General features: G+C 68.6%; 52 protein-coding genes (2 of these 52 cut by a window edge). 17 read left to right on the top strand and 35 right to left on the bottom strand.

What is annotated here, in order from left to right; genetic code table 11:
* On the bottom strand, positions 1-13 hold the beginning of the coding sequence (locus AC07UH_RS13500) for an alpha-ketoglutarate-dependent dioxygenase AlkB (RefSeq protein WP_495181544.1). 578 nt of this gene lie to the left of the window's left edge; 13 of the gene's 591 nt are visible here — the first part of the coding sequence; the start codon lies at positions 11-13; the stop codon falls past the left edge of the window.
* A 264-nt stretch (positions 14-277) separates the two neighbouring features.
* Between AC07UH_RS13500 and AC07UH_RS13495 the strand changes: the two genes are divergently transcribed.
* Complete coding sequence (locus AC07UH_RS13495; protein WP_038665638.1) at positions 278-1,321, top strand: rod shape-determining protein; 1,044 nt, start codon at positions 278-280, stop codon at positions 1,319-1,321.
* A gap of 158 nt (positions 1,322-1,479) precedes the next feature.
* On the opposite strand, the gene AC07UH_RS13490 is transcribed toward AC07UH_RS13495, so the two are convergent.
* Positions 1,480-1,869: a hypothetical protein gene (locus AC07UH_RS13490; protein WP_038665635.1), complete on the bottom strand. Its 390-nt coding sequence runs from the start codon at positions 1,867-1,869 to the stop codon at positions 1,480-1,482.
* 146 nt (positions 1,870-2,015) lie between these two features.
* Positions 2,016-2,843, bottom strand: coding sequence for an alpha/beta fold hydrolase (locus tag AC07UH_RS13485; protein ID WP_495181543.1), 828 nt, complete (start codon positions 2,841-2,843; stop codon positions 2,016-2,018).
* Between the two features lie 248 nt (positions 2,844-3,091).
* Between AC07UH_RS13485 and AC07UH_RS13480 the strand changes: the two genes are divergently transcribed.
* Positions 3,092-5,323, top strand: a complete 2,232-nt coding sequence (locus AC07UH_RS13480) for a beta-glucosidase (protein WP_495181542.1) — start codon at positions 3,092-3,094, stop codon at positions 5,321-5,323.
* Positions 5,324-5,359: 36 nt separating this feature from the next.
* On the opposite strand, the gene AC07UH_RS13475 is transcribed toward AC07UH_RS13480, so the two are convergent.
* Positions 5,360-7,594, bottom strand: coding sequence for a M3 family metallopeptidase (locus AC07UH_RS13475; RefSeq protein ID WP_495181541.1), 2,235 nt, complete (start codon positions 7,592-7,594; stop codon positions 5,360-5,362).
* Positions 7,595-7,921: 327 nt separating this feature from the next.
* Here AC07UH_RS13475 and AC07UH_RS13470 point away from each other — a divergent pair, with 327 nt between their 5' ends.
* Positions 7,922-8,728, top strand: coding sequence for a TrmH family RNA methyltransferase (locus tag AC07UH_RS13470; RefSeq protein ID WP_495181540.1), 807 nt, complete (start codon positions 7,922-7,924; stop codon positions 8,726-8,728).
* 20 nt (positions 8,729-8,748) lie between these two features.
* On the opposite strand, the gene AC07UH_RS13465 is transcribed toward AC07UH_RS13470, so the two are convergent.
* The 3 genes from AC07UH_RS13465 to AC07UH_RS13455 all read right to left on the bottom strand — a co-directional run bounded on the left by AC07UH_RS13465 (position 8,749) and on the right by AC07UH_RS13455 (position 11,076).
* Positions 8,749-9,747: an LLM class flavin-dependent oxidoreductase gene (locus AC07UH_RS13465; RefSeq protein ID WP_495181539.1), complete on the bottom strand. Its 999-nt coding sequence runs from the start codon at positions 9,745-9,747 to the stop codon at positions 8,749-8,751.
* 14 nt (positions 9,748-9,761) lie between these two features.
* The gene (locus AC07UH_RS13460) at positions 9,762-10,676 is read right to left on the bottom strand and encodes an ATP-grasp domain-containing protein (protein ID WP_495181538.1); all 915 of its coding nucleotides are present in this window, start codon (positions 10,674-10,676) and stop codon (positions 9,762-9,764) included.
* 187 nt (positions 10,677-10,863) lie between these two features.
* The gene (locus AC07UH_RS13455) at positions 10,864-11,076 is read right to left on the bottom strand and encodes a hypothetical protein (RefSeq protein WP_038665618.1); all 213 of its coding nucleotides are present in this window, start codon (positions 11,074-11,076) and stop codon (positions 10,864-10,866) included.
* A gap of 111 nt (positions 11,077-11,187) precedes the next feature.
* Here AC07UH_RS13455 and AC07UH_RS13450 point away from each other — a divergent pair, with 111 nt between their 5' ends.
* The 4 genes from AC07UH_RS13450 to asd all read left to right on the top strand — a co-directional run bounded on the left by AC07UH_RS13450 (position 11,188) and on the right by asd (position 15,407).
* Complete coding sequence (locus tag AC07UH_RS13450; protein ID WP_495181537.1) at positions 11,188-13,206, top strand: TadE/TadG family type IV pilus assembly protein; 2,019 nt, start codon at positions 11,188-11,190, stop codon at positions 13,204-13,206.
* Positions 13,203-13,796 (top strand): TadE/TadG family type IV pilus assembly protein, encoded by a 594-nt coding sequence (locus tag AC07UH_RS13445; protein WP_495181536.1) that lies wholly within the window; start codon positions 13,203-13,205, stop codon positions 13,794-13,796. The genes AC07UH_RS13450 and AC07UH_RS13445 overlap by 4 nt, the downstream gene beginning before the upstream one ends.
* Entirely contained in the window at positions 13,793-14,416 is a 624-nt protein-coding gene (locus tag AC07UH_RS13440) for a TadE/TadG family type IV pilus assembly protein (protein ID WP_495181535.1), read from the top strand. The genes AC07UH_RS13445 and AC07UH_RS13440 overlap by 4 nt, the downstream gene beginning before the upstream one ends.
* Before the next feature lie 136 nt (positions 14,417-14,552).
* Positions 14,553-15,407 carry an archaetidylserine decarboxylase gene (asd, locus tag AC07UH_RS13435; protein ID WP_495189893.1) on the top strand — a complete coding sequence of 285 codons (855 nt, stop codon included), beginning with the start codon at positions 14,553-14,555 and terminating at the stop codon, positions 15,405-15,407.
* 18 nt (positions 15,408-15,425) lie between these two features.
* Here the strand turns inward: asd and AC07UH_RS13430 are convergent, their stop codons facing one another.
* From AC07UH_RS13430 to AC07UH_RS13405, 6 genes are all read right to left on the bottom strand, one after another.
* On the bottom strand, positions 15,426-16,004 hold the full coding sequence (locus AC07UH_RS13430; RefSeq protein WP_495181533.1) for a class I SAM-dependent methyltransferase: 579 nt from the start codon (positions 16,002-16,004) through the stop codon (positions 15,426-15,428).
* The gene (locus tag AC07UH_RS13425) at positions 16,001-16,648 is read right to left on the bottom strand and encodes a PIG-L deacetylase family protein (RefSeq protein WP_495181532.1); all 648 of its coding nucleotides are present in this window, start codon (positions 16,646-16,648) and stop codon (positions 16,001-16,003) included. Before AC07UH_RS13425 ends, AC07UH_RS13430 begins: the two co-directional genes overlap by 4 nt.
* Positions 16,645-17,634 carry an acyl-CoA dehydrogenase family protein gene (locus AC07UH_RS13420; protein ID WP_495181531.1) on the bottom strand — a complete coding sequence of 330 codons (990 nt, stop codon included), beginning with the start codon at positions 17,632-17,634 and terminating at the stop codon, positions 16,645-16,647. Before AC07UH_RS13420 ends, AC07UH_RS13425 begins: the two co-directional genes overlap by 4 nt.
* Positions 17,631-18,638 (bottom strand): glycosyltransferase family 2 protein, encoded by a 1,008-nt coding sequence (locus AC07UH_RS13415; RefSeq protein ID WP_495181530.1) that lies wholly within the window; start codon positions 18,636-18,638, stop codon positions 17,631-17,633. The genes AC07UH_RS13420 and AC07UH_RS13415 overlap by 4 nt, the downstream gene beginning before the upstream one ends.
* 350 nt (positions 18,639-18,988) lie before the next feature.
* Positions 18,989-20,008 (bottom strand): outer membrane protein assembly factor BamB family protein, encoded by a 1,020-nt coding sequence (locus tag AC07UH_RS13410; protein WP_495181529.1) that lies wholly within the window; start codon positions 20,006-20,008, stop codon positions 18,989-18,991.
* Between the two features lie 79 nt (positions 20,009-20,087).
* Positions 20,088-20,990: an SDR family oxidoreductase gene (locus AC07UH_RS13405; RefSeq protein WP_495181528.1), complete on the bottom strand. Its 903-nt coding sequence runs from the start codon at positions 20,988-20,990 to the stop codon at positions 20,088-20,090.
* A gap of 94 nt (positions 20,991-21,084) precedes the next feature.
* Here AC07UH_RS13405 and AC07UH_RS13400 point away from each other — a divergent pair, with 94 nt between their 5' ends.
* The gene (locus AC07UH_RS13400) at positions 21,085-21,951 is read left to right on the top strand and encodes a helix-turn-helix transcriptional regulator (RefSeq protein WP_495181527.1); all 867 of its coding nucleotides are present in this window, start codon (positions 21,085-21,087) and stop codon (positions 21,949-21,951) included.
* On the opposite strand, the gene AC07UH_RS13395 is transcribed toward AC07UH_RS13400, so the two are convergent.
* Positions 21,901-23,724, bottom strand: coding sequence for a DUF885 domain-containing protein (locus AC07UH_RS13395; protein WP_495189894.1), 1,824 nt, complete (start codon positions 23,722-23,724; stop codon positions 21,901-21,903). The two genes, AC07UH_RS13400 and AC07UH_RS13395, sit on opposite strands and share 51 nt — an antisense overlap.
* 93 nt (positions 23,725-23,817) lie before the next feature.
* Between AC07UH_RS13395 and AC07UH_RS13390 the strand changes: the two genes are divergently transcribed.
* Together AC07UH_RS13390 and AC07UH_RS13385 are read left to right on the top strand one after the other, a co-directional pair.
* Positions 23,818-25,575: a pectate lyase-like domain-containing protein gene (locus tag AC07UH_RS13390; protein WP_495181525.1), complete on the top strand. Its 1,758-nt coding sequence runs from the start codon at positions 23,818-23,820 to the stop codon at positions 25,573-25,575.
* A gap of 122 nt (positions 25,576-25,697) precedes the next feature.
* Positions 25,698-26,579 carry an alpha/beta hydrolase gene (locus AC07UH_RS13385; RefSeq protein ID WP_495181524.1) on the top strand — a complete coding sequence of 294 codons (882 nt, stop codon included), beginning with the start codon at positions 25,698-25,700 and terminating at the stop codon, positions 26,577-26,579.
* 32 nt (positions 26,580-26,611) lie between these two features.
* Here the strand turns inward: AC07UH_RS13385 and AC07UH_RS13380 are convergent, their stop codons facing one another.
* On the bottom strand, positions 26,612-26,920 hold the full coding sequence (locus AC07UH_RS13380; protein ID WP_495189895.1) for a DUF3253 domain-containing protein: 309 nt from the start codon (positions 26,918-26,920) through the stop codon (positions 26,612-26,614).
* A gap of 192 nt (positions 26,921-27,112) precedes the next feature.
* On the opposite strand from AC07UH_RS13380, the gene AC07UH_RS13375 reads away from it, so the two are divergent.
* Positions 27,113-27,709 (top strand): FKBP-type peptidyl-prolyl cis-trans isomerase, encoded by a 597-nt coding sequence (locus AC07UH_RS13375; protein ID WP_495181522.1) that lies wholly within the window; start codon positions 27,113-27,115, stop codon positions 27,707-27,709.
* A 128-nt stretch (positions 27,710-27,837) separates the two neighbouring features.
* Positions 27,838-28,995 (top strand): alpha-hydroxy acid oxidase, encoded by a 1,158-nt coding sequence (locus AC07UH_RS13370; protein ID WP_495181521.1) that lies wholly within the window; start codon positions 27,838-27,840, stop codon positions 28,993-28,995.
* Here AC07UH_RS13370 and AC07UH_RS13365 read toward each other — a convergent pair.
* The 6 genes from AC07UH_RS13365 to AC07UH_RS13340 form a co-directional block, all read right to left on the bottom strand.
* Positions 28,981-30,903, bottom strand: coding sequence for an alpha-L-fucosidase (locus AC07UH_RS13365; protein WP_495181520.1), 1,923 nt, complete (start codon positions 30,901-30,903; stop codon positions 28,981-28,983). The two genes, AC07UH_RS13370 and AC07UH_RS13365, sit on opposite strands and share 15 nt — an antisense overlap.
* Positions 30,904-30,939: 36 nt before the next feature.
* Positions 30,940-33,342 carry a glycoside hydrolase family 95 protein gene (locus tag AC07UH_RS13360; protein WP_495181519.1) on the bottom strand — a complete coding sequence of 801 codons (2,403 nt, stop codon included), beginning with the start codon at positions 33,340-33,342 and terminating at the stop codon, positions 30,940-30,942.
* A 76-nt stretch (positions 33,343-33,418) separates the two neighbouring features.
* Complete coding sequence (locus tag AC07UH_RS13355; protein WP_495181518.1) at positions 33,419-36,655, bottom strand: TonB-dependent receptor domain-containing protein; 3,237 nt, start codon at positions 36,653-36,655, stop codon at positions 33,419-33,421.
* Between the two features lie 111 nt (positions 36,656-36,766).
* Positions 36,767-37,792, bottom strand: coding sequence for a FecR domain-containing protein (locus AC07UH_RS13350; protein WP_495181517.1), 1,026 nt, complete (start codon positions 37,790-37,792; stop codon positions 36,767-36,769).
* The gene (locus AC07UH_RS13345) at positions 37,789-38,253 is read right to left on the bottom strand and encodes an RNA polymerase sigma factor (protein WP_495181572.1); all 465 of its coding nucleotides are present in this window, start codon (positions 38,251-38,253) and stop codon (positions 37,789-37,791) included. The genes AC07UH_RS13350 and AC07UH_RS13345 overlap by 4 nt, the downstream gene beginning before the upstream one ends.
* A 205-nt stretch (positions 38,254-38,458) precedes the next feature.
* On the bottom strand, positions 38,459-39,292 hold the full coding sequence (locus tag AC07UH_RS13340) for a winged helix-turn-helix domain-containing protein (RefSeq protein ID WP_495181516.1): 834 nt from the start codon (positions 39,290-39,292) through the stop codon (positions 38,459-38,461).
* 368 nt (positions 39,293-39,660) lie between these two features.
* Here AC07UH_RS13340 and AC07UH_RS13335 point away from each other — a divergent pair, with 368 nt between their 5' ends.
* The 4 genes from AC07UH_RS13335 to pcaF all read left to right on the top strand — a co-directional run bounded on the left by AC07UH_RS13335 (position 39,661) and on the right by pcaF (position 45,329).
* Positions 39,661-42,480 (top strand): TonB-dependent receptor, encoded by a 2,820-nt coding sequence (locus AC07UH_RS13335; protein WP_495181515.1) that lies wholly within the window; start codon positions 39,661-39,663, stop codon positions 42,478-42,480.
* A gap of 301 nt (positions 42,481-42,781) precedes the next feature.
* Complete coding sequence (locus AC07UH_RS13330; protein ID WP_495181514.1) at positions 42,782-43,468, top strand: 3-oxoacid CoA-transferase subunit A; 687 nt, start codon at positions 42,782-42,784, stop codon at positions 43,466-43,468.
* Complete coding sequence (locus AC07UH_RS13325) at positions 43,465-44,127, top strand: 3-oxoacid CoA-transferase subunit B (protein ID WP_495181513.1); 663 nt, start codon at positions 43,465-43,467, stop codon at positions 44,125-44,127. The genes AC07UH_RS13330 and AC07UH_RS13325 overlap by 4 nt, the downstream gene beginning before the upstream one ends.
* Positions 44,124-45,329: a 3-oxoadipyl-CoA thiolase gene (gene pcaF, locus AC07UH_RS13320; protein ID WP_495181512.1), complete on the top strand. Its 1,206-nt coding sequence runs from the start codon at positions 44,124-44,126 to the stop codon at positions 45,327-45,329. Before AC07UH_RS13325 ends, pcaF begins: the two co-directional genes overlap by 4 nt.
* A 4-nt stretch (positions 45,330-45,333) precedes the next feature.
* Here the strand turns inward: pcaF and AC07UH_RS13315 are convergent, their stop codons facing one another.
* The 13 genes from AC07UH_RS13315 to AC07UH_RS13255 all read right to left on the bottom strand — a co-directional run bounded on the left by AC07UH_RS13315 (position 45,334) and on the right by AC07UH_RS13255 (position 56,664).
* The gene (locus AC07UH_RS13315) at positions 45,334-45,627 is read right to left on the bottom strand and encodes a YciI family protein (RefSeq protein ID WP_495181571.1); all 294 of its coding nucleotides are present in this window, start codon (positions 45,625-45,627) and stop codon (positions 45,334-45,336) included.
* The gene (locus AC07UH_RS13310) at positions 45,627-46,004 is read right to left on the bottom strand and encodes a Rieske (2Fe-2S) protein (protein WP_495181511.1); all 378 of its coding nucleotides are present in this window, start codon (positions 46,002-46,004) and stop codon (positions 45,627-45,629) included. The genes AC07UH_RS13315 and AC07UH_RS13310 overlap by 1 nt, the downstream gene beginning before the upstream one ends.
* Before the next feature lie 9 nt (positions 46,005-46,013).
* Entirely contained in the window at positions 46,014-47,081 is a 1,068-nt protein-coding gene (locus tag AC07UH_RS13305; protein WP_495181510.1) for a maleylacetate reductase, read from the bottom strand.
* Positions 47,078-48,550: an aldehyde dehydrogenase family protein gene (locus AC07UH_RS13300; protein ID WP_495181509.1), complete on the bottom strand. Its 1,473-nt coding sequence runs from the start codon at positions 48,548-48,550 to the stop codon at positions 47,078-47,080. Before AC07UH_RS13300 ends, AC07UH_RS13305 begins: the two co-directional genes overlap by 4 nt.
* Positions 48,551-48,560: 10 nt before the next feature.
* Positions 48,561-49,586 (bottom strand): hydroxyquinol 1,2-dioxygenase, encoded by a 1,026-nt coding sequence (locus tag AC07UH_RS13295; RefSeq protein WP_495181508.1) that lies wholly within the window; start codon positions 49,584-49,586, stop codon positions 48,561-48,563.
* Between the two features lie 21 nt (positions 49,587-49,607).
* Complete coding sequence (locus AC07UH_RS13290) at positions 49,608-50,120, bottom strand: cupin domain-containing protein (protein WP_137897983.1); 513 nt, start codon at positions 50,118-50,120, stop codon at positions 49,608-49,610.
* Positions 50,121-50,232: 112 nt separating this feature from the next.
* The gene (locus AC07UH_RS13285) at positions 50,233-51,123 is read right to left on the bottom strand and encodes a helix-turn-helix domain-containing protein (RefSeq protein WP_495181507.1); all 891 of its coding nucleotides are present in this window, start codon (positions 51,121-51,123) and stop codon (positions 50,233-50,235) included.
* A complete protein-coding gene (gene ribB, locus AC07UH_RS13280) occupies positions 51,120-52,280 on the bottom strand; it encodes a 3,4-dihydroxy-2-butanone-4-phosphate synthase (RefSeq protein ID WP_495181506.1) in 1,161 nt (386 codons plus the stop codon). Before ribB ends, AC07UH_RS13285 begins: the two co-directional genes overlap by 4 nt.
* Positions 52,277-52,789, bottom strand: coding sequence for a flavin reductase family protein (locus AC07UH_RS13275; protein ID WP_495181505.1), 513 nt, complete (start codon positions 52,787-52,789; stop codon positions 52,277-52,279). The genes ribB and AC07UH_RS13275 overlap by 4 nt, the downstream gene beginning before the upstream one ends.
* Positions 52,790-52,940: 151 nt before the next feature.
* Entirely contained in the window at positions 52,941-53,801 is an 861-nt protein-coding gene (locus AC07UH_RS13270) for an intradiol ring-cleavage dioxygenase (protein ID WP_495181504.1), read from the bottom strand.
* 1 nt (position 53,802) lies between these two features.
* Positions 53,803-53,982 (bottom strand): hypothetical protein, encoded by a 180-nt coding sequence (locus tag AC07UH_RS13265; protein WP_495181503.1) that lies wholly within the window; start codon positions 53,980-53,982, stop codon positions 53,803-53,805.
* Between the two features lie 24 nt (positions 53,983-54,006).
* On the bottom strand, positions 54,007-55,266 hold the full coding sequence (locus AC07UH_RS13260) for an MFS transporter (protein ID WP_495193950.1): 1,260 nt from the start codon (positions 55,264-55,266) through the stop codon (positions 54,007-54,009).
* A gap of 48 nt (positions 55,267-55,314) precedes the next feature.
* Entirely contained in the window at positions 55,315-56,664 is a 1,350-nt protein-coding gene (locus tag AC07UH_RS13255; protein WP_495189897.1) for an acyl-CoA dehydrogenase family protein, read from the bottom strand.
* 160 nt (positions 56,665-56,824) lie between these two features.
* Between AC07UH_RS13255 and AC07UH_RS13250 the strand changes: the two genes are divergently transcribed.
* Positions 56,825-57,388 carry a carboxymuconolactone decarboxylase family protein gene (locus tag AC07UH_RS13250; RefSeq protein WP_495181501.1) on the top strand — a complete coding sequence of 188 codons (564 nt, stop codon included), beginning with the start codon at positions 56,825-56,827 and terminating at the stop codon, positions 57,386-57,388.
* Here AC07UH_RS13250 and AC07UH_RS13245 read toward each other — a convergent pair whose 3' ends face one another.
* A protein-coding gene (locus AC07UH_RS13245; protein ID WP_495181500.1) for an NADPH-dependent F420 reductase crosses the window boundary here: on the bottom strand, positions 57,389-57,455 show its 3' end. 566 nt of this gene lie beyond the right edge of the window; only the last 67 of its 633 coding nucleotides appear in the window; its start codon lies beyond the right edge, outside the window; the stop codon is at positions 57,389-57,391.

Raw genomic sequence — 57,455 nt, 5'->3', positions numbered from 1 at the left:
ACAGGTCGCGCATCACGACCGGCCTGCGCCGGCCCCGAGGCCGTACGCCGGCAGCATCGCAAGAGAGATCAAGGGGATAGCCACGCCGTCGCCGATGTAGGCCCGGCCCCCGCCGGCCGCAAGCAAGCCCGCCGCCCCGCCATCCGCCCCGCAAACCGTCCGTCCGCCGGGACAGGCCGGTGGACGCACGCCGGTTGACGCTGCCCGGCAAAGCGCCAATGCGCGGGGCCTTCGCATCGGCCGACGGCCGGTGCCACTCCCAACAAGGTAGGCTGCGCTGCGACTGTCCCTCAATTTCGGTCTTGCCTCGCATGACATGGCGATCGACCTCGGCACCGTGAACACGTTGGTGTTCGTCGCCGGTCGCGGCATCGTGCTGGACGAACCCTCCGTCGTCGCGATCGAGACGCGCGACGGCATCCCCAAGGTGCTCGCGGTCGGTGCCGACGCCAAGCTGATGATGGGCAAGACGCCGCAGGGCGTCGAGACGATCCGGCCGTTGCGCGACGGCGTCATCGCCGACATCGATGTCGCCGAGCAGATGATCAAGCATTTCATCAAGAAGGTGCATGGCGACGCCGGCCGGTTGCAGCGCAATCCCAAGATGGTGATCTGCGTGCCGGCGGGATCGACGCAGGTCGAGCGGCGCGCGATCCGCCAGGCGGCGACCAGCGCGGGCGCGTCGAAGGTGCTGCTGATCGAGGAGTCGCTCGCCGCCGCGATCGGCGCCGGGCTGCCGATCACCGCACCGATCGGGTTCATGGTCGTCGACATCGGCGGCGGCACCACCGAGGTGGCGGTGCTCTCGCTCGGCGGCCTCGCCTACAGCAATTCGGTGCGCGTCGGCGGCGACAAGCTCGACGAGGCGATCGCCTCGCACATCCGCCGCAAGCACAATCTGATGATCGGCGAGGCGACCGCGGAGCGGATCAAGCAACAGATCGGTGCCGCCAGCCGGCCGACGGGCGAGCCGGAGCCGGACATGCGCGTGCGCGGGCGCGACCTGATGAACGGCATCCCCAAGGAGATCAGCATCAGCCAGACCGAGATCGCCGATGCGCTCGCCGATCTCGTCGCGCAGATCGTCGAGGTGGTGATGAAGACGCTCGAACAGGTCGAGCCGGAACTCGCCGCCGATATCGTCGAACAGGGTATCGTGATGACCGGCGGCGGGGCGTTGCTGCGCCGGCTGGACGAGGTGCTCAGCCGCTCGACCGGGCTGCCGGTGATCGTCGCCGAAGCGCCGCTGATGTGCGTCGCGCTCGGCGCCGGCCGCGCGCTGGAGGATGCGGCGTTCAGCGGCGTGCTGCACACCCAGTGACGCGCCGCCGGACCTAAAAGGGGGCCGGACATAAAAGGGGGCCGCCGGAGCGGCCCCAGTAATCCTGTTGGGGAGGATGCCTAACGGCTTGATTTTCATGACGATCCGAAAGCGCAACGTCAAATATAAAAGTGCGTTTTACGACTAAAGGCGTGGCGTCACCCGATGGCCAGCGTCGTCAGCGCGGCGCTCAGGGCGATGCCCGCCGCCGGCCCGCTGACGCGATCGTGCGACGCGGTGGCGGGTGCCGAGGCGATCGCGCCCAGCGTCGTCGCGGTCAGCACCAGCCCCAGCGCGTAGGCGGAGCGACCGCCGAAGGCGGCGTTGAGGATGCAGCCGGCGAGCGCCGCCGCCAGCCCGACCGCCACCGCGATCGATGCCCAGGCCAGCATCGGCGCCGGAAGATGCGACAGGTGGCCGGCGAGCAATCCGCCCACCGCCATGGCGAGCGCCGCGGAGCCATCGCGCCGCAGCAGCGCGATCGGAACCGACGCCGCGAAGCCGCCGGTCAATATCATCCACAGGGTCGCCGCCGTAATCTGCGCCATGATCCGCCTCCTGGCCGGATCGATAGACGATCTGTGCGGAGAAGGTCGGACCAGTCTAGGGTTAACGAAGTCCTAATCTGGTGCATCGGCTTGGCGTGCGGCAGATCCGGCGTCGCGACACCGGACCTGCCGCCGCCCGTGCCGGCTCAGCCCTCGACGAAGGCGAGCAGATCGGCGTTGATCCGGTCGGCATGCGTCGTCGGCATGCCGTGCGGATAGCCGGGATAGGAGATGAGCCTGGCGCCCGGCACGATCTCCGCCGATTTCCTGCCGGTGATGGCGAACGGCACGATCTGGTCGTCCTCGCCGTGCAGCACCAGCGTCGGCACCGTGATCGCCTCGAGATCCTCGGTGAAGTCGGTTTCCGAGAAGGCCTTGATGCCGAGCGTATGGGCAAGCACGCTGCCGGTCATGCCCTGCCGCCACCAGTTGCGCCGCACGCCCTCCTTCACCTCCGCGCCGTCGCGATTGTAGCCGAAGAACGGCAGCGTGAAGTCGTAGAAATATTGCGCGCGATTGGTCGCGGTCTGTTCGCGGATCTCGTCGAAGACCGACAACGGCACACCGTCGGGATTGGCATCGCTCTGGATCATGATCGGCGCGACCGCGCTGATCAGCACCGCCTTGGCGACCCGCCCCGGCTTGGCGCGGGCGACGTAGCGCGCCACTTCGCCGCCACCGGTCGAATGGCCGATGTGGACGGCGCCGCGCAGGTCGAGCGCGTCGGTGAGCGCGACGACGTCGGCGACATAGCCATCCATGTCGTGGCCGGTCGCCGCCTGGCTCGATCGGCCATGGCCGCGGCGGTCGTGGGCGACGACACGATAGCCCTTGGCGACGAAGGCCATCATCTGCCCGTCCCAATCGTCCGAACTCAGCGGCCAGCCATGATGGAACATGACGACCTGCGCGTCGCGCGGCCCCCAGTCCTTGTAGAAGATCTCGGTCCCGTCCGTGGTGATGATCGTCGGCATTGTCTTGCTCCCTTATGCAGTCCGCACCGATCCGCTGCCGTCGTCACGGCGGCGGCAACGGCAGCTTATCGGGGTCGCGATCGGCATACAAACATTTGGCCACCCTCGATTTTTTCCGCCGACGCCGGTCTTCCGCCCGGCGCTGCCCTACGACTGCAAGGGGTTTGACGCGGCGGCCGATAGTCCGGAATACCTCCGGCGGTCGGACCGTTCGCGTCGGACGCGGTATCGACTCGGAGGCTTCGACCATGCGCGCTTTGCTACTCGCCACGACAATGCTGGTCGGCGCCCTCGCCGGCCCCTCGGGCCCCGTCACCGCTGCGGCGCCGGTCGCGGCCAGCGCTTGGCAGGACAAGACCCTGTCCGCGGACCGGCGCGCCGAGCTGCTGGTCCAGGCGATGACCGAGGACGAGAAACTCGCGGTCGTGACGGGCTTCTTCGGCACCCAGCAGGATTGGAACAGCTTCCGCGATCCGCAGGCGCGACCGCAATCGGCGGGCTTCGTGCCGGGCGTCCCCCGGCTGGGGTTCACGCCGCAATGGCAGGCGGATGCGGGCAGCGGCGTCGCGACGCAGGGCGAAGCGCCACCGGCCCTGGAGCGCACCGCTTTGCCGTCGGGCATCCTCAGCGCGGCGACGTGGGACCCGGCGGTGGCGATGGCGGGCGGCACGATGGTCGGCGCCGAGGCGCGGGCGTCGGGCTTCAACGTGCAGCTCGCCGGCGGCGTCAACCTCGCCCGCGAGCCCGGCAACGGCCGCAATTTCGAATATGGTGGCGAGGACCCGTGGCTGGCGGGGACGATGGTCGGCGCGTTCATGAAGGGCATCCAGTCGAACCGGATCGTCACGACGGTCAAGCATTTCGCGCTCAACGACCAAGAGACCGGACGCAGCACCGTCGACGTCGCGATCGACGAAGGCGCCGCCCGCACCTCGGACCTGCTCGCCTTCCAGATCGCGATCGAGCGGGGCGATCCCGGCTCGGTGATGTGTTCGTACAATCTCGTCAACGGCAAGCACGCCTGCCAGAACGACTGGCTGCTCAACCGCGTGCTGAAGGGCGATTGGGGGTATAAAGGCTATGTGATGTCCGACTGGGGCGCGCAGCACGACACGGTCGAGAATGCGCTGGGCGGGCTCGACCAGGAAACCGGCGTGTCCAACAAGGACAATTACGTCTGGCGCGACAAGCTGAAGGCGGCGATCGCGAGCGGCAAGGTGCCGATCGCGGCGCTCGACGACAAGGTCCGCCGGATCGCGCGTGCGCTGATCGTCAGCGGCGCGGTCGACGATCCCGTCACGCCCGGCCCGATCGATTTCGCCGCGCATGCGGTCGTCGCGCAGACCGCGGCGGAGAATGGCATCGTCCTGCTCAAGAACGAGGGCGGCGTGTTGCCGTTGACGCGCGCGGCGAAGCGCATCCTCGTCGTCGGCGGCCATGCCGACGTCGGGGTGCTGTCGGGCGGCGGCTCGGCGCAGGTCTATGCCCCCGGCGGCAATGCGGTGCGCGGGCTCGGCCCCAAATCGTGGCCGGGGCCGATCGTCTACGACAAATCGTCGCCGCTCGCGGCGATCAAGGCCGAACGCCCCGACGCGACGGTAGACTACGACCCGGGCACCGACCCGGCCGCCAGCGCCGCAAAGGCCAGGAACGCCGACGTGGTGATCGTGTTCGCGACGCAATGGACCGCCGAATCGCTCGATTTCCCGCTGTCGCTGCCCGACGATCAGGATGGGCTGATCGGCGCGGTCGCCAAGGCCAATCGCAACACGATCGTCGTGCTGGAAACCGGCGGCGCGGTCGCCATGCCGTGGATCGCCGACGTGCGCGGCGTCGTCGAAAGCTGGTATCCCGGCAGCCGCGGCGGCCCCGCGATCGCCCGCATCCTGTCGGGCGCGGTCAATCCGTCGGGCCATCTGCCGATCACCTTCCCGGCGACGCCGGACCAGTATCCGCGGCCGACGATCGCCGGCAAGGGCCTGCCCGACAAACAGATCTTCGGCGTCCGCTACGCCGAGGGAGCGGCGGTCGGCTATAAATGGATCGACCGGACCGGCGCGCGACCGCTGTTCCCGTTCGGCTTCGGCCTCAGCTACGGGCGCTTCGACCAGGGCGGGCTCACCGCGCGCACCGTCGCGGGTGACCTTCAGGTCGGCTTCACGCTGCGCAACACCGGCATGATCCCCGGTCAGGCGCTGGGTCAGGTCTATGTCGCGTCGCCCGACGGCACATGGGAAGCGCCGAAGCGACTGGCGGGCTATGCCAAGGCGGCGCTGCGTCCCGGACAGTCGGAGCAGCGCACCGTGACCGTCGACCCGCGGCTGCTCGCCACCTGGGACGAGACGCGACACCAATGGCATGTCGCGCCCGGCCGCTACACGGTGATGCTCGCGACCTCGGCAGCCGATATCAAGCAGCAGGTCACGGTGACCCTGCCCGAACGCTGGCTGCCGGTGGGACCGGCGACCAGCGCGCGATAGGCAGCGCCCCTCCCCGCGATGGTCGTGACGCCGGGCTCAGCCCCCCGTCTTGCCCGTCGCGGGCTTGGCGGACGGGGCGGCCGGCACCGTGCCATCGCTGACCGGCGGCGTCGCCGCGTCTACGGCGATGCGCGAACCGTCGGCGTTGAGGCCGAGATCGTTCAGCAGCGGCCCGACCTGCGGGTCGGCACCGTTGAAGGTGCGGAACATCGGCGCGTAATCCTCGGTATGACCCTTCGACAGGATCAGGTCGCGGAAGCGCTGGCCGTTGGCGCGCGTCATCCCGCCATGCTGCTCGAACCAGTTGAACGCGTTCGCGCTCAGCATCTTGGTCCAGCTATAGGCGTAATAGCCCGCCGAATAGCCGTTGCCCCAGATGTGGAGGAAATAGCTCGACCGATAGCGCGGCGGCACGTCGGCGACGTCGAGCCCGGTGGCGGCGAGCGCCTGCGTCTCGAACGCATCGGGGTTCTGCTTGCCCTGCGCCGCGGTCAGCGAATGCCAGCTCATGTCCATCTCGGCCGCGGCGAGCGCCTCGCCGAAGGAATAGCCCGAGTTGAACGTGCCGGCGCGCTTGATCTTGTCGACCAGCGCCTGCGGGATGACCTGTCCGCTGCGGTAATCGACCGCATAATGCGGCAGCACCTTGGGATCGAGCGCCCAATGTTCGTTGAACTGCGACGGGAATTCGACGAAGTCGCGCGCGGTGTTGGTGCCCGAGACGCTGGGATAGGTCTGGTTGGCGAACAGGCCGTGCAGCGCGTGGCCGAATTCGTGGAACATCGTCGTCACGTCGTCGAAGCTGATCAGCGCCGGCTGCCCCGCCGAGGGCTTGGTGAAATTGCCGACGTTGTAGATGACCGGCTTCGTCCCCAGCAGCTTCGACTGGTTGACGAAGTTCGACATCCACGCGCCGCCGTTCTTGTTGTCGCGCTTCCAATAATCGAAATACATCAGGCCGACCGGCGTGCCGTCGGCCTCGTCGACTTCGTAGACCATGACGTCGGGCTGATAGACCGGAATGTCGGTGCGGCGCTTGAAGGTCAGGCCGTACAGCTGGTTGGCGGCGTAGAAGACGCCGTCGGTCAGCACCTTGTTGATCTCGAAATAGGGCTTCAGCTGGTCCTGGTTGAGATCGTATTTCGCCTTGCGGACCTGTTCGGAATAAAAGTCCCAGTCCCACGGCTTGAGCGCGAAGTTGCCGCCGGTCGCCTTGATCTGCGCCTGCAATTCGGCCGCCTCGCGGCGCTGCTCGGCGGCCACCGGCGTACCGAGCTGCTGCATGAAGCCGAGCGCGGTATTCGGCGTCTTCGCCATCTGGTCCTGCAGCACGTAATCGGCCCAGGTCGGGAAGCCGAGCAGCTTTGCCTTCTGCGCGCGCAGCAGCGCGATCTGCGCGATCGTGTTGCGCGTGTCGTTGGCGTCGCCCTTCGCCGCCCGGGTCCAGCTCGCGTTGAACAACGCCTCGCGCGTCGCGCGGTCCGTCAGCGTGGCGAGTTCGGGCTGCTGCGTCGTGTTCTGGAGCGTCAGCACGTATTTGCCCGCCATCCCGCGCGCCTTGGCGGCGTCGGCCGCGGCGGCGATCTCGCCGTCGGACAGGCCGGCGAGCTTCGCCTTGTCGTCGACCACCAAGGCGCCCGCCTTGGCGGCGGCGAGCAGCTTCTGCTGGAACGCGGTCTCCAGCGTCGAGAGCTGGCTGTTGTAGCGGCTGAGCGTCAGCTTGTCGGCCGGCGACAGCTGCGCACCGGCGCGGACCATGTTCTGATAGGTGAGCGTGAGGACCTGCAGCTGCTCCGCGTCGAGGCGAAGCGACTGGCGCTGGTCGTAGATCGTCTTGACGCGCGCGAACAGCGCCGGGTCGAGGTTGATCGCGTCCTGATGCGCGGCGAAGGCGGGCGCGAGGTCGGCCTGGGTCTTCTGGAGCGTGTCGTCGGTATTGGCGCCGACCACGCCCGAGAAAGCGAGGCTCGCGCGCTCAAGCAGGCGGCCCGACCGCTCCATCGCGGCGATCGTGTTGTCGAACGTGGGGGCGCTGCGGGCGCGGGTGATCGCGTTGATCTCCGCCCGCTGCGCGGCCATGCCGGCGAGCAGGGCCGGCGCATAGTCGGTGCTCTTGATCCGGTCGAACGGCGGCGCCTCGAACGGCCGCGTGCTCGCCTGCGCGAACGGGTTGGTCGCGGGCAGAGCGGCGGATGCGGCGGCGGGTGCCGTGGTTTGGGCGAAGGCCGTCGTCGACAGCAACATCATCGTGGCAGTGGCAAACAGGCGCATGGATGGTCCGATCAACAGGGTATGGCGCGCGTGATGCATCCGCCGTCATCGCCGATCAATGGGGCGGTGGCGAAACGCGTTGGTGGGGGCACGTATTTTGCGTTTTCTCGGCCGCGAGGTTCGACCGATGACCTCACCATACCCGTCACCCCGGACTTGTTCCGGGGTCCACCGGGCCGCAGGAGGACGGTGCCGTCTCAAGCCTTTCTCCTCGCCGCGGAGTGGACCCCGGAACTAGTCCGGGGTGACGGGGTGAGTTGCGGAGCAAGAGGCTGACACCGATGCCCACATGCTCTAGCCGCCCCGCCCGCGCCCGGGTAACCGTCCATGCCGATGCTCATCGAAATCCACGACCCCGACGATCCCAGGATCGAACCCTATCGCGACATCCGCGAGCGCGACCTCGTCGGGCGGGCCGGGCTGTTCGTGGCGGAAGGCAAGGTGGTCGTCGAGAAACTGGTCGGGAGTGCGCTGCACCGCCCGCTCTCCCTGCTGATCGCGGCGAAGCGGCTCGACGCGCTGCGGCCGCTCGTCGCGCAGCTTGGCGACGACGTGCCGGTGTTCGTCGCCGCGCAGCCGATGCTCGACGCCATCGCCGGCTTCGCGATGCACCGCGGCATCCTGGCGATCGGCCGGCGCACCGACGTGCCCGACGCCGACGCGCTGCTCGCCCGCCTGCCCGGCGACGGCGACGTCCTGCTGCTGTCGGGCATCGCCAACCACGACAATATCGGCGGCATCTTCCGCAACGCCGCCGCTTTCGGGGCGGCGGCGGTACTGCTCGACGCGGACTGCTGCGACCCGCTGTACCGCAAGGCGATCCGGGTGTCGGTCGGCGCGACGCTGCTGGTCCCCACCGCCCGGCTGGCGCGCGACGAGGACGCGCTCGCGCTGCTCGACCGCCACGGCTTCGCCCCGGTCGCGCTCAGTCCCGCCGGAGCGACGGAACTCGCCGACTGGCGGCCGGGTCCGCGCAACGCCATGCTGCTCGGCGCCGAGGGGCCGGGCCTGTCGCCGGACATCCTCGCGCGCGCGCGCAGCCTGCGTATCGCGATGACGGCGGGGTTCGATTCGCTGAACGTCGCGACGACGTCGGGGATCGTGCTGCACCATCTGGCGACGGCGCGGCGCTGAACCCGCCGGCGGCGATCACCTCACGCCGTCCCCATCACCTGCACCGCGAACCGCTCCATCTCCTCGGCCTGCGGGCTCATCTGGAGCAGCAGCAGGTCGAGCCCCGCCGCCTCATATTCGGCGATCCGCTCCTTGAGCTGTTCGGGCGTGCCGACCAGATTGGGCCGCAGCCCGCGGTTGGACACCGAATATTCCTGCACCTGCAAGTCGCGCTCCAGCTGCGTGCCCGACAGCCATTGGTCGAAATTGTCATATCCCGCGGGCAAATCGGTGACGGTGGTGATCCGCTCCAGCTCGCGCTTCGCCTCCGCCTCGCTGTCGCGGACGATCGCATAGGCGGCCATCCCGAATTGCATCGGCGGTCCGCCCGCACGCTGGCGGCGCGCGCGCATGTCGGCGATCTTCGGTGCGACCGCCGCGACGGGATCGCCGTGCATGACATAGGCGTCGCAGCGCGCCGCGATCATCGTCTTGGCCGCCTCGCTCTCGCCGCCGGCATAGACGACCGGCCGCCGGGCCGGCTTGGGCGCGCAGATCGCGTCCTCCGTCCGGTAGAACCGCCCCTCGAAGCTGAACCGCGACTCGGTCCACAGTCCGTCGACGACGCGCAGCCATTCGTCGGTGCGCGCATAGCGGTCGTCGTGCTGGTCGAACTGCAACCCGTATTGCCGCGCCTCGTCCGCCCACCAGCTCGACACGACGTTGAGCGCCAGCCGCCCGCCGGCGATCTGGTCGATGTTCGCCGCGGCCTTGGCGAACAGCGCCGGATGATGGAAATTGGGGCGCACCGCGACCATCAGCTCGATCCGTTCGGTGACCGCCGCCAGCGCCGCCGCGGTCGACCAGGCGTCGAGCGCCGGCTGCTCGATCCCCTTGATGTCATTGAGGTTGAGCTCCGCGATCAGGGTGAGGTCATAGCCCCAGCGCTCCGACGCCTGGGTCAGCCGCTTGGCATAGTCCCAGCTCGCCGCCATGCCCTCGTCGGGGACGTTGCGCAGCCAGCCGCCGAAGACGGGCATCCAATATCCGTATCTCACTTGCTCGTCTCCGCGATGATCCCGGCCAACCAATCCACGAGCCGCGCATGCGGGTCCCAGCCAAGTATCCCGAGCGGGTTGGCGACGAAATTGGACAGCGCGTTGATGTCGTAGAAGCGCGCGACGCCGTCGCGATCGTCGACCAGCACCTCCACCCCGCCGACGTCGATCCCGGCGCGCCGCACGATCGCCTCCGCCGCCTCGATCAGCGCGGGATCGGGATCGACCCGCGTCATCGTGATCGTCGGGCGGCCGGGCACCGCGCAGGCGTCGGCGGGGCACAGGTCGAAGCTGCCGCCGCCGTCGACCTCGATCGCATAGAGGAAGCGGCCGCCGAGCGTCTCGATCCGTGTGATCGTGCCACCGCGCGCCGGCACATATTCCTGGACCAGCAGGACGCGATCGATGCTGTCGGGCACCGCGCCGTCGGCGACCGCCGCGGCGAGCGCTTCGGCATCGTCATAGCGCACGATCCCCGCGCCCGACCCGCCGATGTTCGCCTTGACGACGATCGGGAAGCGCAGTTCCGCCGCGGCGGCGGTCAGATCGGCGGCACGATGGACGATGCGGGTCGCCGGAATGGCGAGGCCCAGCCCCGCGATCAGCGACAATTGCCGCGCCTTGGAGGCGTCGATCGCCAGCGCGCCGGCGCCGTTCAGCACGCGCGCGCCGCGCTCCTGCCAATGCGCCAGCGCCGCCGCCGCGTGGAAGATCGGATGCTCCGGCTCGCGCAGGAAGCTCGACATGGCGATACGGTTGAACACGACGCGGGCCGGCGGCGCGGTCGCCGCGGGATCGAAGGCGAAGCCGTCGGCATGGATCGCGCGATACGCCACGCCGCGGGCGTCCAGCGCGGCGAATAACGGCGCAAACCATTGCGGATGCTCGAAAAGGATGGCGAGATCGGTCATGCCGGCGCGAATAGCGCAGAAACCATCACGCCGGGCGGCCAAAATTGTTCGTGCCGCACTAGCTATGCTTGCGACGCATCGGGACGATGATGGTAGCCGAACCGTCGTCTTCTCGTCACCCCGGGCTTGACCCGGGGTGACGGACCGACGCTATCGAAGTCGCGACGCCGATGACTGTCGATCGGCCCTAAGCGTCGCGTGGCGCGCGGGCGATCACGGCCTGCGCGGTCCGCAGGCGCGCCTTCCACGTCTTCACCGAGGGATGGCCGGCGGCGAGGCCGACCAGACGCCCCTCGATCTGCGCGACCTCGCGCTTCGCCGCGTCGAGCTCGGCGGCGGTCGGCGGCGGCTGGATGTTGGCGCGCGCATGTGCGCCGGTGCGTCCCTTGCTCTTGGTCATCGCCGGCCAGATGGTCCGGGAGGACGGGCCCGGTCAATATACATCGCGCGAACGGAACAGACTTTACATCAATATCAGACCATTAACCGTAAAGTAGATTATTGAACCGATATGGGTGCAACAGGCTTTCGAAAGGCCGAATCCACTTCAAGTCGGATCTTTATGGCGAACCAGGGCAGCGTCACGCGAGCAATCAGATCCTTTCTCGAGCATCGACAGGGAAACGTCGCCATCCTTGGCGCCGCCAGCATTCTGCCGCTGATCGGTATGCTGGGCGGGGCCATGGAGGTGAGCAGGCTTTATCTGGTCAAGGCCCGGCTTCAGCAGGCGTGCGATACGGGTGTACTTGGCGGTCGCCGGGCGATGGGGGGCGGTACTTGGACCCCGGCCGCCGACCAGCTCGGCCGTCAATATTTCGCCGTGAACTTCCCCGAGGGGCGATACGGCGCCAGGAATGTCGGCGTCAACTTCAGGGTCGGCACGGATCAGGTCGTCCATGGCGCCGCGCAACTGACGCTGCCGATGGTCATCATGCAGGTCTTCGGCTTCGGCAGCAAACTCATGGCCGCCGAATGCGCGGCGAAGCTGGAACTGCCCAATGCCGATGTGATGTTCGTCCTCGATACCACCTTGTCGATGACCGAGGCGAACGACGGCGACACGCTCCCGCGCATCCAGGTCCTGCGCAACAGCGTATCCAGCTTCTTCTCCACGCTCGAAAGCGCGCGGGGACCCGGCACGCGCGTGCGGTACGGCTTCGTGCCTTATGCCTCGACGGTGAACGTCGGCGCGTTGCTGAAGCCGGCGTGGGTGGCGGATCGCTGGACGTACCAGTCGCGCGAGGCCGCCGGCACCGGTACGACGACGAACACCGACACCGCGAAATACCGCTACGAATCGGGCCCCAACACGACCACCGGCAGCCTGCAGACGCGCAAATACACGATCCCGCCGGAGAATTGCACCGCGCCCGCGAACATCAAATATACGTCGAAGACCACGACCGATCCGTCGCCGGTCCCGGCCGACGGCGAGGTCACCTATACCGAGACCGTCACCCGGAACGGCACGACCTATTCGGCATCGCTGTCGGGCTCGACCTGCACCGTGACCGAGAACGTCTATCAGGATTATGCCCAGACGAAGACGGTGCATCGGCTCTACAATCCGAATTACGGCAACACGTCGCAGTCGACGGTCTATTACTGGAATTATCTGGCACGAAGCTACGATCTGACGCCGCTGAAGATGATGGCGAGCGAGTCGGCGATGACCCTCGGGTCGCTCCCCGACCAGCTGATCGGCGCGAACCACGCCGCCAAGAAAATCCCCTGGCGCGGCTGTATCGAGGAGCGCCAGACGAGCGCCGCCAACGACGCGCTGAAGCCGACCGCCTTGTCCGACCTCGACGTCGACGGCGAGCCGGTGACGGGCGACCCCGGATCGCAATGGCGCCCCGCCCTGCCCGACCTGATCTACGCGCGGAAGTGGAACGACCTCAACAGCGCGACCAACGGCACCTGGACCGTGCCGACGGTATCGAACGTCACCAACAATTACGATTCGCCCACCGCGAGCGCCGCCAAGGCGGCGTTACGGGCGGCGTGCCCCACCGCGGCGCGCAAGCTCGCCGCGATCAGCAAATCCGAACTGGATTCCTATCTGGCCTCGCTCGCGCCCGCCGGGCTGACCTATCACGATATCGGCTTCCTCTGGGGTCTGCGGCTGTTGTCGGCGCAGGGCATCTTCAGGAACGAGAACCTCGCACCCTCCGGCGGCAAGGTCTCGCGTCACCTCATCTTCATGACCGACGGCAAGACAGAGACGAACGTCAACGACTATGATGCCTATGGCCTGGCCGCGCTGGACCGGCGTCGCTCGACCGCCGGCGGCCTGCCGACGAACGGCGACCAGAATGCGCTGGTCGAACGTCGGCTCGGCGGCCTGTGCACCGTCGCCAAGAACAAGGGCATCACGGTGTGGGTGATCGCCTTCGGCACCGATCTGATCCCGCTCCTGACCAATTGTGCCAGCGACGGGCGCGCCTATCAGGCCAAGAGCGCGAGCGAGCTCGACCAGGCCTTCGCCCAGATCGCCGCCCAGATCTCGCAGCTCCGGCTGACGCGATGACCGCGCGGCGATCGTTCGGCGCCGACGCGCGCGGCGTCACGCTGGTGGAATTCGCACTCGTCGCGCCCCTGCTCCTGCTGCTCCTGATGGGCGGCCTGGAGGTGGGACATCGCGCCTATATCGCGGCGCTGCTCAGGGGAGAGATCAACAAGGCGGGACGCGACCTGACGCTGGAGGACGCGCAAGCCCCGGCACGACGGACGGAGATCGAGAACCGGGTACGCGCGGCGATGCGCCCGTTGGCGCACTCCGGCACCGTCGCCTTCTCGCGGACGTCCTATCGCGACTATGCGAACGTCGCATCGACCGCGGAAGATTACATCGATGCCAATCACGACGGGCGATGCAACGCCAACGAGGTCTTTTCCGACACCAACGACAACGGCATCTGGGACGTCGACGGGGGCCGCGCGGGCGACGGCGGCGGCGCCAAGGACGTCGTCGTGTTCAAGGCGGACTTCACCTACGATCGACTGCCGCTGGGCAAGCTGCTCGGCCTCCCGCGCCAGACCAAGGTCTCGGCGACGACCTATCTGCGCAACCAACCCTTCGACAACCAGGCCCCGGTGGCGGAAAGGACCTGCCCATGAGGCGGCTCGCCCAAGACGAACGCGGCGTCGCCGTCATCGAGATGGCCTTCACCGCCCCCCTGCTGCTGCTGCTCATTCTCGGGCTCGTCGAATACGCCCGCTACGCGATCGTTCGCGAGGGACTTAGCCAGGCGGCCTTTCAGATCGCGGACAATGCCGCGCGGCTCGGCGAGGCGCGCCTGACCGGGCCGATGCCGATCAGCGAAAGGCAGATCAACGACGTCCTGCTGGGGGGACAGATCCAGGGCAGTCCGTCGGATCTCCGCCAGCGCGGCCGGATCATCCTGACCAGCCTCGAACGCAACACGGCGAAGGGGCAGTGGCTCCACTGGCAGCGCTGCACCGGCGCGCTCAACCATCCATCCTCCTGGGGCGTCGAAGGCGACGGACAGAGCGGCCAGGGCACCAACGGCATGGGGCCCCCGACGGCCCGCATCCAGGCGCAGGACGGCATTCCCGTGCAGTTCGTCGAACTCGCCTACGACTACAAGCCGATGGTGTTCACCGTCCCGCTCGTCACCGGCAAGATCGTCGAAAACGCGGCGGTGCCGGTCCGGTCGGACCGCAATCTGCAATTCGTGTCGAACGACGAGAAGGTCGCCGTCGCACGCTGTTCGTAGCGACGACGCGGCATACGCGACGCCTGCCGTCCGGATACGCGATCAGCCCGGAGCGTCAGCAGAGGTGCCGCGATCCATTTCCTTCGACCTTCCCCTGTATCGCGCTAGGGTGGGCGGCCGACGTTTCGAGGTGCCGATGTCCGATCGCGTGAAGATCCTTCTCCAGCATATGCTGCCCAAGCGGCGCCTGACCGCCCTGGCCGGGCGCATCGCCGGCGCGGAGGGCGGACCGGTGACGACCCGGCTGATCCGCTGGTTCGTGCGCACCTATGCCGTCGACATGAGCGAGGCCGCGGATGCGGACGTCCGCAGCTACGCGAGCTTCAACGCCTTCTTCACCCGTCCGCTCAAGGCGGGGGCGCGGCCGATCACCGGCGCCGATTTCGCCTGCCCGGTCGATGGCGCGATCAGCCAGTTCGGCGCGATCGACGATCATCACATCGTCCAGGCCAAGGGGCATCGCTTCACCACGACCGAGCTGGTCGGCGGCGACGCGGCACTCGCCGCGCGGTTCCGCCATGGTAGCTTCGCCAATCTGTACCTCTCCCCGAAAGACTATCACCGCATCCACATGCCCTGCGACGGCACGCTGCTGCGGATGATCTACGTGCCGGGGACGCTGTTCTCGGTGAACCCGACCACCGCGCGCGGCGTGCCCAATCTGTTCGCGCGCAACGAGCGGGTGGTGTGCGTCTTCGACTCGCCGGACCACGGGCCGTTCGTCATGGTGCTGGTCGGCGCGACCATCGTCGGCAGCATGGCGACCGTCTGGCACGGCGTCGTCAATCCGCGGCGCGCGCATGGCGCATCGGAATGGGACTATGCCGGCCGGGACATCGTATTGCGCAAGGGCGAAGAGATGGGCCGCTTCCTGCTCGGCTCGACCGTCGTGATGCTGTTCGGACGCGGCGTGATCGCATTCGACGACGGCTGGCAGCCCGAACGATCCGTGCGCCTCGGCGAGCCGATGGGCGTCGCGCCGACCGGCTGAGCCCCCCGCCGGTCGGCTTCAGCCCATGCAGGTCGCGACGCAGACCTGCCACCGGCGGCGCGCGCGCACGCGCCGGACGTGCCAGTGCCGCCCGGTCTGGCGAAGGAAACGCGCGTGGATCCCGTCCGCATGCTGGGCGAAATCGTAGAAGTCGATCCGGTGGTGCGCCAGCACCAGCCGCCCGCCGCGCCGCAGCGCGGCCGCGACGTCGACCGCGACCCGCGCCATGTCGCGCTCCGACAGATAATAGAGCAGCTCGGCCACCACGACGGCATCGTACACGCCGCGCGGGAAGGCTGCCGGCAGCGCGAGCGCGGACGCCTGCGCCCGCGGATAGCGAGCGATCGCCGCCGCGGTCAGCCGCGTGCCCTCCGCCGTCCCCTCGGTCGCGTCGAGACGCAGGGCGCGCGGCGCGATCGCCGCGCTGTTCGATCCGTTGCCGCTGGCGAGTTCCAGCACCCGGCCGATCGGCCCCGGCCCCAGCGCGTGCAGGATCGCACCGCGCTTGACCGCCTCGTCGCGGTTGCTGAACGTCCCCCAGGGATCGTCGTCGCCGGCGAATTTGCCGGCGAACCCGCCGAGATCGATCGCGGTCATCGCCGCACCTCCAGATAGGCTTCGAGGGGATGCGAGAAGGCGTCGAGTTCGTGCCGCGCGATCGTGAAGCCGGCCGGATCGTCGCCGATCGCGCCGAGCTGCGTGCGATGGACGCGGATCAGCGATCGCTTGGCCGCCGCGCCGCCGGGCATCGCGACGAGGCGCGATCCGCGCCGCAGCGGCGATTGCGGCGGCCACACCTGATAGGACAGCCGTCGCGCCCGCCCGCCGAGCTGGTGCAGCGCCGCGGCGACCGCCCGATGGTCGGGATGCGCGTCGGCGGCGGCCGGCGCGACGATGAGGTCGACGCCCGACCGCACGAGACGGCGGAGCGCCTGCGCGAGGGGGACGCGATGCGCCCCGACCGCGCTGTCCGGCAGGCCGAGACAGCGCACCGCCCCCGCCGTCACGCCGAGGCGACGAAGCGCACGCCGCGATTCGCGATAGCGTTCCGCGATCAGGCGCGCGCGCGGCCAGCGCCGGCTGCCGGGATGCGAGGCGGCGCCGTCGCTAACGATCACCACCGACACCCGCGTGCCGCGCCGCGCCAGCGTCGCGATCAGCGCCGCGGCCCCGATGATCTCGTCATCGGGATGCGGCGCGACCACGACGGCATGGCGCGGCCGGCCCGGACTCAGCCTCACAGCGATGGGACGAGCGCGCCGCTTGCGACCGCCGCACCGACCCGCAGCCGCTGCGCATCCGGCGCCGGCTGGCGCAGATAGACCGCCAGATCGGTCAGCATCGCGGCCAGCGGGTGATCGCGGAAATGGCCGGCGAGCCCGACCGACTGCTGCGCGAGCACGATCGCGCGTTCGGCCGCGTCGGCGACCGCCAGCCGCGCCGCCGCCACCCGCATCAGCCGCGCGTCGTTGCCGGGAGCGAACCAGTCGTCCGCGACCCGGCGGACGGCGCCCGCCGCCGCCTCCGCCAGGCCATAGAGATCCGCGAGCCGCGCCGCCTGGAACGGATCGCCGGCACGGTCGGTCGCGACCAGATGGTCGCGCGTCCGGTCGCACAGGCCGGCGACGCCGCCGGCATGGACCGCGACGAAGCGCAGCGCGCCGCCGCTGAAGAACGGCTCGCGCACGTAATCCTCCGGGTGACCGATGGCCGCCTCCGCGTCGATCGCCGCGCCCACCCAGCGCACCTGATGCGTCTCGGACCGCTGCATGCCGGTCATCCGCCACCAGTCGCGATCGATCGCCGGCGGCACCGCCGCCAGATCGACCAGCAGCAGGCGGTTGCCGTCGTCCGTCTGCGCGGTCACCAGCGCATGGGTCAGCACCCCCGCCCCCGACGCATAGCTCTTGCCGCCGCTCAGCCGGCCGTCGGCGAGGATCAGCGGTTCGCCCGCCAGCCCCGCATTCCACACGCCGAGCATCGCGCCCGCCGCCAGCGCCGCATGCAGCCGCTCGATCTGCGCGGCGGTGCCGTAGCGCCCGACGATCTGCACCGCGTCGACATGCCCCTCCAGCAGGCGCCCGAGCGGCAGGTCGCGTCGGCCCGTGGCGTAGAGCGTGGCGAGCAGCGCCAGATACGCCTCCGCCGTCGCCGGATCGCGGGGCGGGTCGCGATCCCATCCCGCACCCGCGATCGCCGCCCGCAGCACGTCGCGCATGTCGCTCATGCCGCCGCCTCGCACCAGCTCGCCTCGAGCCGGGCCAGCGCATCCTCGGCTTCGTCCAGCGTCACCAGATCGGCCGCCCCCGGCGCCGCCGGCACGATCCGCATCGCGAACGCCTCCGCATTGGGGCAATCGCGCGCGACGCCGCGCACATGGTCGTCGCTCAGCCCCAGCCGCGCACCGAGAGCGGCGCAGGTCCTGCCATGATCGATCGTCGGGAAGCCGAAGCGCATTGCGGCATGCTCGCGCCACTGCCACGCCATCTGCGCGGGATGCGCGACGCGTGGCACCTCGCCGACATCCGCGGCGCGCAACGCGCTGGCGAGGCCCTGCGGCGCCCGCCCGTGCCGGCGCGACGAGGTCTCGACCAGCATCGCGCCATCGCGCCGCACCCGGAAACCGGCCCGCGCCGCATCGTCGAGCAGGGTCGCATCCTCGGCGAACGGCAGCGGGCGGAAGCCGCCGATCGCGCGATACGCCGACGTCCGGACCGCGAGATTGGCGCCGCCGCTGAAATGATGCGTGTCGTGCGCCTCCCAGCTCACCGGGTCGATCAACCGCCGATAGGCGTGCAGCCGGTTGTAATATCCCTCCAGCCGCGTCTGCGCGCCGTCGCGTGCGCCGTGGCGGCGGACGATCCGGCCCGCGACGACATCGGCGTGATCCAGCGCCGCACGGCCCGCGGCGATCCAGTCCCGCTGCGGCCGGCTGTCGGCATCGGTGGTGAACAGCAGGCCGTCGGCGCCGGCCAGATGCGCCAGTCCCATCGCCATCGCCGCGCGCCGCGCGACGCCGGCGTTGGATGCCGCGCTGCCCGGCCCCACCTGCAGCAGCAACGCGAACGGCACGCTGGCGGCGGCGTGCCGCACCACCGTCTCGCTGCCGTCGGCGCACCCGTCGAGATACAGGCACACGGTCGCCCCGCCCACCGCATCGAGACGGCCGAGCGCGGCGAGCAGGCCGGGCAGGGCTTGCTCCTCGTTGCGCGCGGGTACGCAAATCACCACGGACGCGGCATCGGTCAGGGATCGTCTCCAGCCAGCCGCGCGTGTCTCGGCGGGGATGCAGCGGCGGGGCGCCGCGTTGCGAAGGACATTAACCGAAAGAAATCAGACGTCTACAACCGCGATGGTCGATCCGGGAAGCGCCCCTGAGGCTCGATCGCCTTCCTCACCAGATCCGTCACCCCGGCCCTGCGCCGGGGTCCCGCTTCTTCCCACGGGACGAAGCGGGACCCCGGATCAAGTCCGGGGTGACGGGATATGAGTGTTGCCGCAACACCTCGATCGTTCATCTGCAATAGTCCCGCCTTTTGCGGAGAAGGCGCTTCCTCCCAAACCCTGACCATCGATCCATCCTAGACGAGCACCGAGGCATCGGGCGCCGCCCCCGTCGCGAACCCGCCGGCGAGCGCCCAGCGGCGCGTATCGACGATCGCCACCCGGTCGTTTTCGAGCGCGGCGTACAGCGTCTCGCCGGCGAGGTTCAACCCCGGCGCCGCAGCGTCGAGCGACAGGCGATCCTGCTCGACCAGCGTCGCCGGGTCGAGCCGCGACAGGCTCTTGTCCGCCATGTTCGAGACGATCAGCCGGCCGTCGGCCTGCGTGACGATACGCACCGCCTCGCCGCGCAGCGGCCGGCGCGCGCGTTCCTCCAGCGTTGTCGCGTCGAGCGCATGGATCGTCCCGCTCGGCCGGTCGATCACGTAGAGCGTCCGTTCGTCGGCGCTCAGCGTCATCCCTTCCGGCGCTGTACCGATCCGTCGGCGGATCGGGGCGACGCCCATATCCTCGGGATCGACCATGATGACCGCGCCGCTCAGCGTGTCGGCGATATAGGCGCGGGCACCGTCGCGCCGGACGACCAGATAATGGCTGCGCGCGCCGGTGACCGGGATCAGCCGTGACGGCGCGGTATCGTTGGCGGGATCGTCGAAGCGGGCCAGCATGCTGTCCTTCTCCGACAGGACGTACAGCCGCCCCCGCGCATCGACACGGACGGCGTGGAGACGGCCGAACGGCGCCATGTCGATCGTCCGCGCCAGCGCGCGCTTGTGCAGGTCGATGACCCAGATCTGGCTGCCGCCCGCGCCGGGCGCCTTCCAGCTCGCGACGCCGTAATGGCCGACATAGGCAAATCGCCCCGCCGCATCGGCGGCGATCTCATGCGGTTGCGTCCCCAGCGCGACCGTGCCGAGCCGCCTGCCGTCGGGCAGCGCGTAGAAGGCGACGCGGCCGGCGCTCTTCTCGACCAGCGCGAGCGTCCGCCCCGGCGCGGCCAGGGCCTCCTGCGCCATCGCCCGCGCGCCGAGCGCGGTCACGGCGACCGCGCTCCCCGCGAGCATCCACAATCCCTGGCGACGATCGATCGGCTTCATATCCTGTCTCCCCCGGCTGAAGGATCGGACCGCTCGGCCGGTTCCCGACCGCCGGGAGAAATCGCCACACGGCAGTCGATCAGCCCGGCGCGGTTGCCGAATAGTCCATCGCCGCGAGGTCGGTCAGCAGATCGGGGCCGCTCGGCGTCCACCCCAGCCGGGCGCGCGTCCAGGCGTTCGACGCGATCATGTCGAGGCCGGCGAACGGCGCCATCCAGCCGAAATACAGCTCGACCTCCTCCCGCCCGATCGAGCGGACGGGCAGGCCCGTCCCCGCACCGATCGCTTCGGCGATGGCGCGGGCGGAGACGCCGTCCTCCACCGACGCATGATAGCGCGCGCCCGGCTGGCCCTTTTCTAGCGCCAGCACGTACAGCTTCACCACGTCGCTGATATGCGCCGCGGCCCAGCGCGTCCGCCCCTCTTCCAGATACGCGACCGCCCCGGCGCGGCGCGCCTCGGCGACCAGCGGCGTGATCAGCCCCGCCTTGGTCGTGTCGTGGACCTGCGGCAGGCGAATGGTGCGGACGTCGATGCGCTGCGCGATCAGCGCCGCGCCGGCCAGTTCGGTGGCGATGCGCGGATTGGCATGGTGCGGGTTCAGCACGTCTTCGGTCGCCGGGCCGCCGTTCACCGGCGTGCCGATGCCGACGCCCGAGGTGATCAGGATCGGCTTGCCCGTTCCTTCCAGCGCCTCGCCCATCGCGATGATGTTGCGCTCGTCCTTCCTGGTATTCTCGAAGAAGGTCGCGAAATTGTGATCGAACGCGCAATGGATCACCGCATCCGCCGCCGCCGCGCCGCTGGCGAGCGTCTCGGGGCGATCCAGATCGCCGCGATGCACCTCGACGCCGGCCGCCTCGAGCTGCCACGCGCCGGCATCGGAGCGGGTCAGGCCGAGCACGCGATGACCGCCGGCGAGCAGTTCGGGGATGACGTGTGAGCCGATGAAACCGGTCGCGCCGGTCAAGAATACGCGCATGGGTGATCTCCTTCTTACCCACCCGGTATCGCGAGCCTTTCCAACGTGTTAAAGTAGTGACCTTATCGTGGTATACCGTTCAACAGGATCGACCATGGCCAGTGACGCGTCCAACCCGCTCGGTACCTATCTGCGCGACCGGCGCACCCGGCTCGATCCGGCGGCGTTCGGCTTCGCCGGCAGCCGGCGGCGCACGCCCGGCCTGCGCCGTGAGGAAGTGGCGAGCCGCGCCAACATCAGCCCGACCTGGTATACATGGCTGGAACAGGGGCGCGGCGGCGCGCCGTCGGCCGACGTGCTCGACCGCATCGCCAAGGGGCTGATGCTGACCGAGCCGGAGCGCGAGCACCTCTACATGCTCGGCCTCGGCCGCCTGCCGGAGGCGCGCTACCGGCCGGTCGACGGCATCTCGCCGCGGCTGCAGCGCGTGCTCGACGGGATGGTGCTCAGCCCGGCGATCATCAAGACCGCGATGTGGGACGTGGTCGGCTGGAATCGCGCCGCGGCGGTGCTGCTGACCGATTACGCCAAGCTGCCGCGCGAGGGCCGCAACATCCTGCGGCTGATGTTCGCCAGCGACCATGTCCGCGCGCGCAACGCGGATTTCGCCGACATCGCCCGCTTCGTGGTCGGCGCCTTCCGCGCCGACGTGGCGCGCGCGGGTGCCAGCAGCAGCGCCGAGGTCATGGCGCTGGTCACCGAACTGTCGCGCCTCAGCCCCGACTTCGCGGCGCTGTGGCAGGATAACGACGTCGTCGCGCACGGCGAGGGCACGAAGCGCATCCATCACCCCGACGCGGGGCTTCTCGCGATGGAATTCTCGTCCTTTTCGGTCGAAGGGCGGCCGGAACTCGGCATGATCATCTACAACCCCGCCACCCCCGCCGACGCCAAGCGCCTCGAACGGCTGCTATTTACGCGCAGCGATCCAGCCATCGACCTGCCGTTCCAGGACCGGTAGCGGCAGCGATCCCGAACCGATCAGCAGGTCGTGAAAGCCGCGAATATCGAATTTTGGACCCAAGGCAGCCTCCGCCTTGCGCCGCAGTTCGACGATCTTGAGCATCCCGATCTTATACCCCGTCGCCTGTCCCGGCAGCGTGATGTACCGGCGCACCTCGGACCTGCCCTGATCGGGCGACGCCCGGCCGGTGTTGACGATATAGTCGATCGCCTGCTGCTCGGTCCAACCCTTGGCATGGATGCCGGTATCGACGACCAGCCGCGCCGCGCGGAACAGCTCGGCATCCAGCCGCATGAAATCGTCGGACGCTTCGGGGAAGGCGCCCATCTCCTTGCACAGCGCCTCGGCATACAGGCCCCAGCCTTCGCCGAACGCGACGTAGCGCGTGCTCTGCCGAAACTTCGGCCCGCCACTCTGCCCGACCTGGATGTCGCCCTGCATCACATGGCCCGGCACCCCTTCGTGGCACATCAGGTCGCGCAGTGCCGCGGGCGGGGTCGCGTCGGTGGTGCCGAGCAGGTGGACGTAGACGCGGCCCGGCCGCGCGCCGTCGCGGCTCGGCCCCGCGGCATGCGCCGCACCGCCTGCGACTTCGCTGAACGACGGCTCGCGGACCACCTCCATGGCGTGAACCGGCAGCTTGCCGAAATAGCGCGGCAGCAAGGTACGGTTGAAGGCGAGCGCGGCGTTGGCGTCCCGCAGATATTTCGCGCGCAAGGCGTCGGTCCACGGCACCACCGGGAAGCGGCGGGCGATCTCCGCGTAGAATGCGTTGCGGTCCTTCAGCCCGGCGGCACGGGCGAGTGCGTCCTGCTCGCCTTCGATCCGCGTCACCTCGGCAAGACCGATCCGGTGGATCTGGTCGGCGGTGAGGTCGGTCGTCGTATTGAGCCTCAGCGCGGCCGCATACCAGGCCGCGCCGTCGGGCAGCGTCAGCGCGCCGACCCGGCCGCTCGGCGCGGTCGGCAGGTCCGCCTGCGCCCATGCGATCACGCGGTCATAGGCGGGCTTGATCGTCAGCAACGCCGCCCGCGTGTCGGCGAGCAGGGCCGCCGCCTGCGCCGCATCGAGCGTCCCGCCCGCCCGCAGCTTCGCGACCTTCGCCTGCGCATCGGCCCATAATGGCGACGCCGGGCCGACATCGAACGGCGCGCCGGTCACGATCGCGCGGCTGCCGGATATGACGCGCTCGATCTGGAATTTAGGCGCGCGCACGCCGGCGGCATCGGACACCCGGCTGAGCGCGATCGCGGTGTCGAGCACCGCCGGGATCGCGCGCAACCGTGCCGCATAGGCGCGCATGTCGCCGGCATCCTGCACGGTGTGGGTATTGATCAGGAAATTCGGCAGCTGCGCATGCACCGAATAGAGAAAGGAATAGAAGGGCGGCGCCTGCAGCCGGTAACGGTAGCTCAGCTCGGCGCGGTCGAGCTCCAGCGCCCAGATGTCGTAATTGACCTGCGCCTCCGGCGACAGCTTGGCGCGATCGAACCGAGCCTTCAGCCGCGCCACGCTGGCGCGGCGCCATTGCAGCCGGCGCAGCGCCGCGGCATCGCTGATATCGTCGAGCCGATCGTTGCCGTCCTTCTGTCCCAGCTGCGTCGCCAGCTGCGGCCGGTCCCGCAATTCCTCGGCGAACTCCTGATCGAGGAATGCATAGAGCCGCGCATCCTCGGCGGGCGCCGGTGCCGCGACCGGCGCTTGCGCGGCCAGCGCGCCCGGCATGGCGAATGCGAGAGCGGCGGCTCCGAGCCAAGGCAGTCCGTGCATGGTGATCCCCCGTTTTCCTGTCGGATGGACCCTATCGTCGTGACGCACGACGGTGAAGCGCTAAGGTAGCGCAACATCGCGGGGAGATTTGACTTGGCGGACAACGGGTTGACCTCGAAGACGACACGGCGCGGCGTATTGGCCGGCATCGCCGCCATCGGCCTCGCCCCTGCCGGCGCGAGACCGCGTGCGTCGATGGGCGACCCCGATTTCGGTCCCAACGTGCTCGTCGTCGATCCGGGCATGCCGGACGCGCAGCGCCGGATCGACGGCTGGTTCGCGCAGCAGGAGCGCGCGCATTTCACCGACCGCCGTTATGCCGTGCTGCTCAAACCGGGCGCGCACCGGCTCGACATCAACGTCGGCTTCTTCACCCAGGTGGCGGGTCTCGGCCTGCGCCCCGGCGACGTGACGGTCACCGGACACGTCCATGCCGAGGCCGATTGGGCCAAGGGCATGGCGTTGGTCAATTTCTGGCGTGCGGTCGAGAACCTCGCCGTCCGTCCGCCCGATGGCGCGGATCGCTGGGCGGTCTCGCAGGCGGCGCCCTATCGCCGTGTCCACCTCGCGGGGGATCTCGCGCTGGACGATGGCGGCTGGTCGAGCGGCGGCTTCATGGCCGATTGCCGCATCGACGGCACGATCCGTTCGGGCACGCAGCAGCAATGGTTCACCCGCAGTTCGCAGATCGGCGGCTGGCAGGGCGCCAATTGGAACATGATGTTCATGGGCGTCGTCGGCGCGCCGGCCAGCAGCTTTCCGGAACCGCCGATCACCACGCTGCCGTCGGTGCCGCGCATGCGCGAGAAGCCGTTCCTCCACGTCGCCGCCGACGGCCGCTGGGCGGTGTTCGTGCCGGCGCTGCGTCGCGATGCGACCGGTATCTCCTGGCAGGGCCGGCCCGACGGCCGGGTCGTGGGGTTGGACGACTTCCTCATCGCCACCCCCGCGACGCCGATCGCGGCGATCAACCGCGCGCTGGCGGCGGGGCGCCACCTGCTGCTCACCCCGGGCGTCTACCGGCTGCGCCAGCCGATCCGCGTCGTCCGGGCGGACACGATCGTCCTCGGACTGGGGCTCGCGACGCTGCTCAGCGAGGCGGGCAATGCCGCGATGACGGTCGCCGACGTGCCGGGCGTGTCGATCGCCGGCCTGCTGATCGACGCCGGGCCGCGATCCTCGCCGGTGTTGATGGAGGTCGGGCCGCGGGTCGCCGCGCGCGACCACCGCGCCAATCCGACGCTGCTCGCCGACCTCTTCTTCCGGGTCGGCGGCGCCGCGATCGGCAACGCCGGCACGTGCCTGGAGATCAACAGCCATCACGTGATCGCCGACCATCTGTGGATCTGGCGCGCCGACCACGGCGATCGGGACGGTGGTCGCGTCCACGTCGGCTGGACCGAAAGCCGGGGTGAGCACGGGCTCGTCGTCAACGGCGACGACATATGCTGTTACGGGTTGTTCGTGGAGCATTTCCAGGGCTGGCAGACGGTGTGGAACGGCGAGAACGGCCGCACCTTCTTCTACCAGAACGAACTGCCCTACGATCCGCCGAGCCAGCACGCCTGGCGGCCGGGGTCGCCGCGCGGCTGGGCCGCGTACAAGGTCGCCGACCGGGTCCGCCGTCACGAGGCGATCGGCATGGGCGTCTATGCGAACTTCACCGCGGACCCGACGATCGTCCTGGCGAGCGCGGTCGAGGTGCCCGACACCCCCGGCGTGCGCATCGCGAATGTGACCACCATCTCGCTCGGGGACGACAAGGGCACGATCGCCCATCTGGTGAACGATGCCGGCGCCGCCGCGCGGCCCGGCAGCATACGCCAGACGCTGCGGCGCTATCCGGACTGACGCCCGTCCGGACGCAGGCGCGGACGGGGGGCAAACGGAACGATGCCCGCCAGCGTTCGTCCTGCCCTCGCCCTCCCGCGAAAGGCCGCCATCGTGACAGTCCATCCCGTGACCCCGGCGGCATGATCCGACCGCGAGCCGTCCGCCGCCACGTCGGCGTCCTCGCCCTGCTGGGCTCGCTCGCCGCGGCGTGTTCGCCATTGACCACCTTCGACAGGCTGGTGCCGAAGGATCGGGGCGGCATCCGCGTCGCGAAGGACCTCGCTTATGGCGACGCGCCGCGCCAACGGCTGGATGTCTACGCGCCGCGCGCCGCCTGCGGCCGGCCGCGACCCGTCGTGGTATTCTTCTACGGCGGCAGCTGGAACAGCGGCACGCGCGCGGGCTATGCCTTCGTCGGCCGCGCCTTGGCCGCGCGCGGCTTCGTGACGGTCGTGCCGGATTATCGGCTGGTCCCCGACGTGCACTATCCCGCCTTCGTCGAGGACGGCGCGGCGGCGGTGCGCTTTGCCATCTCCCATGCCGACGCCTATTGCGGCGACGGTGGATCGGTGGTGCTGATGGGCCATTCGGCCGGCGCCTATATCGCCGCGATGCTGGCGGTGGACCCTCGCTGGCTCGGTGCTTCGCGACCTGCGGTCAAGGGCCTGGTCGGGCTCGCCGGCCCTTACGACTTCGCCCCCTTCGACGTGGCGGCCAGCCGCGCCGCCTTCGGCCAGTCACCCGATCCCGCCGCGACGCAGCCGGTCACCTGGGCCGGCGCCGGCGATCCGCCCGCATTGCTCCTCTACGGCAGCGACGACACCGTCGTGCGCCCGCGCAACAGCCAGGCATTGGCCGCGAAGTTGCGCGCCGGCGGCGTGGCGGTGGACGAACGTGCCTACGCCAAGCTGGGGCATATCGGCATCCTGCTGGCGCTCGCTCGCCCGTTTCGCGGTCGTGCCCCGGTGCTCGACGACGTCGCGGGCTTCGTCCAGCGGACCGTCGATACGGATCGGCGGTGATGGCGCCCGCACGGCGGAACTCGATCGCCGGCCTACGACGGCCGCGTCGCGTGACCGATGCGATAAGGCCCGTCGCGGACGGCTAGAGGCCGCCCTTTCCAGCTGAGCCGCACCTGGCCCTCCTCGACGAGACCATCGATCGCGGCATGGACCAGCGGCATCGCGTCTCGCCAGGCCTCCTTGGGCGCGATCGCGCGCGCCACCTCGCTCGGACACACCGTCGCATCCGGGGATCGCGATGCCAGCAGCGCAAGCGCCGTCTCGCGGGCGGCGACCGTCACGAGCGGCGATCGCGATCCGAGCGGCCGGCCGTCGTTGTCCGCGTCGCGCGCATTTCCCAAGGCATCGTCACAAGATCGATCGGCACCGGCACAATCATCTAACGCACAACGACGCTTGCCGGCCTCACGCCGCGTCCCGACGCCGCGCCAATGCGCGCGGTTCGTTCGTGCCACGAACAATAGCGACTTCAATACGCCGTGCGCGCGACATCGGGTTGGCGTCGATCGCCGGCCTTGCATATAGCCGGGTCCATGCCATTCCTTTCGCACGCTTCATCCCGCCTGATCCTCGCGGCACTCCTGCCGTTGCTCGCCGCGCCGCTGCCGGCGGACGCGGCGGCGACCCGCCGCGCCAAGCCACGGGCCGCGGCACCCGCACCGGCCAAGCCGGACAATGCGATCATCGCGCTGCCGCTCAATCCCATCGTCCCGGCGGGGCAGCGGCTGTGTTCGGTGACGGCACCGTCCGGCCTGGGATCGACGGTACTGCGCGCCGGCGCCGGCGCCAAACCCGCGGCAGGGGATGTCGTGCTGGTCAATTACATCGGCTATCTTGCGGCAACGGGGGCGGTGTTCGATCAGGGCATGCGCTCGCCGCTGCCGGTCAACGGCGTGATCCCCGGCTTCTCGCAGGGCCTGCAGACGATGGCCCGGTCGGGCGTCGCCCGGTTCTGCATCCCCGCCGCGCTGGGCTATGGCGCGCAGGCGTCGGGGCCGATCCCGGCCAATGCCGATCTCGTCTTCCAGGTCGAATTGCTGGACTTCAAGACCGCGGCCGAGGTCGAGAGCATGAACCGCGCGCAAGCCGCCGAACCGCCGGCGCAAAAGGACGCACCGCCGCAGCCCTGATCACGTCCGATCCGCGCGATCGATCGGCACGCACAGGCGCCAAGCGCTTCGGCACAGCGAAACCGGTTGTCGATCCGCGCGCTTCCGACGCAGCGTGCGGCATGACGCGACTCGAACGGGCGAACAACGTGGCCGACCTGAGGCTGATGGCGCGTCGCCGGCTGCCGCGGCCGATCTTCGACTATATCGATGGCGGTGCCGACGACGAAGTGTCGCTGCGGCGGAACGCCACCGCCTTTGCGGACTATGAACTGGTTCCAGACGTCCTCAACGACGTGTCGACGATCCGGACGGAGACCCGTATCTTCGGCCAACCCGCGCGGTGGCCGCTGATGCTGTCGCCCACCGGCCTCACCCGCATGTTCCACGGCCACGCCGAACACGCCGTCGCCCGCGCCGCCGCGCGACACGGGCTCCTCTACAGCCTCTCGACGATGGGCACGACGCGGCTGGAGGATCTCGCGCAGGCCTTCGCCGGGCCGAAGGTCTTCCAGATCTACATCTTCAAGGATCGCGGCCTCACCGCCGAATTCGTCGCACGCTGTCGGGCGGCGGGATTCCACGGCCTCGCGCTGACGGTCGATACGCCGGTCGCCGGCAATCGCGAGCGCGACCGGGTCAGCGGCCTGTCGCTGCCGCCGAAACTGACGCTCCGCTCGTTGCTCAGCTTCGCGCTCCATCCCTCCTGGTCGCTGCCCGCACTGACCGGCTCGAGGTTCGACCTCGCCAACGTCAGCCACAAGGTCGATGTGCTGGCGGCGGGACCGATGAGCCTGTTCGATTATATCGGCGGTCAGTTCGACCGCTCGGTCGGCTGGCGCGACGTCGAATGGCTCGCCCGCGAATGGAACGGACCGCTGGCGATCAAGGGCGTGATGACGCCCGCGGATGCGCGCCGCGCGATCGGCTCGGGCGCGACCGGCGTCATGATCTCCAACCACGGCGGGCGTCAGCTGGACGGTGCCCCTGCCCCGGTCGACCAGATCGAGGCAGTGCGCGACGCCGTCGGCGACGCACCGGACGTGATCTGCGACGGTGGCATCCGGCGCGGCTCGGACGTGGTGAAGGCGCTCGCCCTGGGCGCGACCGCCTGCTCGATCGGCCGCCCCTATCTGTACGGCCTCGCCGCGGGCGGCGAGCCGGGCGTCGATCGTCTCCTGACGCTGCTGCACGAGGAGTTCCGCCGCACGCTGACGCTGGCAGGGGTCAACGATATCGACGCGCTATCCCGCCGTCACGTCCGCCATCGGTCGGTTGCGGTGTCGTCCGGGTCACCCCGCCCGTAGAAGCTTCAGGTCGGCGATCGCCATGTGATGCGCCGAGGACGCCAGGCCAATGAAGCTGAAGCGAACATAGGCGCAGGGCATGACGGTCTCGAAAGCGATGCGCTGGGGCGAGAGGGCATTGGCGATGTTCGAAAATTCGCCGGCGCCGAGATCGCTCCAAGTCTTGCCGTCCACGCTGGCCTCGACACGATACCGCCGTGGAGGAGCGGCATCGGTCATCACCGCGCGCGATGGGGTCAGAACGAAGCCGCCGAGCCGTTGCCGAGGGTCGAATTTGAGCACCACCATCACCGCCATCGACCGTTCCGCCACCGGGACCCGCCAGGACGTGCCGACATCGTCGTCGAACAGAGCCTCCACGCCCGGCCCCGACGACGAAGCAATCGACCAGGCCGACGGCGGGACGGTATCGGCCGCGCGCGGCCTCGGCAGCGCGACCGCGACCGGGGCGGTCTGGCGGAACAAAGCGATCTCGCTGATCGCCGGACAGACGGGTGCATCGGTGATCCGCAACCGCAATCGTCGTGCCTGGACGGGCGCGGCGAGGCGGACGATCCGTTGCGCGGCGATACAGGCGCCTGACGCCACCTCACGCCAGCCCGATCCCGTATCGAGATCGACGGCGAAGCGCGTGACGCGAACACCGAGCGGCAGGTATTCGCGGATGCGGATGATGTCGAAGCTGCGGCCGGGCGGAATGTCGAGCACGAGTTGCGGCGTGTGTACGCCATCCGGTGTCGACCAATAGCTGTCGGGATCGCCGTCCAGCACCTTGGCCGCAGCGAAGCGCGCGCCGCGTTCATGATCGGCACGCGCGATCACCCCCTTGGCCAGATCGACCTTATAGGTCGCGCGCTGGGCGTCGCCGAAGGCGCGGAGCACCGCGGTATCGACGCCCGCCAGCCGGCCGCGGCGGTCGGGCGGCAGGTTGAGGATCAGATTGGTGCCGCGGGCGACTGATTCGTCATAGAGTTTGACCAGCCGCTGCGGGTCCTTGACCTTGGCGTCTTCGTCGGCGTGATAGAACCAGCCGGGGCGGATCGAGGTATTGGTTTCCGCCGGCCACCATAACGGGCCATCGCGCAGTCCGGCATTGCCCTCCGCCTGGCTGGGCTTGTGGTCGGGCATCGTCGGCCAGCAGGGATCGCCGGCGACGCCGTCCTCATTGCCGACCCAGCGCGCATCGGAGCCGAGCGGTTCGAAGGTACAGGCGAGCGGCTGGTAGCGGTGCACCAGCGCGAACATCGACGGCCAGTCGTAATAAGCGGCCGCGTCGATCGTGCGCGTCTCGCGTGCGCCGCCATAATAGCCATCGCCGCCATTGGCGCCATCGAACCAGAATTCGAACAATCGACCGTAGCGGGTACACAATTCGACGATCTGCTTGCGGTAGTAATCGATATAGGCGGGGCGGCCATAATCGGCGTGGTTGCGATCCCAAGGCGACAGATACAGGCCGAAGGCGAGGCCGGCGCGACGACAGGCCTGTTCGAATTCGCGCACGACGTCGCCCTTGCCACCGCGGAACGGGCTGTTGCGCACGCAATGCTCGGTCAGCATCGTCGGCCACAGGCAGAAGCCGTCGTGATGCTTGGCGGTCAGCACGATGCCGCGCAACCCGCCCGCCTTGGCCGCGTCGACGATCTGCTCGGCGGAAAAGTCGGTCGGATCGAACAGCGCCGGGCTCTCGTCGCCATAGCCCCATTCGCGATCGGTGAAGGTGTTGATCGAAAAATGGACGAAGGCATATTGCTCGCGCCGATGCCAGGCGAGCTGTCGCGGCGACGGCGTCGCGCCATAGGCCGCGGGGGGAGCGTCCGCCGCGGCGCGCGGTGCCGCGCGGGCGGCGCCGACGCCGGCGGTGGCGAGACCGGAAGCGAGAAGGGTTCGGCGGGAGAGCGACGACATGGCTGGTCCTGATGCAGGAGGGAAGGCTCGGGACGATCAGGCCGCCCCGACGGGAATCCGGCTCAGCGTGATGCGATAGCGTCGGCCCGGCCGGGTGTGGATTTGCGTCACGCCCTGAATCGGCGCGAAGCGGAGTGCGCGGCGGTCCTGCCGTATCGCCGTCACGACGAACCCGGCCGGCGGTCGCACCGCGAGCCGGTCGCCGCCCGCGGTCACCGTCGCACGGACCACCGCCGGTCGCCACGCGATGTCCACCGCATGGCCGCCCCGCGCGCGCAGCCCGCTTATCGTGCCGCTCGCCCAGTGCGCCGGCACCGCCGGCAGCAGCGCGATGGCGTCGCCGTGGCTCTGCAGCAGCATCTCCGCGATCGCGGCGGTGATGCCGAAATTGCCGTCGATCTGGAAGACGGGGCACGGTTGCGCCGGGTGCGTGTCGAGCAGGTTGGCGGCGACGCTATGCGCCAGAAAGGCCGCCAGCGACCGTGCGGTATCGGCCGGGCGTCCGAGTCGCGCCCAGATCGCCGTCGCCCAGGCCCGGCTCCAGCCCGTGCTCGACCCGCCATGCGCCTCGCGCCGCGCCAGCGAGACCGCGCCGGCCTGCGCCAGCTGCGGCGTGCGCTGCGGATCGATCGCGGTGCCGGGATAAAGCGGATAGAGGTGCGAGACGTGGCGGTGGCCGGGGTCCTGCTCGTCATAGTCCGCCGACCATTCCTGCAACTGGCCGAAGCGCCCGACCCGATAGGGGGCAAGCCGGTCCAGCAGGCGCGACAGGCGCGCGGCGAGATCGCTGGTATCGCCGACTAGCGTCGCCGCCTCGATACAATGCGCGAACAGCTCGCGGATCAGCGCGAGGTCCATCGTGCAGCCTGCGCCGACCGCCGCGGCCTTGCCCGGCGCGGCCATGAACAGGTTCTCGGGCGAGATCGACGGTGCGGTGGTCAGTCCGTCGCCCGCCGGATCGGCGACCAGCCAGGCGGCGCAGAATTCGGCACAGCCGCGCAGCAGCGGGAAGCCGCGGTCGATGAGGAAGCGCCGATCGCCGGTGAAGCGGTAATGGTCCCAGACGTGCTGCGCCAGCCACGGCCCGCCCATCGGCCAGTTCGCCCAGTTCGGGTCGCCCTCGCGCGCGCCGACCGGATGCGTCATCGCCCACAGGTCGCTGTTGTGGTGCACGCACCAGCCCGGCATGCCGTACAGCGTCCGCGCGGTCCGGGCACCGTTCGCCGCCAGCCGCTCGATATGGTCGATCAGCGGCAGATGGCATTCCGACAGGTTGCAGCTTTCCACCGGCCAATAGTTCATCTGCAGGTTGATGTTGGTCGTGTAATTGCAGCTCCACGGCGGGCGCACCGTGGCATTCCACAGCCCCTGCAGATTGGCGGGCATGGTTCCCGCGCGCGAGCAGGCGATCATCAGATACCGGCCGAGATGGAACAGCCGCTCGGCCTGCGCTGCGTCGGTATCCGCGGCGGAGAGCGACAGCGCGGTGCGGCGATAGAGCGCGCGATGATCGCGGATATGGCGATCGAGCAGCAGCGCGAACGGCCGGTCCGCGCTCGCGGCGAGGTCGCGCCCCGCCGCCGCCGCCACCGCGGCCGGTGGTGTATCGGGCAGCCGATCGAAGCCCCGGAACCCGGTCGCCGCGGCGATCCGTACGACGATCTCGTCGGCGCCGCGGACGGAGACGGTATCGCCGTGCGCGACGACGGTGCCGCCCCGCGCTTCGACGGAGAGGATGGTCGCGAATGCCATGCCGTGACCGGGCTCGTCCGAATAGGCGATGGGATCGGGCAGGTTGCGATAATCGGGTTCGCAGCGCGTCGGCGCCTTGCCGGTCAGCGTGAGGGTCGTGCCGTCGGCGACGGTATCGCCGCGCAACGACGTCGTCAGGCCGATCCGGCCATGCAGCGCACCCGGACGATCGGCGCTCAGCCGAAGCACGATGATCCCGTCGGGATGCGAGGCGAACAGCTCGCGACGAAAGCCGATGCCGTCGCAGCGATAGGCGACCGACGCCACCGCGCGGTCGAGGTCGAGCTCGCGCCGGTATGCGCGCGGCGGCGTGGCATGGGTCATCGCCAGCACGAGGTTCGCCATCGGCGCGTAGCTCTGGCTATAGGCGCCTTGCAGCGCTTTGCTCAGCCGGTCCGCGGCGGGCGGGTCGCCGGCGAACACCGCGGCACGCACCGCCGCCAGCTCGGCGCGCCCGTCGTGATCGGGCGACGTCGCGGGCTGCCCCGTCCACAACGTGTCGTGGTTCAGCGAGATCGTATCGCTGGCGACGCCACCACCCATCATCGCGCCGATCCGGCCGTTGCCGACGGGATGGCCGAGCAGCCACTCGCCGGCAGGCGCGGTCGCGACGAGACGATGGCTGCGGGTCGGCGCGCTTTCCTGCGCCAGCGCCGCGTCACCGCTGGCGAGCAGGCCCAGGATCACCGCGCCGCTTCCCCCGGCGAGCAGGTCGCGGCGCGAGACCGCCGGCGATCCGTCGTCGCCGATCGGAGAGGTCGGCCTAGAAATTGAGCGTTGCTCCCATGTTGATCGAGCGGCCGAGCGCATCATACACCGATGGCGACGTATTGACCCGCTCCGCCGCCTCGAGCGGCGGGCTGGGGCGGACCGGCGCATTGGCGTTGAGCAGATTGTTGACGACGACCCGCAGCGTCAGGCTGCGCGACACGGTGACGCTGGTGCTGAGGTCGAACACGTCATAGGCCGGTAGATATTTGTACTGGTCGGGAACGTTGGGATCGTCCGCACCGAAGATCGGATTGCCGTCGAGCCGCGAATTCTTCAGCCCCGAATTGTGCCGCCAGTTGAGCGACACCAGACCCTGCGTCCGCGCGCTGTCCGGCGAGGCGAGGGTGAAGCGGAAATTATGCTGGTAGCGGCGATAGCCCTGCCCCGCATAGGGTCCGAACAGGCCGACGACGTTGAAGTCGGTGTCGGGCAGGCCAAGGTCGCCGCCCTTCGCGGTCTGCAGCGTCGCGACGTAGCTCGTCGAGAAATGCGCCCAATTGCCGACACGCGTATCGTAATTCGCCGAGAAGTTGAACCCGCGCGCATTCGTCTTGCCGAGGTTGCTATAGCCCTGGTTGATATAGCCGCTCGACGATCCGGCATTGCTGAACAGGCGGCCGTCCGGGTTGCGGACCAGCTGGCCGCAGAAGAAGTCATAGCCGGTGTTGGCGCAGGTCTGCAGGAAGTCGATGGCGCGGTAATAGCCGATGCCGTTCTCGATCTCGATGCTGTAATAATCGGCGGTGATCGACAGGCCGCGCAGCATCCGCGGCGTCAGTACCAGGCCATAGGTATAGGTGTGCGCGATCTCCGGCGTCACCAGGCCCTGCGATCCGTTGCGCACGGTGCACAGATTGTCCGGGCATTGCGGGATCGCGCCATATTGCGCCTGCGTGACGCCGGTCTTCTGGCACACCGCGAGGCTCGCCGACGGGCTGGCGCCGGCGCAGGGATCGCCCAGCGTGTTGCTGTCGAGCGTGCCGTAACTGACCGCAGCGTTGGACGACAATTCGTAGATGCTCGGCGCGCGCGTCGCCTTGTTGTAGCTGGCGCGCAGCAGCAGATCCTCGATCGGACGCCAGCTGCCGTCGATCTTGTAGGTCGAGCGCATCTTGTCGACCCCCGAATAGTTCGAGCCGCGGATCGCCGCGCCGAAACTCAGATCGCGGACGAAGGGGCGATCGCTGACCAGCGGCACGTTGACCTCGCCGTAGACGTCGAAGGCGTGGTTCGACAGCCGGTTCGGCGTCGATCCGAATGCCGCCTGATAGGCCGCGTCGGGATTGGAGCGATAGGTGTTGGCGCGATATTCGGTGCCGAGCGCGATGTTGATCCCCTTTGTCGAGAGCGGGCTGCGGATGCCGTACTCGCCGAGATCGCCGGTGACGTTGGCATTGCCGACCCATTGTTCGTAGCGTTCGCGGAACAGGCCGCCGCCCTCGCCGTAGGACAGATAGTCGATCGCCGCCTGGCTGGGGCCGGCGGTGGAGAAGATGTCGAGCGGCACGCAGCCGGGGTTGATCGCCACCGACGCACAGGTCGCGACGCCGTTGACGTCGACGACCTGCAACGCATTGGCGACCTTGGCCGGATCGACGCGGTTGAGCTGGCGCTGCCGGTAGAGCGTGGTCGAATAGACGCCGCCGACGTCATAATGCCACGCACTGCCGAGATCGCCGCGGACGCCGGCGACGCCGCGATAGATTTCGTTCGACGAACGCGTCACCTGCGGCTGGGTGAAGCGATAGCGCACATCGGTGGTGACGTTGGTCGCGGTCCCCGCCGCGGTGCCGCACAGCGACTGCGCCTGTTGCGCGGACAGCAGGGGATTGTCGCAATTGATGTTGTAGGCCACCGACCCGGGCTGGATCGTCGCCGGGTCCGACTGGCTGGTCGCGTTCGACTTGAGGTAGAGGCCGTTGGCGTAGAGCTGGATCGCCGGCGACACTTCGTAATTGAGGAACGCCGCGCCGTTGTAGCGGGTGTTCTGGCGCTGGAAGTAGAAGGTCTCGTTGTAATTATAGCCGTTGGCGCCGGTGTAGGGCACGAAGGCGCGCGAGCCGTCGGCCGCGTTGCTGAAGATCGTCCCGTTCTGCGCCGGCCCCGACAGCGCCTGGAAATAGCCCGCCGGCGTCGCCGAGGAGGGCGAGGCGCAGACCACCGTCTGCGCGGACAAGGTGATCGGACAGACCGAGAAGGACCGCGACGAGGCGAGCACCGGCTCGACCTGGCTATAGGCGCCGAAGACCGAGATGTTGCCTCGCCCGCCGGCGAAATTGTGGCCGATGCTGATGTTGGCGTCGAACCGGCCGCCGTCGTTGCGCGACCCGCTGGGGACGGCGAAGCCGGCGTTGCGGGCGGCCTGCGCGGCGATATTGTCGCTGTTGTCGGCGTTGTAGAAACCGTAATTGACGTTGGCGTTGACGCCTTCGAAATTCTTGCGGAGCACGAAATTGACGACGCCACCGATCGCGTCGGAGCCATAGACGGCGGAGGCGCCACCGGTCAGCAGGTCGACGCGCTCGATCAACCCGACCTGGATCACCGAAGCGTCGATCCCCTCGGTGACGCCGATCCGCTGACCGTCGATCAGCGTCAGCGTCCGGTTGGTGCCGAGCCCGTGGAAGTCGAATTGCTGGCGGCCGTTGCCGTTCGACAGGTTGGTGTCGCTGTTCTTGATCGCCGGAACGCGGTTGAGCACCTCCTGCACGCTGAATGCGGATTGCAGCTTGATCTCCGCCTGCCCGACGCTCGTCACCGGCGCGGTCTCGACGAGGTTCTTGGAGCGGATGCGCGAGCCGGTGACGATCACGTCGGCGCCATCGGGCGTCACCGGGTCCGGCGGCACAGCGGCCTGCGGCGCAGCGGTCGCGGCGCCCGCCTGCGTCGTCATCGCGACCGGCGTGTACGCCGCACCGCGGTTGATGACGTACACGCCCTGCGATGTCCGCGCGACGGTCAGCCCGCTGCCCTGCAACAGGCGGTCGAGTCCGGCGTCGACCGTCATGCTGCCCGCCACGGCCGGCGCGATGCGGTTGCCGAGCAGGGCCTCGTCGAACACCAACTGGATACGCGCCTGACGACCGAAGGTGCGCAACGCCTGACCCAGCGATTGCGCCTTGATATCGACCTGCACGGATCGTTGCTGGGCCAGCGCCGGCGAGGCGATCATCACGATGGCGATTGCCGCGCTGCTGACGGCGGCACCGATGCGTCGAGTCCCGATCATGTCACACCCCTCTTTTATGTTGTGGTTTTATGACGGACGACCGGGCGGAATGCTCAGCAGCTTTCCAACATTTTTATAACCATTGCCGCAATTTGGTATCAGATTGGACGGTCAGGGCGCGACCATCCGCAGCGTGTCGCCATCGCGCGTGACGCGCACCGGAAAGGTGGCGGCGATGGCCTGGGCGAAGGCGTCGCTGTCGCCGGCATTGAAGACGCCGCTGATGCGCAGCGCCGCGACATCGGGCGCAACCGCGATCCGGTGGGCGCCGGCATAGCGGTTCATCCGCTCGGCCGCGACGCCCAGCGCCTCGGCGGTGAAGCTCATCTGCCCCTCCTCCATGCCGTCGTTGAGACCGATCGGCGCGATCCCGCCGATCGTCTGGCCGAACGGCATCCGCAGCTCCGAGCCCGGCGCGAGCGCCCGCTCGGCAGCGACGATCGCGCCCTCGCGTCGGGTCAGCGCGGCGACCGGACCGTGCCGGCCGTCGTGCAGGACCGCGACGCGCCCCTCGAACAGCGCGACGCGCATCTCGCCGGCGAGACGCTCGACCGAGAATTCGGTCCCGGTGGCGACAACGACATCGTCGCCGATATGGACGGCGAAGGGGCGGAGCGGGTTCTTCGCCACCTTGAAGCGTGCACGCCCGCGTTCCAGCGTAAGATCGCGGCGCTGGTCGCTGAAAGCGACCGAGACCGCGCTGTCCGCGTCGAGCGACAGCCGCGACCCGTCCGCCAAAGCGATCACCCGACGCTCGCCGATGCCGGTGCGATAGGAGGTGCCGCCGTGTCGCTGCCAGACCATCGTAGCGAGCGCCACCGCGACGAGCGCGACGACCGCCGCCAGCGCGCGCCAGCCTGCCGGCAGCACGGCACCGCGCATCCAGCGTCGCCGTTCCGCCCGGTGCATCGCACCGAGCGCCTCGCGGCGCAGGCCGAGCAGCTCCGGCGCCTCGGCATCCGCCTCCAGCCCCGTCCAGACCGCGAGGGCCAGATCGAGCTGCTCCTGACGCGCGGCGTCGCCCGCGAGCCAGTCGCGCAGGTCCTGCTGCTCCGCGGCGGTCAGAGCCCCCTCGCTCAGCCGCATGCACCAGATGATCGCATTGTCCTGGTCGGTCGACCCGAGGCTGCCGGTCATCGTATATCCTCAAGATTGGCCAGCAGCGCCTGCATCGCCTTCGCGATATGCTTTTCGACGGCGCTGACCGAAATGCCGAAGGCCGCGGCGATCACCTTACGCGGCATGGCCTCCAGCCGATACAGGATGAAGATCTGCCGGGTCCGGTCGGGCAGCGTGCCTAGCGTGCTGGCGACGCAGCTGACGCTCTGCCGTGCCGCGAGCAGCCGCTCGGCGTCGAACGTGTCGATGCCGAGCGTGCCGTCCTCCATCCACGCCTGGGCGTAGCGGGACCGCGTCGCCTCGCGGCGGACATGGTCGCGCAGCAGGTTGGCGGCGGCCTGGAAGATATAGCCTTCGGGATTGCCGGCGGTTCGACCGCCCATGTCGGCGATTCGGACGAACATGTCCTGGACCAGATCCTCGGCCAGGGTCCGATCGTGCAGCCGCCGGAGAAAGAACGCCATCAATGCCGGACGCATCCGGCGCATCACCGTCAGAAGCTCTCTCGGGTCCTGCGCTGGGTCGGATCTTACCACGTGCATCTTCTTGAGACGTTTGTCCCGGCCAGATGCTCATCATCCGCCAGGCGGAGCGGTCGCGGCAAGAGCGTCAGGCGCCGCCACGGCGACGGCACGATCAAGGGTCGCCGGGCCGCGCACAGGATTCCGACCTCCCTTCAAATCGCTAACAGCCGCCGTTCGTCGCGGGATCGCAGGCGACGACCGGCATAAACAGATAGCCGCCGCTGCGCACCGTGCGGATCAGTTCGTCCGCCGTGTGATCGGCGAGTTTGCGGCGCAACCGACTGACGTTGACGTCGATTGTCCGGTCGCGCTGCCCGCCGGCCGGCTTGCCGCTGGCCACCGCAAGCCGCTCGCGAGACTGTACCGTGCGGGGCTGGGCGACGAACCTCAGCAGCATGCCATATTCGCCGTTGGTCAACGGCACCACCGCGCCGGCGGGCGAGGTAAGCGTGCGCGTCTCGACTTCGAAGGTCCAGCCGGCGAACCGCGCGACCGCGATCCTTTTGTCCCGATCCAGCCCGGCCTCGCCGATATCGACCGCCGCAACCGCCGGCGTCCGGCTGCGGCGGCGCACCACCGACCGGACTCGCGCCAGCATCTCGCGCGGGCTGGTCGGCTTCGCGACGCAATCGTCGGCCCCCATTTCGAGCGCGACGATCCGGTCGACTTCGCTGGCATGGCGGCTGAGCATGATGACGCCTGGGCAATGCCGCCGCTGCGTCAACATCCGCAGCATCGCCAGGCCGCCATCCTCACAGACCATCATGTCGAGGATGACGAGATCGCAATCCTGACCGCCGGCGCCATTGCGCAAGGCCGTCACGCCGACCGCCTCGGCGAGGAAGCCATGATCGCACAGCATCGCCACCAGCACCGACGCCGCCTGTGAATCGCGGTTGACGACGAGCACGCGTACGGGTGCGTCGTCGCCTGCGACCGGGAGGTGCGCCGCCACCGGGCCGTGCGCGACGTTTCGCAGGACGTCCTGGGTCATCCTTCCGTTTCCTTTGCTGGACCCCGGGCGGGGCGGAAACGGCTTTCCTGCCAGCAATGATTTTCCCTGATGTTTCCACACGTTGCAAATGACAAACTTGGCGGCCCAGCAACGATGCGCCTTCCTCATTCCGGCAGCACCCCGTTAACATTTTGATATATATCCATCGGGAAACAATGTTTCTCCATGTATCATTCGACTTGATACTGAAGCAAACCGTGGCTGTCCGACAACTCATCCAAGAAATGCTGCGCCTCTTCCAGATTACGACATTGTCATGATGGCGTTTGGCCGCCACCCAAGGCCTGCGGACTAACTCCGCAACATTCGATCGCCGAAAAATCAGTTGAATTTCTGGGAGTGAAGACATGCGTCTGGTCGTTCGCAAACGCCTGCTGGCGTCTACCTTGTTGCTGGGCGTCGCCCAGCCCGCCTGGGCGCAAACCGATCCCGCCGCGACCGCCGCCGCGCAGGACAGCGCCGAGCAGAATGGCGAGGGACAGGAGATCGTCGTCACCGGATCGCGCCTCGGTGGGCAGCAGCTCGAACAGGCCTCGCCGATCGCGGTGGTGAGCGCGCGCGAGATCGCGCTGTCCGGGCAGGTCAACGTCGAGAATATCATCAAGGACCTGCCGCAGCTCGTCCCCAGCGTGACCAGTGCGTCGAACAATCCCGGCGGCGGCGTCGCGACCACCGATCTGCGCGGCCTCGGCGCGACGCGCACGCTCGTGCTGGTCAATGGCCGGCGCTACGTTTCGTACGATTCCAGCCAGATCGTCGATCTTAACACGATCCCCGCGGGCCTGATCGAACGCGTCGATATCGTCACCGGCGGCCGTTCCGCCGTCTACGGCTCGGATGCGATCGCGGGCGTCGTCAATTTCGTGACGAAGAAGGATTTCAGCGGCGCGCAGGCGAACGCCAGCTATCGCATCAACGGCGCGGGCGACGGCGGTACCTTCAATTCCAATCTGCTGCTCGGCGGCAATTTCGCCGACGGCCGCGGCAATGCGACCTTCTACGTCGATTACACCAAGCGCGACGGCATCCTGCAGGCGGATCGCAGCTATGCGCGGCAGGCGCTGGTCGACGATGGATCGGGCGGCCTGATCGCCGGCGGCTCCGGCTCGATCCCCGGCACGCGCTTTGCAATCGGCGGGGTCAACCGCAAGTTCGCCACCGACGGCAGCTACAGCGCCTATAACTCTGCGACCGACGCCTATAATTACGCCCCCTACAATTACCTGCAGGTGCCGCAGAAGCGCCTGCTGATCAGCGCGCAGACGCATTACGAGGTGAGCCCGGCGCTCAACATCTATGCCGAGGGCCAGTTCATCAACAATCGCGTCAAGAACCAGCTGGCGCCGACGCCGTTCACCGGCTCGGTCGCGCTCGACGTCGATTCCTCGTTCCTGTCCGCCGGTTCGCAGGCGTTGCTGCGCGGGCTCGATACCGACGGCGACGGCTATGTCACCTCGACCATCTACCGCCGCCTCAGCGAGGTCGGCAATCGCGTGTCCAGCAACGACAACACCGCCTATCGCACGGTGATCGGCGCCAATGGCGACATCGGCCGCGGCTGGGCCTACGACGCCTATTACAGTTACGCCCGCACCCGCTCTACCGAGACGCAGACCGGCAACGTCTCGCGCAGCCGCGTGCTTCAGGCGCTGCGCACCACCTATGACGCCGGCGGTAATCTGGTCTGCGCCAACACCAGCAACGGCTGCGTCCCGCTCAACATCTTCGGCGAGGGCAATATCGGCGCGGATGCGGCATCGTTCATCAGCATTCCGGTGCAGAACGGCAGCACGATCACCGAACAGGTCGCCAGCGCGTCGATCACCAACAACCATCTGTTCGACCTCGGCGCGGGGCCGGCGGGGATCGTCTTCGGCACCGAATATCGCAAGGAGAAGGGCAGCTACAGCCCCGATTTCTCGCTGTCGTCGGGCGACGTCGTCGGCTTCAACGCCGGCGAGGGGCTGAGCGGCGGCTATGACGTCAAGGAAGCCTATACCGAGATCGCGGTGCCGCTGCTCGCCGACAAGCCGTTCGTCAAACGGCTCGAGGTCAACGGCGCCTATCGCTATTCCTATTATTCGACCGCGGCCAAGTCGGTGAACACCTATTCGGGCGGCGTCGTCTGGGGAATCGTCCAGGACCTTTCGCTGCGCGGCCAATATGCGCGTGCGGTGCGGGCGCCGACGGTCAGCAACCTGTTCAGCGGTTCCGCACAGGATTTCCCGACCGCGACCGACCTCTGCACGACGGCGACGGCGGTGAGCAACGCCAATTTGCGCGCAAGCTGCCTCTCGTCCGGGGTCCCGGCGGCACTGCTCGGCACCGCCTATGACGGCGGCAGCACGCAGATCCAGAGCATCACCGGCGGCAATCCCAATCTGCGCGAGGAAACGTCGGACACCTATACCGCCGGCATCGTTCTGCAGCCGCGCGTCCTGCGCAATTTCTCGCTCACCGTCGATTATTACAAGATCAAGATCGCCAATTACATCGCCTCGGCCGGCACCTCGAACCTCATCCGCGCCTGTTACGGCGATGCCGGCAACGGCTATACGCCGTACGACACCGGCTATTGCGCCGCCCTGCCGCGCGACGCCAACAGCTATGCGATCACCGATGCGGTCAACACGCTGTCAAACACCGGCGGGGTGAGCACGCGCGGCGTCGATTTCGAGGCGCGCTATCGCACGCAGCTGGGTTTCGGGCTGTTCGGCGAGCAGACCAGCCGGCTCGACCTGCGGTTCAGCGGCACGCGCCTGATCGCGTTCGATTACAATCCGCTCGCGGCGATCGCCGACCTGACGATCGACTGCGCGGGCAAGTTCGGCGTCACCTGTGGCAACCCCTATGCCAAATGGCGCCTGTCGGGCCGCACGACTTGGGCGAGCGGGCCGGTGACGGTGTCGCTGCTCTATCGCTACCTTTCGCCGGTCGACGACGATTCGGGCGAATATTCGGTCAACCACATCAAGGCGTACAATTACTTCGATCTGACCACCGCCTTCGAGGTCAAGCCCGGCTTCACCTGGTCGGTCGGCGTCAACAATCTGTTCGACAAGCAGCCGCCGATCCTCGGCGACAATCAGGAACAGGCCAACACCTATCCGTCGACCTACGACCCTTATGGACGTGCCTTCTTCGTGAGCACGACGCTGAAATTCTAGGGTGGATCGAACGCCCCACCAGGCAGGGCTCGGTCGGGATGTTGCAGTCGCACTTCCCGTCATGCCGGCATCCCGCTTCTTCGCACCGTCCGAAGAAGCGGGACCCGCATGGGTCGATCGATCAGGCAGGAGATACGTCAGGCGGACCGATCGGCATAGCGCCTTGCCGGCCAGTTCTTTTACGGAAAGGAACCTGTCATCTTAGACAAGCGCGACCCTAGTTCCGGATTACAATCCACGTAATGCCATCGCCGTACCAAGTCGTTTGGAACACAGTTCGACATTTCGACAAGGCCAGATCATGCTTGATAAATCGTCCGCATCAATCGAGCATGCGCTTTCCGCGATCGGGGATAACGCAACGATCATGATCGGCGGCTTCGGCACTGCCGGCATGCCGAACGAACTCATCGATGGTCTGATCGATACGGGGGCTCGCGATCTCACGATCATCAACAACAACGCGGGCAATGGCGACACGGGTGTGGCCGCGCTCATTGCCGCGGGGCGGGTCCGCAAGATCATCTGCTCCTTCCCGCGACAATCCGACTCGCATCATTTCGACGCCGCCTATCGCGCCGGGCGCATCGCGCTGGAGCTGATACCCCAGGGCAATCTCGCCGCCCGGATCCATGCGGCGGGCACGGGCATCGGCGCATTCTATACGCCGACCGGCTACGGAACGCTGCTCGCCGAAGGCAAGGAGACGCGGACGATCGACGGACGCGACTATATCCTCGAATATCCGTTGCGCGCCGATTTCGCGCTCATCAAGGCGCATCGCGGCGATCCGTGGGGCAATCTGGTCTATCGCAAGACCGCGCGCAATTTCGGGCCGATCATGGCGATGGCGGCGACCTGCACGATCGCGCAGGTGGCCGAACTCGTCCCGCTCGGAACGCTCGATCCGGAAGCGATCGTCACGCCCGGGATCTTCGTGCAATATGTCGTCGAAGTGCCGTCCGCGCATGAAGGAGCCATCGTATGAACCGCTGGAGCCGCGACGACATGGCGCGACTGGTCGCCGAAGACATTCCCGATGGCGCCTATGTCAATCTCGGCATCGGGGTGCCGACCAGGGTCGCCAATCACCTCGGCGCGGATCGCGACGTGTTGCTGCACAGCGAGAATGGCGTGCTCGGCATGGGGCCGGCGCCGGCGGCGGGCGACGAGGATCCCGAACTTATCAATGCGGGCAAGCAGCCGGTCACGCTGCTGACCGGCGGCAGTTTCTTCCATCACGCCGACAGCTTCGCGATGATGCGCGGCGGCCACCTCGATTTCTGCGTGCTCGGCGCCTTCCAGGTGTCGGTGACGGGCGATCTTGCCAACTGGCATACGGGCGAGCCCGATGCGATCCCGGCGGTCGGTGGCGCGATGGATCTGGCGATCGGTGCCAAGCGTACGTCCGTGATGATGGATCTGCTCACCAAACAGGGAAGCAGCAAGCTCGTCGATCGCTGCAGCTATCCGCTGACCGGGATCGGCTGCGTCTCGCGCCTGTATACCGATCTGGCGATCTTCGACCTCGGTCCCGACGGCGCGCGCGTTCGCCGGGTCGTCGACGGTCTCGACGCGGACGAACTGCGCCGCCTGTGCGGCGTCCCCCTCACCTTTGCGGACGATACCGCCGGGAGATCAGCATGACCCACGCCTATATCTGCGATGCGGTGCGGACGCCGATCGGGCGTTACGGCGGCGCGCTGGCGAAGGTCCGTGCCGACGATCTGGGCGCCGTGCCGATCCGTGCGTTGCTCGCCCGCCAGCCGTCGCTCGATCCGGCGCGGATCGACGAAGTCTATCTCGGCTGTGCCAACCAGGCCGGCGAGGACAATCGCAACGTCGCGCGGATGAGCCTGTTGCTCGCCGGTCTGCCGCATACGGTGCCGGGGGTCACGCTCAACCGGCTGTGCGCCTCGGGTCTCGACGCCGTCGGCAGCGCGGCGCGCGCGATCCGCGCCGGCGAGATCGGCCTCGCCATCGCCGGCGGGGTCGAAAGCATGACGCGTGCGCCGTTCGTGGTCGGCAAGGCGGACGGGGCGTTCGGGCGCGGCCAGACGCTGGAGGACACGACGATGGGCTGGCGCTTCGTCAACCCGCTGCTCGAGGCGCTGTACGGCACCGAGACGATGCCGCGCACCGGTGAGAACGTCGCGGAGGACCACCGGATCAGCCGCGCCGATCAGGATGCGTTCGCGCTGCGCAGCCAGCAGCGCGCGGCGGCGGCGCATCAGGCGGGCTTCTTCGCCGAGGAGATCGTCGCGGTACCGCTGCCGCAACGGCGCGGCGCGCCGTCGGCGGAGGCGCGCGTCGACGAACATCCGCGCGCCGACACGACGATCGAAGCGCTGGCGGCGCTGCGGCCGCTGTTCGCGGGCGGCACGGTGACCGCGGGCAATGCCTCGGGAATCAACGACGGTGCGGCGGCGCTGCTGATCGCGGACGACGCGGCGATCGCGCGCGAGGGTCTGACGCCGCGTGCGCGCATTCTCGGTTTCGCCGCGGCCGGGGTCGAACCGCGGGTGATGGGCATGGGGCCGGTGCCGGCGATCGAGAAGCTGCTCGCGCGGCTGAACCTCGGCATCGACGCATTCGACGCGATCGAGCTCAACGAGGCGTTCGCCAGCCAGGCGCTCGCCGTGCTCCGCCATTTCGGCATCGCCGACGATGCCGCCCACGTCAATCCGAACGGCGGCGCGATCGCGCTCGGCCACCCGCTCGGCATGAGCGGCGCGCGGCTCGCGCTCACGCTGGTACACCAATTGGAGACACGCGGCGGCCGGCTGGGACTGGCCTCGATGTGCGTCGGCGTCGGCATGGGTGTCGCGCTCGCGGTCGAGCGGGTCTGACCGGTCAGGCGATCGCGCCGAGCCCGATCGCCCACGGCCGGACATCGATCCGTTCGAACAGGCGATGCAGCAGATAAGGGTCGCTCGCCATGAAGGCGTGGACCGCGGCGGCGTCGACCGCCGCGAACACCAGCGCGGAGCCGGTCATCGTGCCGGCCGCGTCGAGCAACGGCCCGCCGAGGATGCAGCGGCATTCGGGGTCGGATCGCCGGATCGACGCGCGATGCGCCTCGCGCAGCCGCTGCCGCAAGGCGGCGGTGCCGGGGCGATCGACCGCGTGGAACAGGAACCGGTCCATCACGCGATCGCCAGCTGGCCGTCCGGCGTCACGATCACCGGAATGCGCCACAGCCCCTCCCCCTCGCACGCCCCGGACAGGCAGCGGCCGTCCTCGATCGCGAACCGGGCGAAATGCTGGACGCATTCGATCTGTCCGTCATTCAGGAACCGGTCGGCCTGGTGGTTCAGCGGCAGCGAATAATGCGGGCAGAGGTTGAGATAGCCAAAATAGCGGCCGTCGCGGCGCACGACGAACATGCCGAAGGCGCTGCGCCCGCGACCGAACACGAACTGTCGCGCCTGCCCCTCTGCGATTAGTGCCGCATCGCCCAGCACGCGGCCCGATGCCGGCGCATTGGGTCGCAGCCGCCAGCCGTCGTCGGTCGTTGTGGCCATCGCTGCGTCTCAGGCTGCCGGAGGGTCGCCGGCGTAGGCACGCGCGATCAGCGCGCGCACTCCGTCGCGTTCGACGGCCCGCGGGTTCCAATAGGGATTGCGCAACGCCTCGTCGGCGACGTGGTCGATCCCGTCCGCCGGCATGCCGATATCGCGCAATGCGGTCGGTGCCCCGATCCGCCGCGCCAGCGCGACCAGCGCCGTCACGGGATCCTCGCCACCGAACGCACGGCGCAGCGCGGCGATCGCGCCGGGCGCGGCGGGTGCGTTATAGGCGAGCGCATGGGGCAGGACCACGCTGTGCGTCTCGGCATGCGGCAGGTTGAACGCGCCGCCCAGCGTGTGGCACAATTTGTGGTGCAACGACATCGACGTCGTCGCAAGGACCATGCCGCACAACCACGCCGCCCGCAACGCCTCCGCTCGTGCCTCCGGATCGCGCGGCGTGTCGATCAACCGGGGGAGCGCCGCGGCGAAGGCGCCGACCGCCTCCTCCGCGAACAGACCGATCACCGGATTGGTGTCGCGCGCGTACAGTCCCTCGACCGCATGCGCGATGGCGTTCAGCCCGCTGGTCGCCGTCATCGCGACCGGGAGGTCGAGCGTCAGGTCGACGTCGTAGATCACCGCCTCCGGCAAGACGTTGAGCGTGCGCTGCGTCGTCTTGCGCTCGCCCGCCGTCTCGCCGAGGATCGGGGTCATTTCCGACCCCGCGTAGGTGGTGGCGACCGCGACCTGCGGCACGTCGGTACGCAGCGCCAGTGCCTTGCCGAGCCCGATCGTCGAACCGCCGCCGATCGCGACGACGCAATCGGCATCCAGGTCGTTCAGCATCGCCAGCGCGCGCGCGGTCACCTCCACCGGCGTATGCATCGTCGCCTCGGCGAAATGCCCGACGATCAGCGCGCCGGCGTGCATGGCCAGCGTCCGCGCCTGATCCGCCTGCTGTGCGGTGGAGAGCAGCAGCGCGCGCGTGCCGCCGACCTGACCGATGACGTCGGCCAGTTGCGCGGTCACCCCCCGCCCGAACAGCACGCGCCCGGGCAGGCCCTCATAGCGGAAGGTCTGGACGCTCATCGCCGGTAGAAGGGCGGGATCTGGGCGTCGACATTGACCCATACCGATTTCGGCACGGTATATTCGCGCATCGCCTCGAAACCCATTTCGCGGCCATAGCCCGACTGGCCCATGCCGCCGAACGGCGAAGCGGGGTGGACGCGCTTGTAGCAGTTGATCCAGACCATGCCGGCATGCAGCCGCCGGGCGATACGGTGCGCCCGCGTCAGGTCGCTGGTCCACAGGCCGGCGCCGAGGCCATATTCGGTGCCGTTGGCGATCGAAAGCGCCTCCTCGTCGGTGCGGAAGGTCAGCACGGTGACGAACGGGCCGAACACCTCCTCCTGCGCGACGCGGTCGCCGGGGCGGGCGCGGACGATCGTCGGTTCGACGAAACACCCCTTGGCATAGTCCTCGCCGTCGGGTTGGCGACCGCCGGTGACGATCTCGCCGCCCTGTTCGCGCGCGACCTCGACATAGGACAGGACGCGCTGCTGATGCAGGCGGGAGGTCAGCGGCCCCATCTCCGTCTCCGGATCGAGCGGATCGCCCAGTCGGATCGATCGGGCAAGCGTCGCGAACCGGTCGAGAAAGTCGTCGACCACGTCTTCGTGGATGATGAGCCGCGAGCCGGCGATACAGGCCTGCCCCTGATTGTGGAAGATCGCGAAGGCCGCGCCGCCGACCGCCGCGGGGATATTGGCGTCGGCGAAGACGATGTTCGCCCCCTTGCCGCCCAGCTCCAGTTGCACCTTCTTCAGGTTGCCGGCGGAGGCATGGACGATCGTCCGCCCGGTATTGGTCGATCCGGTGAACGCCACCTTGCCGATGCCGGGATGCTCGGCGATCCGCTGCCCCGCGGTGTGGCCGTAGCCGGTGACGATGTTCACCACGCCGTCGGGGATGCCGACCTGCTGCATCAGCTCGCCGATGCGCAGCGTCGACAGCGGCGTGATCTCGGACGGCTTGATGACGATCGTGTTCCCGGCGGCGAGCGCCGGTCCCATTTTCCAGCTGGTGAACATCAGCGGGAAATTCCACGGTACGATCGCGCCGACCACGCCGATCGCCTCGCGCTCGACATAGTTCAGGAAGCCGGCGTCGACCGGGATCACCGATCCTTCCAGCTTGTCCGCCATGCCGCCGAAGTAGCGATAGCACAGCACCGTGCGCGGCACGTCGAGCGACAGGCAGTCGCGGATCGGATGGCCGGTGTCCATCGCCTCGAGCCGCGCGAGGTTGGCGGCATCCGCCTCGATCGCGTCGGCCAGTTTCAGCAGCAGCCGGCCGCGCTCATGCGCGGCCAGTGCGCTCCACGCCGGGAAGGCGGCACGGGCAGCCTCGACGGCGAGATCGACGTCGGCCGCCGTCGCTTCGGCGACCTCGGCCAGCAGCGCGCCGTTGTACGGATTGTCGACGCGGATCGTTCCGCCCTCGACGCCGTCGACCCATTTGCCGCCGATCAGCAGCTTCGTCTGTAGACCCGTCACGCAGTCACCTTCAGAAATCGACGGCGACGACGGGCGCCGTACCGTTGGCGATCATCTCGGGAATCCTGCTCGACCCGTTCTCCCACACCAGCAGCATCGACCGCTTGGTCGAATAGCCCTGATGGCGGATGTCGGCGGGCATGCAGCAGATGTCGCCGGCACGGGCGAGGACGCGCGCCCGCGGCTTGCCGGTATCCTTGTCCTTCACGTCCCAGGTGATCTCGTCGGACAGTTGCAGGAACCATTCGCAGCGGTCGTTGCCATGTTCGACCGGCAGGATGAACTCCTCCGACGTCGGGCAGAACAGGCTGTCGCCCACCACCGAACAGACGCTGGGATTCCACGTCACGTCGCTGCGCGAGAGATAGCCGAACAGATTGTAGGCGCTCACCTCATGCTCGAAGCCGGGTTCGGCCTCGACGAGCGGCTGATCCTGCGCGACGTCGGCGAACTGGCGGTTGACCGGAAAGCCGTTGGCGTCGGAACGCACCGGCGTATCGCCGGGCAGCCCGACCATGCGGCGCGCGGTGACGCGCTGGCGCGTGATCGCCTCGTCATTGTCGCCGTTCTTGATGCCCCATGGCGTTCCGGTTTCCATCGGTGCGGCGAAGGGATCGAAACCGCTGTTGGTCCAGTCCGACAGGATATCCTTGAACACCCCCATCAGCACGCTGGCGGCGAAGCGTTCCTCGTAATCGCGGCCCGCGGCGGTATAGGCGTCGTTGAAACGACCTGCGAACACGGTGACTTCGCCATAATGGTTGATCGTCCCGAACACGCCGTCGAAATTGACCACGCCGTAAAAGAAGCCCCAGGCGACGTCGCGCATCATGGCGCGCAGGAACACGTCGATCGGCAGGATGTGCGTCCCGCCCGGCCATGCCAGCCGCGCGAAATATTCGTCGCGGCTGAATTCGAAGCTGCCCGCCTTGAAGGCGCGATAGCCGGTCTGGTTGTTGGTCGACAGGACGGCGACATCGGTGCGCAGTCCTTCGGTCGACGGCTGGGTAGCGAACAGCGCTTCGGACATAGCCATTTCGATATTCTCCTCTGAAGCTCAGGCGGCTTCGGTCTGGCAGATCGTCGCCCATTTCTGGACGGTGACGGCACCTTCGATGGTCTGGAACAGGATGACGGACGGCGTGTCCGCCTGGAACCGATAGGCGGCACCGACGGGCAGCATCGCCATATGGCCGCGGCCGAGCACGACGCGCCCCATCTTTCGCCCTGCGGGGATCGCGTCGCCGAGCGCCACCGCGCCCTCGCCCTCCGGATCGACCACGGCGTCCGGGTCGTCGAGCTTGACGAAATGAACCTCGACCGCGCCATCCATGCACAGCACGAATTCGTCATGGGCGCAGCCGAACCAGCCGGAGACGCCCTCGGCGCGGGCGGTTTCGATCACATATTCGAAATTTTTGCCGACCGCGACGCGCTCGTACGGCGCCGAGGTGTCGGCGACCTCGAACACGTTCGAAAAGACGTAGTTCTTCGGGTTGTCGTCGATGATCTCGACCCCGCCCTTGCGATAGTCGCGCAAGCTTCCGAACTGGGTTACGACACCGTCCATATCCAACTCCTGCATCTTCGCGTCGCGCGCGATTGATCCGAACAGACGATACCGGGGGATGCCGAGGCCCGTCCTGCACGATACGGGTTTTCCTCTGCATGATCCGGCAGCGTCAGTGCATGGCGGCCGAGCGGAACCGGCCCGGCGTCATCCCGAAGCGGCGGCCGAACATCCGCGTCAGATGCTCCTGATGCGTAAAGCCGGTCTGCACCGCGACCTCGGCGATGGCCGCGCCGCGCAACAGCAGGTCGCGCGCCAGATCCAGTCGCGCGTCCATGACGAACTGATAGGGCGAGCGTCCCGTCGTGTGCTTGAACCGGCGCGCGAACTGCCCCGGCGAGAGACCCGCCGCCAGCGCCAGGGAATCGACCGTGATCGCCTCTTCGATATGCCGGTGGACGAGATCGCGGACGGCATCGATCTGGTCGCTGCTCAACCCGGCGGCCGACGCCGATGCCGCGTGCATCGCGCTCGAATGCGCGGCGACGATCCGCGCCGCGAGGATCCGCGCCACCGCATCGGCGAAGAAGCCCGACTGGCGCTCGGCCAGCATCGTGCAGCAGACGATCCCCATCTGCTCGATCACCGGATCGTGGACGCCGAGCCCCGGCATGATCGCAAGCGTGGCGGGATCGACGCCCAGTTCGCGCGCCGCCGCATCGAGCATCGTGCCGCGCACGTAGATGTGGATCGTCTCGAGCGTGCCGTCCAGCGAAACGCCGAAATCGCGCCCGGCCGGCAGGATGAACAGGCCGCCGCGCTGCACCTTCGCACAAGCCCGCTCGCCGCTGAAGTCGCGCTCGATCCGGACCGGGCCGCTGAGATGCATGACGATCAGATGATCCGCGCAGGCCCGGAAATAGCCGGTGTAGGGCTGCTCGATCTGCCGCGAGGCGAACAGCGTCCGCCAGCCGAGCCCCTCGCTCGACGCGATGAGCGTCTGGCCGGGCAGCGCCAGGATGCCGTGCGTGTCCTCCACGCCCAACGCGTCGGCGCCGGTCATTTCGGGAAATCGAACGGTTGCTGCCGGACGATCCGCAATCCGAACGCCTCCAGCCCGACGAGTTGCGGCGACGGCGAGCTGGTGAGCAGCACGAGATCGTGCACGCCGAGATCGGCGAGGATCTCCGCGCCGACGCCATAGGATCGCGGGTCGATATCGGGGTCCGACTCGCGCGTCGCGGGCAGCGGCACGCCCCGCTCGGTCCGCGGCACGATCAGGACGATGACGCCCGCCCCGGCCCGCGCGATCTGCTCCATCGCCTGCGGGATGGCACGGGTCCGCGAGCCCTGTTCCCCCAGCAGGTCGGACAGCAGCGACGCGGTATGCATCCGCACCAACGTCTCGCCGTCCGCCGCGACCGCGCCTTTCTGCAGCACCAGCGTCTCCGTCCCGTCGACCTTGCTGCGATAGGTCAGGAGCTGCCAATCGCCGCCATAGGCCGAATCGAACGCCTTGCTCGCGACGCGTTCGACGACGCGGTCGAAGCGCCGGCGATAGGCGATGATATCGCGGATCGTGCCGATCTTGAGGTCGTGCCGCTCGGCGAAGGGCAGCAACTGATCGAGCCGCGCCATCGTGCCATCCTCGTTCATGATCTCGCAGATCACGCCCGACGGGTTGAGCCCGGCCAGTCGCGACACGTCGACCGCCGCCTCGGTATGCCCCGCGCGCACCAGCACGCCGCCGTCGCGCGCGACCAGCGGAAAGACGTGGCCGGGGGTCACGATCTCGTCTGCGCCCTTGCCCGCATCGATCGCCACCGCCACCGTACGCGCCCGGTCGGCGGCGGAGATGCCCGTCGTCACGCCGTCGCGCGCCTCGATCGAGACCGTGAACGCCGTCTCGTGCCGGGTGCCGTTCTGCCGCGTCATCAGGCCCAGACCGAGATGATCGACGCGCGCCTTGGTGATGGCGAGGCAGATCAGCCCGCGCCCGTGACGCGCCATGAAATTGATCTTCTCGGGCGTCGCCATCTGCGCCGGGATGATCAGATCGCCCTCATTCTCGCGATCCTCGTCGTCGACCAGGATGAACATGCGGCCGTTGCGGGCTTCGTCGATGATCTCGTCGGGGGTGGCGACCGGGATGCGCCGGCCCGACCGCGTGGCGCCGTCGCCGCGGCGGTCGGGACGCTGGGGTTCGGCCGGCAATGTCATGCGCCGACCGCGTCGATCGCCCGGACGTTGTGATATCCGCCGCGCAGGAAGATCAGCGGATCGCCCGCATCCGCGCAACTGAGATCGTCGACCGCGCCGACGACAAGATAATGGTCGCCGAGTTCGATCACCGATTCGACCCGGCAGTCGATCCAGGCGAGCGCGCCGTCGATCAGCGGCAACCCCGCCGGGCTCGACCCGTGCGACAGGTCGGCGAACTTGTTTTCCATCTTCGACGCGAAGCGGCGGCAGATGTCGAGCTGATCCGCGCCCAGCACGTTGACGCAGAAGCGTCCGCTGTCGGCGATGCTGCGCCAGCTGGACGACGTCTTGCCGGGAAAGAAGCCGACAAGCGGCGGATCGAGCGAGATCGAGGTGAACGACCCGACCGCGAGGCCGAACCGTGTGTCGTCCTTCGCCGAGGTGATCACGCACACGCCGGTCGGATAGGCGCCCAAGACCTTCCGGAAACTCGCAGGATCGATCATCGCTACGGTCGAGGCGGACATCATGCTCTCCTGTACGTCGGAAATCGCGTCTGGACCGATGTCGAGATCGCCCGCCGATCGTCTGGACCCGGGTTATCGCCTGTTCCCGGACGATCACAATTTCCCCGCCGCCGATGTCCGCCACGTGTCCCCGCCGCCCGCGGGCGGCCGTTCATTCCGGTGCGAGCACGACGTCGGCGCGCAGCTCGTGCCAGGGTCCGGTCCGCATGCCGCCGTCGGGTCCCGGCCCGGCGGGGTGGACGACGATCGGCCGGATCAGCGACGGCTTGACGCCGAACACCACGTCCGAATCGAGATAGGGATCGCCGGCAGCGAACAAATGCGTCACCAGCTTGCGATAGCCCGGCGCGCTGACCATGAAATGGACGTGCTCGGGCCGGTAGGGGTGGCGCCCCTGCAGCTTCAGCAGGTCGCCGACCGGGCCGTCGTCGGGGATCGGATAGGCGGTCGGCCGAACCGTCCACAGGCTGAACCCGCCATCCGCCGTGCTCCGGAACCGGCCGCGCGCGGCGAGCCCCGGACGGTCTTGCTGCTTCTGCACGTCGTAGAAGCCTTCCGCATCGGCGTGCCAGATGTCGATCGTCGCGTCCGCGATCGGCGATCCGTCGGCGGCACGGACGACGCCCGAGATGAACAGCGACGCGCCCGCCAGATCGCCGCGCATGTCGGCGCCCGACGGGAAGCTGGGCGGCGGCACATAGAATGGGCCGAACACCGTCGTCTCGGTCGCCGCGGCCGGCAGTCGGTTGTTGATCGCATCGACGATCATCGACACGCCGAGCACGTCGGACAGCAGGATATATTCCTGTCGACTGTCGCTGCACATCTGGCCCGTCCGGGTCAGGAAAGCGATCCCCGCCATCCATTCCTGCTCGGTCGGCGCGACCTCGCGCACGAAGGCGTGGAGATGGCGGATGAGCGCTTCGCTGACCTGCCGCGCCCGTGGCGATGCCGCGCCCTCGACGCTGCGCAGCGCGCGGGCGGTGATCGCGTCCATGGCATCGTCGCTCACGTCAGTCGATCCCCCTGCCGGGCGTACCCGTGCCGGCGGGCCGGTCGCGCGGCACGGCGCCCATGCCGTCGTTCGAATGTTTGGCCGACAGGATCATCCCGAACAGCACGAACCGCGACTGGATGCGCGAGTGCCGGCCGTCATGTGCCCGTGTCGTCGGAGACTGGTCGCGCCAGAACATAGGCCTGCCTTCATGCAAGAGGGGTCATACCGGTTGCCGCTGTCGGCGCCGTGCCGGCGGAGCGGGCGTGTCCGCCAGCCGGTCGACCCGGCGCAGCGGTGCGAACAGGCGCGCGATCGCCGCGGTGGCCGCGATCGTCGCACCACCGCCGAGCAGGATCGCCGGCACCAGCCCGAACCAATAAGCGGTCACGCCCGATTCGAACGCGCCGATCTGGTTCGAGCTGCTGATGAAAAGGCCGTTGACCGCCCCCACCCGGCCGCGCAGCTCGGGCGGCGCGCGCAATTGCACCAGCGCGCTGCGGATATGGATGCTGATCACGTCTGCCGCGCCGATCCCGCACAACAAAGCGCAGGCCGGGACGAGGCTCTGCGTCAGCCCGAAGCCGCAGGTCAGCACCCCGAACAGCAGCGTTGTGGCGACCAGCACGCGCCCGGCATGGCGTTCGACCGGATGGCGCGCGAGCCACAATCCGGTCAGCACCGCACCGACCGCCGGTGCCGCGCGCAGGATGCCGAGCTCCGCCGCACCGACGTGCAGCACGTCCTTGGCGAACACCGGCAGCAGCGCGGTGGCACCGCCGAGCAGCACGGCAACCATGTCGAGCAGCATCGCCCCGCCCAGCACCCGGTCGCGGCGGATGATCGAGAAACCGGCGAAGGCTGCCCGGAGATCGAGCGCCGGGGCAGTCGCGCTGCGGACGATGGCGGGGATGGTCCCGGCCGCGACGATTCCGAGCAGGAACAGGCCGCAGGCGACGGCGTAATCGGCCGCCGGCGACAGCGCATAGAGCATGCCGCCGAGGATCGGCCCGGCGAGCGTCCCCATCTTGGCAATCGACGTCGTCCAGGCGACGGCGCGCGCGACATGGCGATCGGGCACGACGCTGGGCAGCAGGGCGGTGTTGACGGGATGGTCGAACGCCCGCGTCGCCCCGGTCGCCAGCGCCGCGGCGAAGAGCAGCGCCGTCAGGCCGTCCTTGGACAATCCCGGCACCAGCAGCATCGCGGCGGCGAGCGCGTTCACCGACTGGACGCCGATCGCGACCCGCGCGGGGGCGAACCGGTCGACGAGCTGTCCCGCCGGAATGGCCAGCGCGAAACCCGGCAGGAACTGCACCAGTCCGACCAGCCCGAGGTCGAGCGCCGAGCCGCTCGCCTCGTACAGCCGCAGCGTCACCGCGAACGCCAGCACCTGCCCCCCCAGCGTCGAACATGCACGCAACAGCCAGACCTTCAGGAAGGGGCCGCGCCACGGGGAAAAGGAAGGCGAGCGTGCGTGCATCATGATCCCGGAACGGTGAGGAGGATCGTTCGCGGGGTCAGACGGCGGTCAACGCGCGACCGGCGCGGCACCAGGCGGGGGAGCGCCGACCGGCGCACCGTCCGGACGCGGGCCGCCGGGAGCCGCGCTGTCCGGCGCGATCCGCTCCGCGACCGTCCGGCGGGCCAGCATCACCGCGGTCCGCTCATAGGCAAGGCCGGGATTGGTCCGCGCCATCGATATGTCGCGGAAGTAGCGCTGCAACCGGTTGCCGTCCTTCGCCGAGGTGCTCGTCCCGGCGGCGGTGTACAACAGGTCGATCGCTTCCCCGGCCATGCGTGCGGCCTGCTGCAAACCGGCCTGGATCCGCATGTCGTCGATCTCCGCATAAGCGGCGGCGTCCTCGACGCCGGCCGCACAATAATCGAGGTAGGATTGCGCGCCCGAGATGACCGCATTGCGCGCCGCCTCCAGCAGGCCGGCAGCAAGGCCATAGGGCCGCAGCAGGTCGTCGACGCCGCTGCCCGGTGCGCCCGGAGGACCCGCCGGCCCCTCGGCCTTCTTCTTCAGGATCAGCTCGAACTCGTCGAGCGCGGCGAACCCGATGCCGACCAGGATCGAGGTGATCTCGGTCTGGAAAAAGCCGAACATGCGCCCGGAATACATCGCGTTGCCGTGCAGGTGGTAGCCGACGGTGCCGCCATCGATGTTGATCGAGAAGAAGTTCTGGCGACTGACCAGCGCATCGGGGACCAGCGCATCCTCGACCCGGATGCTGTTCGACCCGCTGCCGCGCAGCCCGATGAAACCGCGCCAATTGTCGAGCATCGCCCATTGTTCGCGCGGAACGGTCACCGTGCCGAACATCGGCGGGCCGACCGGCGCGCCGCCCAGCGGGATCAGCCGCACGCCGAACATCGCATGGCTGCTGTGCGGCGAACCGGAGCAATAATCCCACTGGCCGTTGACGATCCAGCCTTCCGGCGTTTCGGTCGCGGTGCCGCTCGGCACGCCGCGGGCCGATGCGGCGAAATGGCCATCGGCGCCGAACAGTATGTCCTGCCCCGCCTTCGAATAGAGCGCGGCGGCATTGAGCGCATGCGCCGAAGCGAGGCAAAAGCCCCAGCCGGTGCTTGGGCAGCCGCGGGCGATCTCCATCACCACGCGGGCGAACACGGTAAGGTCGAATTCGTAACCGCCGTACATCCGGGGCTGGAGGATGCGGTACAGGCCGGCATCGCGGAATCGCTGATGCATCTCGTCCGAATAGGTCCCGCGGGCTTCGACATTGGCTTGGTCGGCCAGCAGGAGCGGGCGAAGCGCGCTGGCGCGCCGGACGATCTCCGCCGACGTAAGGTCAGGCTCGGGCTGCGGCAGGCCGGCAGCGGCCGAGGACACGTCTTTCAGGAGAGTTGCCACGGGATACCCACTTCTAGATGACAGATGCAGCGTGTGTGGATCGACCGGCATCGGCCGGCAACGCGACACCGTCGCCCGTCCGCTCCGCGTACCTCGTTTGGCTTCCCTCGCCGGTGGACCGAGCGCATGGACATGGCGATACCAAGCGGGAGGAACGGCCGTGCGCGACGAGACGACACCACGGATCGCGGCGGTCGATCCGGAGGCGATGACGCCGGCGCAGCACGCCGCCGCGGCCGTCGTCGCCGCGGGACCACGCGGGTCGGTGCGCGGGCCGTTCGCGGTGCTGCTGAACAGTCCGGGGGCGTTTGCGGCGGCACAGGGGCTCGGCGCCTATCTGCGCTTCGAAAGCCCGATCCCGGCCAATCTACGCGAGCTGGCGATCCTCGCGACCGCGCGCCACTGGCGACAGGATTACGAATGGACCGTCCATGCCGCGCTGGCCGCGACGGCGGGCGTCAGCGCCAGTGCGATCGCGACGCTGGCGGCGGGGACGGACGTGGTCGGACTGACGCCAGAGGAAGCGCTGGTGCTGGAATTCTGCCGCCAATTGCATCGGTCGGGCAGCATCGACGACACCATCTATGCGCCGGTCGCCCACCTGCTCGGCGCGGCGGGGGTGATCGATCTGTGTTCGGTATGCGGCTATTATGCGTTGCTGGCGATGGTGATGAATGTCGCGCGCAACCCGCTGCCCGCGACACCCTCACCCTTCGCCGGTTGATCAGGCGGGCGTCTTTGCGGACGCCGCCTCCTCGACCGTGAACAGCTTCATCTTGTTGGTCAGCGGA

This window comes from Sphingomonas sp. GW821-FHT04B01 (assembly GCF_059420425.1).
Note: the sequence above shows the minus strand (reverse complement) of the source record. Positions and strands in the feature narration are given on the sequence as shown.

Coding starts and splice junctions, on each gene's coding strand:
- AC07UH_RS13440 (WP_495181535.1), top strand. CDS start 13,793: ATGAGGCGGCTCGCCCAAGACGAACGCGGCGTCGCCGTCATCGAGATG.
- AC07UH_RS13410 (WP_495181529.1), bottom strand. CDS start 20,008: ATGAAGCCGATCGATCGTCGCCAGGGATTGTGGATGCTCGCGGGGAGC.
- AC07UH_RS13445 (WP_495181536.1), top strand. CDS start 13,203: ATGACCGCGCGGCGATCGTTCGGCGCCGACGCGCGCGGCGTCACGCTG.
- AC07UH_RS13335 (WP_495181515.1), top strand. CDS start 39,661: ATGCGTCTGGTCGTTCGCAAACGCCTGCTGGCGTCTACCTTGTTGCTG.
- AC07UH_RS13470 (WP_495181540.1), top strand. CDS start 7,922: ATGCCGATGCTCATCGAAATCCACGACCCCGACGATCCCAGGATCGAA.
- AC07UH_RS13430 (WP_495181533.1), bottom strand. CDS start 16,004: ATGACCGCGATCGATCTCGGCGGGTTCGCCGGCAAATTCGCCGGCGAC.
- AC07UH_RS13310 (WP_495181511.1), bottom strand. CDS start 46,004: ATGGCCACAACGACCGACGACGGCTGGCGGCTGCGACCCAATGCGCCG.
- AC07UH_RS13450 (WP_495181537.1), top strand. CDS start 11,188: ATGGGTGCAACAGGCTTTCGAAAGGCCGAATCCACTTCAAGTCGGATC.
- AC07UH_RS13340 (WP_495181516.1), bottom strand. CDS start 39,292: ATGACCCAGGACGTCCTGCGAAACGTCGCGCACGGCCCGGTGGCGGCG.
- pcaF (WP_495181512.1), top strand. CDS start 44,124: ATGACCCACGCCTATATCTGCGATGCGGTGCGGACGCCGATCGGGCGT.
- AC07UH_RS13365 (WP_495181520.1), bottom strand. CDS start 30,903: ATGTCGTCGCTCTCCCGCCGAACCCTTCTCGCTTCCGGTCTCGCCACC.
- AC07UH_RS13330 (WP_495181514.1), top strand. CDS start 42,782: ATGCTTGATAAATCGTCCGCATCAATCGAGCATGCGCTTTCCGCGATC.
- AC07UH_RS13260 (WP_495193950.1), bottom strand. CDS start 55,266: ATGCACGCACGCTCGCCTTCCTTTTCCCCGTGGCGCGGCCCCTTCCTG.
- AC07UH_RS13465 (WP_495181539.1), bottom strand. CDS start 9,747: ATGCCCGTCTTCGGCGGCTGGCTGCGCAACGTCCCCGACGAGGGCATG.
- AC07UH_RS13375 (WP_495181522.1), top strand. CDS start 27,113: ATGCCATTCCTTTCGCACGCTTCATCCCGCCTGATCCTCGCGGCACTC.
- AC07UH_RS13395 (WP_495189894.1), bottom strand. CDS start 23,724: ATGCACGGACTGCCTTGGCTCGGAGCCGCCGCTCTCGCATTCGCCATG.
- AC07UH_RS13315 (WP_495181571.1), bottom strand. CDS start 45,627: ATGGACCGGTTCCTGTTCCACGCGGTCGATCGCCCCGGCACCGCCGCC.
- asd (WP_495189893.1), top strand. CDS start 14,553: ATGTCCGATCGCGTGAAGATCCTTCTCCAGCATATGCTGCCCAAGCGG.
- AC07UH_RS13385 (WP_495181524.1), top strand. CDS start 25,698: ATGATCCGACCGCGAGCCGTCCGCCGCCACGTCGGCGTCCTCGCCCTG.
- AC07UH_RS13460 (WP_495181538.1), bottom strand. CDS start 10,676: ATGACCGATCTCGCCATCCTTTTCGAGCATCCGCAATGGTTTGCGCCG.
- AC07UH_RS13480 (WP_495181542.1), top strand. CDS start 3,092: ATGCGCGCTTTGCTACTCGCCACGACAATGCTGGTCGGCGCCCTCGCC.
- AC07UH_RS13275 (WP_495181505.1), bottom strand. CDS start 52,789: ATGTCCGCCTCGACCGTAGCGATGATCGATCCTGCGAGTTTCCGGAAG.
- AC07UH_RS13475 (WP_495181541.1), bottom strand. CDS start 7,594: ATGCGCCTGTTTGCCACTGCCACGATGATGTTGCTGTCGACGACGGCC.
- AC07UH_RS13485 (WP_495181543.1), bottom strand. CDS start 2,843: ATGCCGACGATCATCACCACGGACGGGACCGAGATCTTCTACAAGGAC.
- AC07UH_RS13400 (WP_495181527.1), top strand. CDS start 21,085: ATGGCCAGTGACGCGTCCAACCCGCTCGGTACCTATCTGCGCGACCGG.
- AC07UH_RS13265 (WP_495181503.1), bottom strand. CDS start 53,982: ATGTTCTGGCGCGACCAGTCTCCGACGACACGGGCACATGACGGCCGG.
- AC07UH_RS13490 (WP_038665635.1), bottom strand. CDS start 1,869: ATGGCGCAGATTACGGCGGCGACCCTGTGGATGATATTGACCGGCGGC.
- AC07UH_RS13290 (WP_137897983.1), bottom strand. CDS start 50,120: ATGGACGGTGTCGTAACCCAGTTCGGAAGCTTGCGCGACTATCGCAAG.
- AC07UH_RS13285 (WP_495181507.1), bottom strand. CDS start 51,123: ATGACCGGCGCCGACGCGTTGGGCGTGGAGGACACGCACGGCATCCTG.
- AC07UH_RS13345 (WP_495181572.1), bottom strand. CDS start 38,253: ATGCGTCCGGCATTGATGGCGTTCTTTCTCCGGCGGCTGCACGATCGG.
- AC07UH_RS13350 (WP_495181517.1), bottom strand. CDS start 37,792: ATGACCGGCAGCCTCGGGTCGACCGACCAGGACAATGCGATCATCTGG.
- ribB (WP_495181506.1), bottom strand. CDS start 52,280: ATGACATTGCCGGCCGAACCCCAGCGTCCCGACCGCCGCGGCGACGGC.
- AC07UH_RS13305 (WP_495181510.1), bottom strand. CDS start 47,081: ATGAGCGTCCAGACCTTCCGCTATGAGGGCCTGCCCGGGCGCGTGCTG.
- AC07UH_RS13420 (WP_495181531.1), bottom strand. CDS start 17,634: ATGAGCGACATGCGCGACGTGCTGCGGGCGGCGATCGCGGGTGCGGGA.
- AC07UH_RS13405 (WP_495181528.1), bottom strand. CDS start 20,990: ATGCGCGTATTCTTGACCGGCGCGACCGGTTTCATCGGCTCACACGTC.
- AC07UH_RS13295 (WP_495181508.1), bottom strand. CDS start 49,586: ATGGCTATGTCCGAAGCGCTGTTCGCTACCCAGCCGTCGACCGAAGGA.
- AC07UH_RS13455 (WP_038665618.1), bottom strand. CDS start 11,076: ATGACCAAGAGCAAGGGACGCACCGGCGCACATGCGCGCGCCAACATC.
- AC07UH_RS13325 (WP_495181513.1), top strand. CDS start 43,465: ATGAACCGCTGGAGCCGCGACGACATGGCGCGACTGGTCGCCGAAGAC.
- AC07UH_RS13355 (WP_495181518.1), bottom strand. CDS start 36,655: ATGATCGGGACTCGACGCATCGGTGCCGCCGTCAGCAGCGCGGCAATC.